The organism is Pseudomonas salicis, from assembly GCF_057128705.1.
Genome location: NZ_JBSKHU010000008.1, coordinates 1 through 57,671 on the forward strand (window position 1 = coordinate 1; position 57,671 = coordinate 57,671).

The 57,671-nt window shown below is 60.9% G+C and carries 48 protein-coding genes (1 of these 48 running past the window's edge); 39 read left to right on the forward strand and 9 right to left on the reverse strand.

The window, feature by feature from the left end; all coding sequences use genetic code 11:
• Positions 1-419: 419 nt before the first annotated feature.
• Together ACWKWE_RS25770 and ACWKWE_RS25775 are read left to right on the forward strand one after the other, a co-directional pair.
• Entirely contained in the window at positions 420-1,517 is a 1,098-nt protein-coding gene (locus ACWKWE_RS25770) for a WD40/YVTN/BNR-like repeat-containing protein (RefSeq protein WP_483852085.1), read from the forward strand.
• Positions 1,518-1,544: 27 nt separating this feature from the next.
• A complete protein-coding gene (locus ACWKWE_RS25775) occupies positions 1,545-3,926 on the forward strand; it encodes an efflux RND transporter permease subunit (protein ID WP_166598051.1) in 2,382 nt (793 codons plus the stop codon).
• A gap of 75 nt (positions 3,927-4,001) precedes the next feature.
• Here ACWKWE_RS25775 and ACWKWE_RS25780 read toward each other — a convergent pair whose 3' ends face one another.
• Both ACWKWE_RS25780 and ACWKWE_RS25785 read right to left on the reverse strand, forming a co-directional pair.
• The gene (locus tag ACWKWE_RS25780) at positions 4,002-4,853 is read right to left on the reverse strand and encodes a 3-hydroxybutyryl-CoA dehydrogenase (protein ID WP_483852086.1); all 852 of its coding nucleotides are present in this window, start codon (positions 4,851-4,853) and stop codon (positions 4,002-4,004) included.
• A gap of 12 nt (positions 4,854-4,865) precedes the next feature.
• Positions 4,866-6,050, reverse strand: coding sequence for an acetyl-CoA C-acyltransferase family protein (locus ACWKWE_RS25785; RefSeq protein WP_483852087.1), 1,185 nt, complete (start codon positions 6,048-6,050; stop codon positions 4,866-4,868).
• Positions 6,051-6,232: 182 nt separating this feature from the next.
• On the opposite strand from ACWKWE_RS25785, the gene ACWKWE_RS25790 reads away from it, so the two are divergent.
• A complete protein-coding gene (locus ACWKWE_RS25790) occupies positions 6,233-7,246 on the forward strand; it encodes an AraC family transcriptional regulator (RefSeq protein ID WP_341959001.1) in 1,014 nt (337 codons plus the stop codon).
• A 30-nt stretch (positions 7,247-7,276) separates the two neighbouring features.
• On the opposite strand, the gene ACWKWE_RS25795 is transcribed toward ACWKWE_RS25790, so the two are convergent.
• Positions 7,277-10,396 (reverse strand): glycosyltransferase, encoded by a 3,120-nt coding sequence (locus ACWKWE_RS25795; protein ID WP_483852088.1) that lies wholly within the window; start codon positions 10,394-10,396, stop codon positions 7,277-7,279.
• Between the two features lie 311 nt (positions 10,397-10,707).
• Here ACWKWE_RS25795 and ACWKWE_RS25800 point away from each other — a divergent pair, with 311 nt between their 5' ends.
• Positions 10,708-11,949: a glutamine synthetase family protein gene (locus ACWKWE_RS25800; RefSeq protein WP_483852193.1), complete on the forward strand. Its 1,242-nt coding sequence runs from the start codon at positions 10,708-10,710 to the stop codon at positions 11,947-11,949.
• Positions 11,950-12,004: 55 nt separating this feature from the next.
• The gene (locus tag ACWKWE_RS25805; protein ID WP_483852089.1) at positions 12,005-13,486 is read left to right on the forward strand and encodes an MFS transporter; all 1,482 of its coding nucleotides are present in this window, start codon (positions 12,005-12,007) and stop codon (positions 13,484-13,486) included.
• A gap of 37 nt (positions 13,487-13,523) precedes the next feature.
• Here the strand turns inward: ACWKWE_RS25805 and ACWKWE_RS25810 are convergent, their stop codons facing one another.
• Entirely contained in the window at positions 13,524-13,937 is a 414-nt protein-coding gene (locus ACWKWE_RS25810) for an SDR family NAD(P)-dependent oxidoreductase (RefSeq protein ID WP_166598044.1), read from the reverse strand.
• A 238-nt stretch (positions 13,938-14,175) separates the two neighbouring features.
• Between ACWKWE_RS25810 and ACWKWE_RS25815 the strand changes: the two genes are divergently transcribed.
• Together ACWKWE_RS25815 and ACWKWE_RS25820 are read left to right on the forward strand one after the other, a co-directional pair.
• A complete protein-coding gene (locus ACWKWE_RS25815; RefSeq protein WP_166598043.1) occupies positions 14,176-14,922 on the forward strand; it encodes an SDR family oxidoreductase in 747 nt (248 codons plus the stop codon).
• A 144-nt stretch (positions 14,923-15,066) separates the two neighbouring features.
• Positions 15,067-16,017 (forward strand): GlxA family transcriptional regulator, encoded by a 951-nt coding sequence (locus ACWKWE_RS25820; protein WP_341958996.1) that lies wholly within the window; start codon positions 15,067-15,069, stop codon positions 16,015-16,017.
• Between the two features lie 402 nt (positions 16,018-16,419).
• Here ACWKWE_RS25820 and ACWKWE_RS25825 read toward each other — a convergent pair whose 3' ends face one another.
• The 4 genes from ACWKWE_RS25825 to flgA all read right to left on the reverse strand — a co-directional run bounded on the left by ACWKWE_RS25825 (position 16,420) and on the right by flgA (position 18,998).
• Positions 16,420-17,160 carry a flagellar regulator YcgR PilZN domain-containing protein gene (locus tag ACWKWE_RS25825; RefSeq protein WP_166598041.1) on the reverse strand — a complete coding sequence of 247 codons (741 nt, stop codon included), beginning with the start codon at positions 17,158-17,160 and terminating at the stop codon, positions 16,420-16,422.
• Between the two features lie 81 nt (positions 17,161-17,241).
• On the reverse strand, positions 17,242-17,709 hold the full coding sequence (locus tag ACWKWE_RS25830) for a flagella synthesis protein FlgN (protein WP_166598040.1): 468 nt from the start codon (positions 17,707-17,709) through the stop codon (positions 17,242-17,244).
• 49 nt (positions 17,710-17,758) lie between these two features.
• Entirely contained in the window at positions 17,759-18,076 is a 318-nt protein-coding gene (gene flgM, locus ACWKWE_RS25835) for a flagellar biosynthesis anti-sigma factor FlgM (RefSeq protein WP_483852090.1), read from the reverse strand.
• A 160-nt stretch (positions 18,077-18,236) separates the two neighbouring features.
• Entirely contained in the window at positions 18,237-18,998 is a 762-nt protein-coding gene (gene flgA / locus ACWKWE_RS25840; RefSeq protein ID WP_166598038.1) for a flagellar basal body P-ring formation chaperone FlgA, read from the reverse strand.
• Between the two features lie 76 nt (positions 18,999-19,074).
• On the opposite strand from flgA, the gene ACWKWE_RS25845 reads away from it, so the two are divergent.
• The 7 genes from ACWKWE_RS25845 (at position 19,075) to ACWKWE_RS25875 (ending at position 26,227) form a co-directional block, all read left to right on the forward strand.
• Positions 19,075-20,007 carry a chemotaxis protein CheV gene (locus ACWKWE_RS25845; protein ID WP_166598037.1) on the forward strand — a complete coding sequence of 311 codons (933 nt, stop codon included), beginning with the start codon at positions 19,075-19,077 and terminating at the stop codon, positions 20,005-20,007.
• A gap of 45 nt (positions 20,008-20,052) precedes the next feature.
• Positions 20,053-20,880, forward strand: coding sequence for a protein-glutamate O-methyltransferase CheR (gene cheR, locus ACWKWE_RS25850; RefSeq protein ID WP_166598036.1), 828 nt, complete (start codon positions 20,053-20,055; stop codon positions 20,878-20,880).
• A gap of 369 nt (positions 20,881-21,249) precedes the next feature.
• Positions 21,250-21,657 carry a flagellar basal body rod protein FlgB gene (gene flgB / locus ACWKWE_RS25855; RefSeq protein WP_166598035.1) on the forward strand — a complete coding sequence of 136 codons (408 nt, stop codon included), beginning with the start codon at positions 21,250-21,252 and terminating at the stop codon, positions 21,655-21,657.
• Between the two features lie 3 nt (positions 21,658-21,660).
• Positions 21,661-22,104, forward strand: a complete 444-nt coding sequence (gene flgC, locus ACWKWE_RS25860; protein ID WP_166598034.1) for a flagellar basal body rod protein FlgC — start codon at positions 21,661-21,663, stop codon at positions 22,102-22,104.
• 15 nt (positions 22,105-22,119) lie between these two features.
• Entirely contained in the window at positions 22,120-22,815 is a 696-nt protein-coding gene (gene flgD / locus ACWKWE_RS25865) for a flagellar hook assembly protein FlgD (RefSeq protein WP_341958993.1), read from the forward strand.
• Between the two features lie 28 nt (positions 22,816-22,843).
• Entirely contained in the window at positions 22,844-24,172 is a 1,329-nt protein-coding gene (gene flgE / locus ACWKWE_RS25870; protein ID WP_166598032.1) for a flagellar hook protein FlgE, read from the forward strand.
• A gap of 243 nt (positions 24,173-24,415) precedes the next feature.
• Positions 24,416-26,227 (forward strand): flagellar hook protein FlgE, encoded by a 1,812-nt coding sequence (locus tag ACWKWE_RS25875; RefSeq protein ID WP_483852091.1) that lies wholly within the window; start codon positions 24,416-24,418, stop codon positions 26,225-26,227.
• A gap of 87 nt (positions 26,228-26,314) precedes the next feature.
• Here ACWKWE_RS25875 and ACWKWE_RS25880 read toward each other — a convergent pair whose 3' ends face one another.
• Positions 26,315-26,494 carry a hypothetical protein gene (locus ACWKWE_RS25880; RefSeq protein ID WP_166598030.1) on the reverse strand — a complete coding sequence of 60 codons (180 nt, stop codon included), beginning with the start codon at positions 26,492-26,494 and terminating at the stop codon, positions 26,315-26,317.
• Positions 26,495-26,766: 272 nt separating this feature from the next.
• Between ACWKWE_RS25880 and ACWKWE_RS25885 the strand changes: the two genes are divergently transcribed.
• The 25 genes from ACWKWE_RS25885 to ACWKWE_RS26005 form a co-directional block, all read left to right on the forward strand.
• On the forward strand, positions 26,767-27,507 hold the full coding sequence (locus ACWKWE_RS25885) for a flagellar basal body rod protein FlgF (RefSeq protein WP_166598029.1): 741 nt from the start codon (positions 26,767-26,769) through the stop codon (positions 27,505-27,507).
• A 47-nt stretch (positions 27,508-27,554) separates the two neighbouring features.
• The gene (gene flgG, locus ACWKWE_RS25890; RefSeq protein WP_166598028.1) at positions 27,555-28,343 is read left to right on the forward strand and encodes a flagellar basal-body rod protein FlgG; all 789 of its coding nucleotides are present in this window, start codon (positions 27,555-27,557) and stop codon (positions 28,341-28,343) included.
• Positions 28,344-28,452: 109 nt separating this feature from the next.
• Positions 28,453-29,166, forward strand: coding sequence for a flagellar basal body L-ring protein FlgH (gene flgH / locus ACWKWE_RS25895; RefSeq protein WP_166598027.1), 714 nt, complete (start codon positions 28,453-28,455; stop codon positions 29,164-29,166).
• A gap of 13 nt (positions 29,167-29,179) precedes the next feature.
• Positions 29,180-30,292 carry a flagellar basal body P-ring protein FlgI gene (locus ACWKWE_RS25900; protein WP_166598026.1) on the forward strand — a complete coding sequence of 371 codons (1,113 nt, stop codon included), beginning with the start codon at positions 29,180-29,182 and terminating at the stop codon, positions 30,290-30,292.
• 10 nt (positions 30,293-30,302) lie between these two features.
• Entirely contained in the window at positions 30,303-31,562 is a 1,260-nt protein-coding gene (gene flgJ, locus ACWKWE_RS25905; RefSeq protein WP_483852092.1) for a flagellar assembly peptidoglycan hydrolase FlgJ, read from the forward strand.
• A 10-nt stretch (positions 31,563-31,572) separates the two neighbouring features.
• A complete protein-coding gene (flgK, locus tag ACWKWE_RS25910) occupies positions 31,573-33,666 on the forward strand; it encodes a flagellar hook-associated protein FlgK (protein ID WP_166598024.1) in 2,094 nt (697 codons plus the stop codon).
• Positions 33,667-33,679: 13 nt separating this feature from the next.
• Positions 33,680-35,284 (forward strand): flagellar hook-associated protein 3, encoded by a 1,605-nt coding sequence (locus ACWKWE_RS25915; RefSeq protein WP_166598023.1) that lies wholly within the window; start codon positions 33,680-33,682, stop codon positions 35,282-35,284.
• Between the two features lie 119 nt (positions 35,285-35,403).
• Positions 35,404-39,003, forward strand: coding sequence for a glycosyltransferase (locus tag ACWKWE_RS25920; RefSeq protein ID WP_483852093.1), 3,600 nt, complete (start codon positions 35,404-35,406; stop codon positions 39,001-39,003).
• A gap of 360 nt (positions 39,004-39,363) precedes the next feature.
• Entirely contained in the window at positions 39,364-40,137 is a 774-nt protein-coding gene (gene rfbF / locus ACWKWE_RS25925; RefSeq protein ID WP_483852094.1) for a glucose-1-phosphate cytidylyltransferase, read from the forward strand.
• Positions 40,119-41,201 (forward strand): CDP-glucose 4,6-dehydratase, encoded by a 1,083-nt coding sequence (rfbG, locus tag ACWKWE_RS25930; RefSeq protein WP_483852095.1) that lies wholly within the window; start codon positions 40,119-40,121, stop codon positions 41,199-41,201. The genes rfbF and rfbG overlap by 19 nt, the downstream gene beginning before the upstream one ends.
• On the forward strand, positions 41,198-41,758 hold the full coding sequence (locus ACWKWE_RS25935) for a dTDP-4-dehydrorhamnose 3,5-epimerase family protein (protein WP_483852096.1): 561 nt from the start codon (positions 41,198-41,200) through the stop codon (positions 41,756-41,758). Before rfbG ends, ACWKWE_RS25935 begins: the two co-directional genes overlap by 4 nt.
• Positions 41,755-42,978 (forward strand): methyltransferase domain-containing protein, encoded by a 1,224-nt coding sequence (locus tag ACWKWE_RS25940; protein WP_483852097.1) that lies wholly within the window; start codon positions 41,755-41,757, stop codon positions 42,976-42,978. Before ACWKWE_RS25935 ends, ACWKWE_RS25940 begins: the two co-directional genes overlap by 4 nt.
• On the forward strand, positions 42,975-43,841 hold the full coding sequence (locus ACWKWE_RS25945; protein ID WP_483852098.1) for an NAD-dependent epimerase/dehydratase family protein: 867 nt from the start codon (positions 42,975-42,977) through the stop codon (positions 43,839-43,841). Before ACWKWE_RS25940 ends, ACWKWE_RS25945 begins: the two co-directional genes overlap by 4 nt.
• Positions 43,831-44,913, forward strand: coding sequence for a class I SAM-dependent methyltransferase (locus tag ACWKWE_RS25950; RefSeq protein ID WP_483852099.1), 1,083 nt, complete (start codon positions 43,831-43,833; stop codon positions 44,911-44,913). The genes ACWKWE_RS25945 and ACWKWE_RS25950 overlap by 11 nt, the downstream gene beginning before the upstream one ends.
• Positions 44,914-44,927: 14 nt before the next feature.
• Positions 44,928-45,662 (forward strand): cephalosporin hydroxylase family protein, encoded by a 735-nt coding sequence (locus ACWKWE_RS25955; protein ID WP_483852100.1) that lies wholly within the window; start codon positions 44,928-44,930, stop codon positions 45,660-45,662.
• A gap of 51 nt (positions 45,663-45,713) precedes the next feature.
• Positions 45,714-48,641, forward strand: a complete 2,928-nt coding sequence (locus ACWKWE_RS25960) for a TIGR00180 family glycosyltransferase (RefSeq protein WP_483852101.1) — start codon at positions 45,714-45,716, stop codon at positions 48,639-48,641.
• A gap of 23 nt (positions 48,642-48,664) precedes the next feature.
• Positions 48,665-49,666: a UDP-N-acetylglucosamine 4,6-dehydratase (inverting) gene (gene pseB, locus ACWKWE_RS25965; protein WP_166598014.1), complete on the forward strand. Its 1,002-nt coding sequence runs from the start codon at positions 48,665-48,667 to the stop codon at positions 49,664-49,666.
• Positions 49,663-50,841 (forward strand): UDP-4-amino-4,6-dideoxy-N-acetyl-beta-L-altrosamine transaminase, encoded by a 1,179-nt coding sequence (pseC, locus tag ACWKWE_RS25970; RefSeq protein WP_483852102.1) that lies wholly within the window; start codon positions 49,663-49,665, stop codon positions 50,839-50,841. Before pseB ends, pseC begins: the two co-directional genes overlap by 4 nt.
• Positions 50,838-51,539 (forward strand): pseudaminic acid cytidylyltransferase, encoded by a 702-nt coding sequence (gene pseF / locus ACWKWE_RS25975; RefSeq protein WP_166598012.1) that lies wholly within the window; start codon positions 50,838-50,840, stop codon positions 51,537-51,539. Before pseC ends, pseF begins: the two co-directional genes overlap by 4 nt.
• On the forward strand, positions 51,536-52,606 hold the full coding sequence (pseG, locus tag ACWKWE_RS25980) for a UDP-2,4-diacetamido-2,4,6-trideoxy-beta-L-altropyranose hydrolase (protein WP_483852103.1): 1,071 nt from the start codon (positions 51,536-51,538) through the stop codon (positions 52,604-52,606). Before pseF ends, pseG begins: the two co-directional genes overlap by 4 nt.
• 24 nt (positions 52,607-52,630) lie before the next feature.
• Complete coding sequence (gene pseI / locus ACWKWE_RS25985) at positions 52,631-53,683, forward strand: pseudaminic acid synthase (protein WP_483852104.1); 1,053 nt, start codon at positions 52,631-52,633, stop codon at positions 53,681-53,683.
• Positions 53,684-54,117: 434 nt separating this feature from the next.
• Positions 54,118-55,050 (forward strand): ketoacyl-ACP synthase III, encoded by a 933-nt coding sequence (locus ACWKWE_RS25990; protein WP_483852105.1) that lies wholly within the window; start codon positions 54,118-54,120, stop codon positions 55,048-55,050.
• A gap of 84 nt (positions 55,051-55,134) precedes the next feature.
• Positions 55,135-56,430 (forward strand): motility associated factor glycosyltransferase family protein, encoded by a 1,296-nt coding sequence (locus ACWKWE_RS25995; RefSeq protein ID WP_483852106.1) that lies wholly within the window; start codon positions 55,135-55,137, stop codon positions 56,428-56,430.
• On the forward strand, positions 56,427-56,681 hold the full coding sequence (locus ACWKWE_RS26000; RefSeq protein ID WP_483852107.1) for a hypothetical protein: 255 nt from the start codon (positions 56,427-56,429) through the stop codon (positions 56,679-56,681). Before ACWKWE_RS25995 ends, ACWKWE_RS26000 begins: the two co-directional genes overlap by 4 nt.
• Before the next feature lie 944 nt (positions 56,682-57,625).
• On the forward strand, positions 57,626-57,671 hold the start of the coding sequence (locus ACWKWE_RS26005; RefSeq protein ID WP_341958969.1) for a flagellin N-terminal helical domain-containing protein. The gene runs 1,127 nt beyond the window's last position; 46 of the gene's 1,173 nt are visible here — the first part of the coding sequence; it begins with the start codon at positions 57,626-57,628; its stop codon lies beyond the right edge, outside the window.

Consider the following 57,671-nt stretch of genomic DNA (forward strand, 5'->3'; position numbering starts at 1 on the left):
ATGTGAGAGTAGGTCATCGTCAAGATTAAATTCCAGAACCCCATTTGCGAAAGCAGATGGGGTTTTGTTTTTGCGCGTGGAAAAATGCTGGGCATAACCCAAGCCCAGTCCTGGCCCGAACTGTGAGAGCCTCGCACAGCTGCACATATCCCAGCCGTCACGGCCATCGGCCACCTAGGTTGCTAGATATGTCACCCGACAGCCTATTCCAGCGGTTAGAGTTCCCAATCAGTCCCAGTGATAACGCTGCAATCACCTGACCTTTGCTTAACAAAAGATAACGTCATGTTGATTGTCATACGTTTCCCAAGCTGGATAGGATGGGTTCGCCTCGGAAGGCTCGTACGCAGGCTAGAGCGCTTGCAGTACTGAAATGACCTTCCGGAGAACCTAATAAAAATAAAGGAAGGGGAAGCTCCATGCGTGAGCCAGTCATTCGGCGCACTCGGTCCGCGGTCATTCAACGTCATGACGATTCCCGGACGCTACACACGAGCAGGCCTCTGAACGCTGTAGTGTTGTTGCTCATCTCCATGGCCCTCTGCGGCACGGCACTGGCTGCTGAAAGCACGCCGACCGCTGCCCCTGTCGCCAGCGACACGGCCGTTTTCGCACTGGAGTCCGCCAAAGCCTCTCGCAGTCTGCTGTTGGACGTGACTCACGCCGGTAAGCGAATTGTGGTGGTGGGAGACCGCGGTCACATTCTTTATTCCGATGATCAAGGCAAGTCCTGGACTCAAGCCAAAGTGCCAACCCGGCAATTGCTCACAGCGGTGTACTTCGTCGACGATCAGCATGGCTGGGCTGTCGGTCATGATGCGCAGATTCTCGCCAGCAGCGATGGCGGCGCCACCTGGATCAAACAATTCGAAGACCTCAAGCGCGAGGCGCCGCTGTTAGACGTCTGGTTCAAGGACCTCAGCACTGGAATCGCCGTGGGGGCCTACGGCGCGCTGCTGGAGACCACCGACGGCGGACAGCACTGGAATGACATCGGCGAACGGCTGGATAACGACGACCAGTATCATCTCAATGGCATCGCTTACGTAAAGGATGCAGGTCTGTTCATCGTCGGCGAAATGGGCAGCATGTTTCGCTCGTCGGATGACGGTCAAACCTGGGAAAAACTCGAAGGCCCGTATCAAGGTTCGTTGTTCGGCGCAGTGGGTACGTCCCAAGCGAATACGCTGCTGGCGTACGGCCTGCGCGGCAATCTGTTCCGCTCCACGGATTTCGGCAGCAACTGGGAGCCGGTCGCGCTGCAGGGGGAGCGTGGGCCTTTGGAATTCAGCATCGCCAATGCTTCATTGTTGCCGGACAACTCCATCGTGCTGGTCGGCAACGGGGGGAGTGTCATGCGCAGCACCGATGACGGCGAGACGTTCACCGTTTCCAATCGCTCGGACCGTCTCTCACTGGCCGGTGTGGCCGAGGACGACAAAGGCAATCTCATTCTGGTAGGACAGGGCGGCGTTCACGTCACCTCGCCGACAGGCGTTGATGTCGCTCAACAATAAGAACTGACCAGGCGAGGACGCTTATCGATGACAAATCTTCAACAGCCACACGACAAACCGACCTTTCTCGAACAATTGATCTTCAACAATCGTCCGACCGTGATTGGCATTTGTCTGCTGGTCAGTATTTTCCTGTTCTGGCAGGCCACTCTGGTTCGGCCGTCTACCAGTTTCGAGAAGATGATCCCGCTGGGTCATCCTTTCATTCAGAAGATGATGGAGCACCGCAACGACTTGGCGAACCTGGGCAACACCGTGCGGATTTCGGTGGAAGCCAAACAGGGCGATATCTTCACCAAGGAGTACATGGAGACCCTTCGGCAGATCAACGATGAGGTGTTCTACATTTCGGGTGTTGACCGTTCCGGGCTCAAGTCGCTGTGGAGCCCGAGTGTGCGCTGGACCGAGGTGACAGAGGAGGGCTTCGCCGGTGGCGAGGTGATTCCCCAGAGCTATGACGGTTCCCAGGACAGCCTCGACAAGCTGCGCAATAACGTCCTCAAATCCGGTCAAGTCGGGCGATTGGTGGCGAACAACTTCAAGTCCAGCATCGTCGACGTCCCTCTCCAGGAGTTTTACCCGGACCCGGCGGATCAGGGCAAATTACTGCCGCTGGATTACCGGCTGTTCTCCCACCAGTTGGAGGAGAAGATCCGCGACAAATACGAAGCGCAGAACCCCAACGTCGATATTCACATCGTCGGGTTTGCCAAGAAAGTCGGCGACCTGATCGACGGCCTGATCATGGTGGTGATGTTCTTCGGCGTGGCCTTCCTGATCACCCTCGTGCTCTTGATGTGGTTCACACGCTGCACGCGCAGCACCATCGCTGTCTTGAGCACCACGTTGATCGCCGTGGTGTGGCAACTGGGGCTCATGCATGTGGTGGGCTTTGGTCTCGATCCTTACTCGATGCTCGTACCGTTTCTGATCTTTGCCATCGGCATTTCCCACGGGGTGCAGAAGATCAACGGCATTGCCCTGCAATCCAGCGACGCCGACAACGCCCTGACTGCCGCGCGTCGCACGTTTCGCCAGCTGTTCCTGCCGGGGATGATCGCGATTCTGGCGGACGCCGTGGGCTTCATCACGCTGTTGATCATCGATATTGGCGTGATTCGCGAGCTGGCCATTGGTGCGTCCATTGGTGTCGCTGTGATCGTGTTCACTAACCTGATCCTGCTCCCCGTTGCCATTTCCTACGCAGGGATCAGCAAAAAGGCCGTTGTGCGCAGTAAACAGCATGCCGTTCGTGAACACCCTTTCTGGCGTCTGCTGTCGAACTTCGCGGCACCCAAGGTCGCTAAGGTGTCGGTCACATTGGCATTGCTGGCACTGGCGGGAGGCCTCTGGTACGGCCACAACCTGAAGATCGGCGACCTTGATCAGGGCGCGCCGGAATTGCGCCCTGACTCCCGCTACAACCAGGACAACAATTTCATCATCAGCAATTACTCCACCAGTTCTGACGTGTTGGTGGTGATGGTCAAGACGCCGCCTGAAGGCTGTTCGGCCTATCAGACGCTTTCGGCCATCAATGAGCTGTCGTGGAAGATGGAGAACACGCCGGGCGTGCAGTCGGCGATCTCGCTGGTCACTGTGTCCAAGCAGGTGATCAAGGGCATGAACGAGGGCAACCTGAAGTGGGAGTCGCTGTCGCGCAACAAGGACGTGCTCAACAGCTCTATTTCTCGCGCTGACGGTCTGTACAACAACACCTGTTCACTGGCGCCGCTGTTGATCTTCCTCAACGATCACAAGGCCGAGACGCTCGATCGGGCCGTGCACGCGGTGCAGGACTTCGCCAAGGCCAACAACAAGGAAGGGCTGGAATTCCTGTTGGCGGCCGGCAATGCCGGGATCGAAGCGGCGACCAACGAGGTGATCAAACAGGCCGAGTTGACCATCCTGATTCTGGTGTACATCTGCGTCGCCGTGATGTGCATGATCACCTTCCGCTCGTGGGCCGCGACGCTGTGCATCGTGTTGCCGCTGGTGTTGACCTCGGTGCTGGGCAACGCGCTGATGGCGTTCATGGGCATCGGGGTGAAGGTCGCGACCTTGCCGGTGGTGGCATTGGGCGTCGGGATTGGCGTCGATTACGGCATTTACATCTACAGTCGTCTGGAAAGCTTCCTGCGTGCGGGTCTGCCGCTGCAAGAGGCCTACTACGAAACGTTGAAGTCCACAGGTAAGGCTGTGCTGTTTACCGGTCTGTGCCTGGCGATTGGTGTGTGCACGTGGATTTTCTCTGCGATCAAGTTTCAGGCGGACATGGGCTTGATGCTGACGTTCATGCTGCTGTGGAACATGTTCGGGGCGTTGTGGTTGCTCCCTGCACTGGCGCGGTTCCTGATCAAGCCGGAGAAGATGGCGGGCAAAGTGGGGAATTCGTTGTTCTCCCATTGATGGCCGCTTGAAACAAAAAACCGCAGCCTGAAAAGGTTGCGGTTTTTTTATGAGTCTTGGGAATCGCGTGAGCAGTCAGTTGTAGACGAAGAACCCGCGCCCGCTCTTGCGACCCAGATACCCCGCCGCGACCATTTCCTTGAGCAGCGGCGCAGGGCGGTATTTGCTGTCGTTGAAGCCCTCATGGAAGGCCTCCACGATGGCCAGCAACGTGTCGAGTCCGATCAGGTCGGCCAGCGCCAACGGCCCGATCGGCTGGTTGCAACCCAGACGCATGCCGTCGTCGATGTCTTGAGCTGTCGCCAGCCCTTCCTGAAACACCAGGATCGCTTCATTGATCATCGGCACAAGAATGCGGTTGACCACGAAGCCAGGCCGGTTGCCTGCGGTAATGGCGGTCTTGTTCAGGCGCTCGGCCAGCTTGATCGCGACGACGTGGGTTTCATCGGCTGTTTGCAGGCCACGAATCACTTCGATCAGGCCCATCATCGGCACCGGATTGAAGAAGTGCAGACCGATGAAACGCTCTGGACTGTCGACGCTTGCCGCCAACTGGGTGATCGACAGCGACGACGTGTTGGAGGCAATGACGCAATCAGCCCCCACGTGCGCGGCGATCTGTTTCAACAGGCGCAGTTTGAGGTCGAGGTTTTCGGTGGCCGCTTCGATCACCACCTGCGGCTCATTCAACTGCGCGTAATCGGTGATGCAGCGAATGCGTCCCAGCGCCTCTTCCGCCAGCTCGACCGTCAGCGTCTGTTTGTTGACCTGACGCTCCAGGTTTTTGCGCACTGTGGCAAGGCCGCGTTCCAGCGCAGTGTCATTGATGTCCAGCAGGGTCACGTCGAACCCGGCAATCGCGCAGACTTGCGCGATGCCGTTGCCCATGGTGCCTGCGCCGATCACGGCGATGTGATGCAGGGTCATGCAGCCTCTCCCTTACACGCGTTCGAAGATGACGGCGATGCCCTGACCGCCGCCGATGCACATGGTGACCAAGGCATAGCGGCCGCCGATGCGGTGCAGTTCATGAATGGCCTTGGTTGCGATGATCGCACCGGTCGCACCCACTGGGTGACCGAGGGAAATGCCGGAACCGTTCGGGTTGACCTTCTCCGGATCGAAACCCAGTTCGCGAGCCACGGCGCAGGCCTGGGCGGCGAACGCTTCGTTGGACTCGATGACGTCCAGATCGGCTACCGTCAGGCCCGCACGTTCCAGCACCTTGCGGCTGGCAGGAATGGGTCCCAGCCCCATCATCGACGGTTCGACGCCCGCGTGGGCATAGGCCACCAGGCGCGCCAGCGGCTTGAGGCCGTGCTCGCGCACCGTGTCACCGTTGGCCATCACCAGCGCGGCGGCACCGTCGTTCAGGCCCGAAGCATTGCCCGCCGTGACCGTGCCGTCCTTCTTGAACGCGGTCTTCATCTTTTCCAGTTGCTCGGCGGTCACGTCGGCGCGTACGTGTTCGTCCTGTGCAAAGGTGACGGTGCCTTTGCGGGTGGCGATTTCGATGGGCACGATCTGCCCTACGAAGCGGCCTTCAGCGATCGCGCGGGCGGCGCGTTGCTGGCTGGTCAGCGCCAAGGCATCCTGATCGGCACGGGTGATGCCGTAGTTTTCGGCGATGTTCTCGGCGGTGATGCCCATGTGAATGTTGGCGAACGGGTCATGCAGCGCACCGAGCATGTAGTCATACGCCTGCACGTTGCCCATCCGCGCGCCCCAGCGGGCTTGCGGCATGATGTAGGCGCCACGGCTCATGGATTCGGTGCCGCCGGCCAGCACGGCGTTGGCATCCCCCAGCAACACGGATTGCGCAGCGGAGACGATCGCTTGCAAGCCCGAGCCGCACAGGCGGTTGACGTTCATGGCCGGGGTTTCCTTGGTCAGACCGGCTTCCAGTGCGATGACGCGGGACAGATAGGCATCGCGGACTTCGGTCGGGATCACGTGGCCCATGACCACATGCCCAATGTGTTCAGCTGCGAGGCCGGAGGAGGTCAATGCTGCGCGGCTGACCTGAGTGCCCAGTTCGATGGGCGAGACGTCCTTGAGGGAACCGCCGAATCCACCGATGGCGGTACGCAGTGCGCTGACGACGAAAACTTCGGTATTGCTCATGTCGACTCCTGAAACCCGTTGAATGAAAGGGATGGCAACGACGGGCGGCATTTCGGCCACGTGCCCATTGCGGGCAAGTCTAGATCGGCATTTGGGGCGGGCCTATGCCGAAACTGTCCAGATCGGCTGGCGTTCTTTACCATCAGCGCCGTGGCTTATAACGACAAAAGGAAACACGGCTCATGCGGGAAAAGGATTCGGTGTCGATTTATTTCGTCCAACTGGTGGTGCATGCCTTGCGCGACCAGCCTCTGCGCCTGCAATCGGTGCTGGAGGGGGCCGGAATCGACAGGGCGCTGCTTGACGATCCGACGGCCCGTGTGCCCGCCAGTGCGTTCGCCTCGCTGTGGCTGATTCAGATCAAGGAGCTGCGCGATGAATTCTTCGCCCTGGATTCCCACGGCATGCCGCTCGGCAGCTTCTCGTTGATCTGTCGGGGCTTGATCCAGGAGCCGAACCTGGAGAAAGCTTTGCGTCAATGTCTGGCCAACTTTGGGCTGTTCCTGCGGGACTTCAAGGGCAGCCTGATCGTGCGCGGTCAGCGGGCCGTGATTGCACTGGACAACCTCGCTACTGACCCTGAAAAGCGCCGGTTTGGCGAAGAGACGTTTCTGCTGCTGATGATCAGCCTGTTGTGCTGGCTGGGCGGTCGTCGTATCACCATCGACCGCGCGCAGTTTCGCCACACCCGCGAACGGCTGAGCGACGATTCGCTGTTGTGGGGCTTCAACCTGAGCTTCGGTGAAGGGCGCACCGAGGTCGAATTTTCCAGCCAGTACCTGCGCCTGCCGGTGGTGCAGACGCTGCCGTCGCTCAAGTCATTCCTGCGCACGGCGCCCCAATGGTTGGTGATCCGCTTCCGCAATCAACGGGGCCTCGCCGCGCAGGTCTATCAGCGCTTGCGCGGTAGCCATTACGGCCACTGGCCGACGTTGCTGGAAATGGCCCTTGAACTGAAGCTGAGCCCCACCACGTTCCGCCGTCGGCTGGAACGCGAAGGCTGCGCGTTTCAGGGGATCAAGGACGACGTGCGGCGGGGTATCGCCCAGCAGAAACTCCGCGAAACCGACATGAGCGTGGTTGAGATCGCAGCGCTGGTGGGGTTTCAAGAGCCCAGCGCCTTTCACCGGGCGTTCAAGAAATGGACGGGGGAAAGCCCGGGCGGCTACCGACGAGGGCGGGCTGCCCAAGGCTGAATCCGGCTTCCCTTGGCGGTGTGCAGTCGCCTAAGGCAACCACGCCTTGAGCAGCGCCTGCTGATAAGCAGCGTCCTGAACCCAAGCGCTCAGGACCGCGTTGCGCAGGTGTTCGCCCCGTGCGATGCGGGCGCCTTCATCGTGCAAGTGTTCTGCTATCGCCCCTGACCATACAGCCACTTGATTGCTCAGGCGCATCACCGGCAGTTCGCCGCGAAAGCCGTCCACGTCGCTACAAATGACCGGCACGCCACAGGCGCCGTATTCCAGTAGCAGGCTGTGATCACGGCAATGATTGCTCAGGGTGTCGCGCAGCGGGATCAACGCCAGGTCCAGATTCAATCCGGTGAGCGCGTCGCGATTTCCCCAGAAATGAGCATTGCTGTGCACTTCAACGGCAAGGTGGTTGAGGCGCGCATGGCCACTGCCCAGCAGAATCCAGTCGACGTCGAGGTGGCGTATCAGCGCTTCGATCAAGGGGATGTCCGAGTGATGATCACCACTCACGAAGCAGCCGATACGCGGTCGTGGGTTGGGCCGACGCACCGGCAAGGGCATCGCCCATTCAGGGCTCAGGCGCGTGGGCAGAATCAATACGGGGCGAGCATCGCGATCGAATATCTCCGCCAGTGCGGGGGTCGCCACCACAATGCGGTCAACCAAATGCTGAGCGTTTTGAACGGCCCCTGCCAATTCCAGGTCGCTGGGCAGGCCATCGATGTCCAGGACCTTGAGGCATTTGGAATAGGACGCGAGCTGGCGCATTGACTCCAGACGTGGGGGATCAAGGCGCCGATGCAGGACAATAGTGTCCGGCTGATAACGCTCCACGTCTATCACGCCGGGCAGCTGTACGCTGACCACGCCATCGAGCAGGCCTTCGGCTTTGAGGGTTTCGAACGGTTGCGAGATGCGCCGTTGGGCCGATGCGGAGGCGATGGCCGGGACCGCCAGTGCGGTGGGTATGGGCAGCCCTTTGAGTGGCCGCCAGGTGAATTCAGTGCGCCCATCGAACTTGAAGCCGGTGTCTTCGAGGGATAGGTTAGGACTGTATGCAGGATCGTTAGCCATGATGGGGAGCCATTTACTCATCATGCCGTGCTGTTCGGAGCGGAAGCGCTTGATCTTCGCCGCAAAGGCATTGGGATCGACATGGATCTGGCTAACGCTGCCTTCGTGCAGCAGTAATGCGTGAGGCGTCCAGACGACCAGATAGCCCTGTGCACTGACCTTCAGACACAGGTCGACGTCGTTGTAGGACACTTTGAACAGTTCCTCGTCAAGCCCGCCGACTTCATCATAGATCGATCGACGAACCATCAGGCAAGCTGCCGTGACGGCGCTGTAGTTCTGGTCGACCAACACACGTTGCATGTAACCCGGTGTGGCGGCAGGCTGACCGATAAAGGGGTGCCCGGCCGGGCCATTAAGGCCGATGACCACACCTGCATGCTGAATATGGCCGTCTGGAAATAGCAGCTTCGCACCGACGACCCCGACCTCCGGGCGCTGGGCGTGGTTGAGCAGCGCGTCCAGCCACCCCCCGTCGAGAATGGCCGTGTCGTTGTTGAGCAAGACCAGGTACTCGCCCTTGGCGTGGGTGACGGCGAAGTTATTGATCGCCGAATAGTTGAACGGATACGGATAGCGCAGTACACGGATCTTCTCGCCGCCGATGGCCTCTAGCTCGTTCAGCCAGGCAATGGCTTCTTCGGTCTGGCTGTCGTTGTCGACGATGAGCAGCTCGTAATTGAAGTATCGGGTCTTTTCCAGCAACGTTTCCACGCAACGACGCAGGAAGGGCAGTTGGTCCTTGGTCGGGACAATGATGGAGACCAGCGGCTGAGTCGCGTGACCATAGTGGATGTGGTAATGGCGCAGCGGATACTCTCGGACCTGATGATTGGGGTAACCCCGACTGTCGAGGTGACGACCCAAGGCCAAGACTTCATCCGGGTTGGCGCTCAGTTTTGGCGGTTCACAGCTCACCAGCGGTTCTGCGATGTGTTCGATGCAGCTCAGGCCCCGGTCGTCGATGATTCGCAGGATCAGATCGAACTCCAGCGCTTGGGGCAGTTGGCTGTCTAGTCCACCCACGGCCAGAAACGTGTCGCGGCGAAACAGCCAATGCGTTGCCATGATCACAGGCAAGCTGATGAGGTAATCCAGATTGGTGTCGGGTTTGAATACCAGCCCTGCATGCCCGCTACTGAACTGAATTTCATCGCAGTACAGCATGCAAGCCTGCGAGTTCGACAACCGCTGTTCGAGCATGCAGATGCCACTGTCAATCAACTCATCTCCAGCGTTGAGCAGCAGGAGCCACTGGTGATCGACCTTGTCGATCAGTGAGTTGATCTGGTGCGCTGTGGAGGGGCCGAGGCGATCCCATTCCACGTCGAGAGGCAGCGGGCCTTCGGGTTCTAGAGGCGTGAGCACATGAACACCAATGCTGGTCGCAGAGCTGGCCTGCCAGTGCAGCACGCTTTTCAGCGTCTTTCCGAGCGCATCGACCGCTCCCGTCGAATCCAGGATGACGACGCCCACGCTTGACTGAGCGTGTGCCGCTTGGTGTCGATCCAGCAGCCGACGTTGCACGGTGGTCAGATTGCGGTCTTCCAGCCAACGAGACACCTGCAGGTTCATCTGGCCTTGGTGACGCTGCGCCGCTTGCAAAGTCAATGCGATAAACCGCTCCAATTCATTACGTTCCGGCGCTGTCACGTGTAGGTCATCGTTCAGCGGCAGCGTGAGGATCGTCGGCTCGGTCGCCCGGTGACTGACGTCGTGGCTGTGGTAGAACACCAAGTCGGTATCGACCGTGCCGACGTCTTTGGCAATCAGATCATCCGAAGCGTTGAGGATGTAGCGCGCCACAACCCGGCTGGACAATGGGTTGCCTTGCAGCGAGCCGGGATAGACCGCGATCGGTAGTTTCTGCTCAATACTGCACGCCTCCAGAATCTCTTCCGTCAGCAACGGGGTGTCCAGGTTCGGACAGACCACCGTGCCTCCTGCGATGTACGCATTGAGCCCGGCGAGGTTCAACGCATGACACAACAGGTGCATCACCCGGCTGTCATTGTTGGTTTCTTGATAATCACCGGCGTAGAGGAAGTAGGGATGGGCTGTCTTTTTATCGAAAGTCACGGCGTACTCGATGATCATCAGAAAGGACGGACGGGCTGATCCGCCTGTCAGAGAAGTGGCGGATAGGCGGCAAAAAACAAAGGTGCAGCAATATTTCGGCCAGTTAGTTCAGGAACACTGCGATGCTTGATATTTTGAACGACCGACGTTTATTTTGTACGCCTGCCGCACCACACCGCGCGGCCTGCCAGCCAAAAAGGATTTGAGTCATGTCGAGCGATGGCCACAATTCACTCGCGCAGCGATTGATGGGCATTGATGAAATTGAATGCGTCACCCCGGACCTTAACGGCGTGCCGCGTGGAAAAGTGATGACGGGAGAGGGCTTTCTCGAAGGGCGACGCCTGCAACTCGCCCGGGGCGTGCTGCTGCAATGCATCATGGGCGGCTACCCGGCGGCGAAGTTCTACGGCAGCGACGATGGCGATCTGGCGCTGATCGCTGACGAGCAACAGATCCATCGCCTGCCCTGGAGCGATGAGCCGCGAGCATTGGCGATTTGCGACGCCGACGAGCTGGATGGCGAGCCGTCCAACCTGTCCACCCGGGGTCAGCTCAAATCGGTGATCGCACGGTATGCGCGTCACGGCTGGGCGCCGGTCGTGGCCACCGAACTGGAGTTTTTTGTCTTCGCGCCGAACCGCGATCCCGCTCAGCCGTTCAAGCCGCCGGTGGGGCTGGACGGTCGTCGTGAGGACGGGCAATCAGCGTTCAGCGTGACCTCCAACAACGGCCTGCGCCCGTTCTTCAGCGAAGTCTATAAATGCATGGCTGCGCTGGGGTTGCCTCGCGACACCTTCATGCACGAAATGGGCGTCAGCCAGTTCGAGATCAATCTGCTGCACGGCGATCCTTTATTGCTGGCGGACCAGACGTTCCTGTTCAAGCACATGCTCAAGGAAGTGGCGCTCAAGCACGGCCTGACCGTGGTCTGCATGGCCAAGCCGCTGGCCCATACGCCAGGCAGTTCGATGCACATCCATCAGAGCGTGGTCAACAGCGTCACCGGGCAGAACATTTTCAGCGATGAGCAGGGGGAGCCGACGGAGGCATTCCATCACTTCATTGGCGGGCAGCAGGCGGCAATGGCGGATTTCACCGCTTTATTTGCGCCGAACGTCAATTCCTACCAGCGTTTGTGTCATCCTTTCGCCTCCCCGAACAACGCTTGCTGGTCCCACGACAACCGTGCGGCCGGGTTGCGCATTCCGGCCAGTGCACCGGTCGCTCGTCGGGTGGAAAATCGTCTGCCCGGTGCAGACGCCAATCCCTACCTCGCAATTGCAGCTAGTCTTTCAGCCGGGCTCTACGGGATCGAGCAACGGTTGCAGCCGTCGGCGCCGATTCAGGGGGAATTCGTCGTACCGGACAATCTCTCGCTGCCCTGTACCTTGCATGCGGCATTGGAGCGTCTGAAACGCAGCGCTCTGGCCAAGGAACTGTTCGGCGCCGAATTCATCGAAGGCTACATCGCGTCGAAGACCCTGGAGTTGACCAGTTTCTTCAACGAAATTACCCCTTGGGAGCGCCGCGTCTTAGCCTCTCAAGCTTAAGAACCGTGGTTCGAAAACCCTCCATTGGAGGAGGGTTTTCGTTTTTGGAAAGCCAATGCGCCAAATCTGGAAATCGTTTCGAGCGCTGTATTTTGCCTCACTGATGATGTTGATCGGTTCGGGCCTTCTGAGTACCTACCTTGCCTTGCGTCTCGCTGCCGATCAGGTCGATGGCCTGTGGGTCGGTGCGTTGATGGCCGCCAACTACGTCGGTCTGGCGTTGGGCGGCAAGGTCGGTCACCGGCTGATTGGGCGGGTCGGACACATCCGCGCGTACGCGACGTGCGCGGGGATCGTCGGCGCTGCCGTTCTGGGCCACGGGCTGATCAATTACCTGCCGGCCTGGATTTTCCTGCGGATGATCGTCGGCCTCGGCATGATGTGTCAGTACATGGTCATCGAGAGTTGGCTCAACGAACAAGCCTCGCCCAAACAGCGCGGCACGGTGTTCAGCGGCTACATGATTGCGTCGTACCTGGGGCTGGTCCTTGGTCAACTGATTCTCGTGGTGCACCCGCAACTGGGACCTGAGCTGCTGATGCTGGTCGCGATGTGCTTCACGCTCTGCCTGGTGCCGGTGGCGATGACCCGCAGCATTCACCCGGCGCCGATGCGCCCTGCGCCCCTGGAACCGCTGTTCTTCATGCGCCGCGTGCCGCAGTCGCTCACCACGGTGCTGAGCGCCGGTCTGATCATCGGTTCGTTTTACGGCCTGGCGCCGCTGTATGCCGCGCAGCAGGGGCTGAGCACCGAGCATGTCGGTCTGTTCATGGCGACGTGTATCGGCGCGGGTCTTCTTGTGCAAGGGCCCTTGGGCAAACTGTCGGACCGCTATGACCGCGCCTGGCTGATTCGCGGCGTGGCCGGTCTGTTGGTACTGGCGGCGTTGCCACTGGCGGTCTTTCCGGGCTTGCCGCTGGAAGCGGTGTTCGCGATGGGCTTCATGGCGTCGTTGCTGCAATTCGCGCTGTACCCGCTGGCGGTGGCGTTTTCCAACGACCACGTCGAAGGCGAACGCAGGGTGTCGCTGACGGCCATGCTGCTGATGACCTACGGCGTGGGCGCCAGTATTGGGCCCTTGGTGTCGGGCGTGCTGATGAAGCAGTTTGGCAGCAACATGCTCTATGCCTTCGTCTGTTGCATCGCGTTGATTCTGACGCTGCGGATTCGTCCGAAAGCCGTCACCAATCTGCACCAGGTCGTCGACGCGCCACTGCACCACGTCGCGATGCCGGACAGCATGTCCAGCTCGCCACTGGTGGTGGCCCTCGACCCACGGGTGGACGAACAGGTGGTTCAGGATCAGATGCAGAGCACGACGGAACCGGCGCCCGACGCTGCCGAGCCTCAGACAGGACAGTCGGCGGAGCCGCAACCCAGCAGCGAAGAACAGCCGGAACGGGTGGTGGCATCAGGCGAAGGCGTTGTGAGGCCGGTGGCTGTGGTGGACGGCGACGTCAGCACCGAGCCTCAGTCGGCCAAGCCAGATGCCGCTCATGATGCTTCGCGGGATGTGGGCGTGGATCGGCCGTTGTAAGGCCCATCCCGCCTGTCCCCGGTTTCGAACGTTGCGCTCAGTGCAGGGGACCGCTTCGTTCCCATTGCATGAGGAACAGGCTCCATGTCGCGTCGTCCAGCGGGCATTGCGCCTTGCCCGTCACTTCGATCACGGCGCTGACATGGCGTGTCAGCGCCGTCGGCAACAAGGCTCGGTGGGTGCGATAGTTCACCACCAGCGTGATGCTGGCATCGGCGCCCAACAGCCGCTCGATCCGTTGTGCATCTTCACGACGGCTAAGGTCGCCCGCCAGCACTTCCACCAGACGCCCGGAAACATCGGTGATCCGTCTGGCCACCGTTTGCAGCCGATCACGGTCCGTCGCGACCAGAATCAGATCGTATCCCTGAGCGGCCATGCGCCGCGCGTATGCCAGGCTTGGGCCTGACGAAACGCCGGTGATCACGGCGGTGCCTCTGTGACTGAACATCCCGCACCTGCTGTCTTGACGTTATCAGGCGTCAGGGTAAGCCCTGTCGCGATCGTGCACCGGTCATAAAAGCCACGAATAAAGACGTGTTTTCCGGCCTTGCACGAATGGCCGGAAAGGGTGTTTTTACGGCACATCGCGTTATCGCCCTCTCTCTAACATCAGTTCCCGAGATGCACACAACGCCACGGCCCTGACTGGCGGCGTGCGCATCAACCCTTACTTTCGGAGAACCGACATGAAATTGACCCAAAACACGATCTTCATCACTGGCGGCGGTTCGGGCATCGGCCGCGCTTTGGCGGAAGCCCTGCATCAACGCGGCAATAAAGTGATCATCGCCGGGCGCCGTGAGGCGCTGCTCAAGGAAGTCGCTGCGGCGAATCCGGGCATGGAAAGTGTGACCCTGGACGTCGGCGATGCAGCCGACATCGCCAAAGTGACCGCTGATGTGGTGCGCCGCTTCCCGACGCTGAACGTGCTGATCAATAACGCTGGCATCATGCAGATCGACGACGCCAGCAAGCCCATCGACGAAAAACTGTTGATCGATACCCTGACCACCAACGTGTCCGGCCCGATCCGCGTGACCTCCGGGCTGATCGAGCACCTGAAAACCCAACCCGATGCGGTCGTGATCAACGTCTCGTCTGTCCTGGCCTTCGTGCCACTGGCCCTGACTGCGGTCTACAGCGCGACCAAGGCGGCGTTGCATTCGTACTCGCTGTCGCAGCGTTTCATGCTCCGCGACACCTCGGTGCGTGTGCTGGAAATCGCGCCGCCGTGGACCCAGACCGACCTGTTGGGCAGCAACGACGAACCGCGCGCCATGCCGCTGGGCGAGTTCATCGAAGAAACCCTTGCCGCGCTGGGCACCGATGCCGATGAAATCCTGGTCGAACGTGCCAAGCCTCTGCGTGCAGCGCCAGGCCCGAACGAGATGGCTTTCGTGACCGAGTTCAACAACGGCTTCCTGGCCGGTTGATCCTCCCATGCATCGCTCTGTCCCGCTGCCTCTGGAGCGGGGCAGAGCGCCTGCATTTTTGATTGAAAGTGCGCTTCAAAGAGAAGGCTTGCTTGCGAGGCGCTTGGGTCTAGAATCGAGTTCTTTGTGACGGGCACCGCCTCTATGCAAACCGTTGCGCTTATTGTCCGGCCTGATTTTCAAGTCATGAGCCTCGCCGCGTTGTCGGCGTTCGAATTTGCCAATCTGGCGGCCGAGAAAAAACTGTACGACATCCACGTCTTGTCTGAGCATGGCGGGCTGGTGGCTGCCAGCGCGTTGTACACCTCGGTGGCCACTCAACCATTGGATCGTCCGCAATTCGACACGGTGCTGATCAGTGGCGCCATGGATGCGTCGTCGGCCTCACCGGCGATCAATGCGTTTCTCATCGACGCCTACGCGACGTCCCGTCGGGTGGGCGCGTTGTGTGTGGGCGCGTTTGCCCTGGCCGAAGCGGGGTTGCTTGATGGGCGTCGCGCCACCGTGCATTGGGCGCGAGCGCGTGAAATGCGTGAGCGCTTTCCCGCCATCAAGGTCGAGGAAGACCGGATTTACATCATCGACGGCAAAATCTGGACCTCGGCCGGCATGACGGCGGCACTGGACCTGACCCTCGGCATGGTGGAAAAGGACCACGGCGCCGAGCTGGCGCGCAAGGTGTCGCAGCATCTGGTGCTCTATCATCGTCGCGCCGGCGGACAGTCGCAGCATTCGGCGATGTTGGAGATGAGCCCCAGCTCCGACCGCATCCAGCTGTCGCTGGAGTACGCCCGCAAGCACCTGCGGCGGGAGTTGTCGGTGGAAGAGCTGGCCGACGCCGCCTGCCTCAGCCCGCGCCAGTTCAGCCGGTCATTTCGGGCGGAAACCGGCATGTCGCCCGCCAAGGCCGTGGAGAACCTGCGGCTGGAAACGGCCCGACTGATGATGGAGCAGGGGCGTCACTCGCTGGAAGCGGTAGCCACAGAAACGGGATTCGGGGATCGGGAACGCATGCGTCGGGCGTTCATCCGCGTCTACGGGCAGTCACCCCAATCACTGCGACGCAGTTTTGGCCCCGTGGTGGACGCGTTCTAACGTGCTACAGGGCGCGTATCTGTGCACGGCCTCACCCTGTGGGGGGCGCCAGACGGTCCGGCGACGCTGAACTTCTGTGGGAGCGAATTTATTCGCGAAGATTGACCAGCCGCTGGAAATGTATCGGCTGTACCGCCCCCTTCGCGAATAAATTCGCTCCCACAGGTTGAGGTCGCGCCCGGCCTCGGTCTCGAAGGCAACGCAGAACTTCTGTGGGAGCGAATTCATTCGCGAAAGAAGGATCAGACGACGGAAATGTGTGGGCTGTACCGGCCCTTCGCGAATGAGTTCGCTCCCACTGTTGAACCTGCGCCAGCCGCCAAACTTCGAGGCGACACTGGCTTGTGTGGGATGCTGACAAAAGGGGTCGATGGAAGATGAAACGGCCCCGAAGGGCCGTTATCAGAAGTCGTCGTCTTTGTCGAAGCGACGGGCCTCGCGCTGCAATTGGTACACGAACCGTTCGACCTGGCGTTGCACCAACCCACTGATGTTGTGGAAGCGAACACCGGCGAAGGTGGTGTTGATCTTTTCTTCGAAGTGCAGGTATCGCAGCTCTACCGAGGTGCTCATGCTGCCGAAGGGCAGGGAGGCGATAAAGCGTTCGTAGACCTGGCCCAGTTGCATGCGTTCGGAGACGTCGCCTTCGAAGCGCAATTTGCAGCCGGTGGCCGAGACGTCCAGAAGCTTGCCGCGCAACGGCGACTTGAGCTTGTCACCACCGATTTCGATGTCCACCAGCGAGGCCAGCTTCAATGCAGCGCGAAAGGCATTGCGGCGTTGGTGGTAAACGACTTCTTCAGGCAGAGGGCCACGGTAGCTGTGCGGCTCCTCGATGATGGTCATCTGTGCCTTCACTTCCCAGGCGATTCGCACGCCGTCGTGGAAGCCTTCGACGCGAAACGGCTCGCCATTGGCCAGATACCGTTCACCGTCGCGGGGAATCATTTCGTCGAGCGCGATCTCGTTGCTGTCGCGATCAACGTCAATGACATAGCTCTGGAAGCGCTGACTGCGCTCGTGAAAAGTGATGATCAGCGGATCATGACTTTCCATCAGCAACCGCATGTTGGCGGCAATTTCCAAAGGCGTGGTAAGTACCTTCGGGGGCTGCGGAACATCTTCCGCGCTTGAGGCATTCACGGTTTATCCATCTCCAGGCAAAAAACGACAGCGTGCGGCCGAGGCATTTTGCCATCATGTTGCACGCCTTGATACAAGAACTTACGCCTGGCTGAGCGGACGTGGTCTGGCCCTGCCTGATGTCGAACCCCGGCTGTCATAGAGCGTTGGAGTGTCGCCACCGTTGAGGATTCTGAGTTGCTGTGCCGTGGTCAGTTGCTGTAACTGAATCAGGCCGCCGTTCTGTTCATTGGCCGCTTGGCACTCGGCTATCAGTGCACTCAGTTCATCGCCCGCTGTCAATAACGCTTCACCCACTGACGAGTGTTTAGCCACTTCCTCAAGTCCCGCTCGACTGGCGGGCAGGCCAAGACTCGACAACAGTTGCGAGCGTCTGCGTCCGTGCTGTTCGAGCACGATCACCAACGCCTGTTTCTGCGCCAGGATGTGTTCCATTTCGACCATATTGCGACCATGCAGCGCCAATGACTCGGCCTTCAGGATCTCCAGCAGATGCTGGGCTGGCGCAATATCGTCCGTGATCAGTTGAAGCAAAGTAGTGTCTTGCATCGCATGCCCTGGGATTTAAGCGTCCAGAAGCCCCTGCGCGGACCGGGGGCTAGCGCTGGGCTTCAAAATTAAGCATTTTGCTCGCAACACGGTTGCTGTCGACCTTGTAGCTGCCGTCGGCGATAGCCTGCTTCAACTCAGCGACACGGCTGCTGTTGACGACGGGCTGATCACGCAACGAATCAGTGATCTTCTGCAACTGTTGAGCTTCGCTGCTCAAATGTACTGTCTCGCCACTGCCGCTGACGCTTTCGGAAGTGCTGACCGTCGCCGCGGCGTCGGTTTTGCTGGTTTCCTTGGCGTTAGGAGTACGTGTCGTACCTCCAACGGTGGTGGAACTATTCAAACGACTGAAGTCGATGACCATGATTGAAAACCTCTGGGTTCTAGGACGCTTGCCTTGGTTTCGGCCAAACCCGGAATAACTTTAGGGCCTATACGAAAACAGTCTCAAATGGACTGCGTATCAGGCGTATGGGTTCCGAGTGTAGGAAAAGCGCAAGCGTAGCGCCAGAGGACATCAGCGTTTACATAGGCACCTCGACCTGACCGGGGGCCACGATATTGGCCTTGATCACGCGTTTCGAATTCAGGTTTTTCACCCGTATCTGTTCGTTGAAGCCACCATCCGAGAGGGCCTCGCCGGGCATGCGCACACTCATCGAGCCGCTGCGAGCACTGATGACCACCTGATCGCCTTTGTGCACCATTTGCGGCTGTTCAAGGTGGACGGGCGTCAGAATCTGATCGATGACCGTTGGTCGGACGACTTTCTGTCCGACCGCCTGATCGAGGGAATCAAGGAAGCCTTGCCCCAGCTGCCCTACGTCGCGTTCACGCAGCGCCACGTCGCCTTCAGAAACGATGGCATCCCGCTTCATTGGGCGGACCACCGTCACGACATTGCGAAACAGATGTACCTGGGCGGGCACGAACACCGTCCATGGAGCACTGCCTTCACAGCGCACTTTGACGGTGACCCGGCCAATGGGTTGGGCGGGGCTTTCCAGCGACGCTGTCAAATCCTTGTCGCAATGCGCCATGCGCAAGCGAGGGTCGAGCTGCTTGACCTCGATCTCGTAGCGACCGGCGGTCTGGCTGGTGGCCAAATAGTCTTCCACGGTGAATTCAAGAAAGCCCTGGGTGACGCCGATAAGTTGTTCAGGCAAGGTCACATTGTCCGCACGGCTGATCCCGGCGGCACAGAGCAGACACGCCGCCATGAGCAGGCTGAAAAGACTGCGAAGGGCGGAGGCCGGGTGTCGGGATACTGTCGTTTGTGTGTTCATGACAGGTAAATAGCAAGGCCCGTGCCGCTTGCCGATGGGGCAGTGCGCAATTGGTCGTTTTGGGAAGGAGTGGGGCATGGCTGGTGTTTTGGATTCAGTGAACCAGCGCACTCAACTGGTAGGGCAGAACCGCCTTGAACTGCTGCTGTTCCGTCTGGATGGCAAGCAGTTGTATGGGATCAACGTGTTCAAGGTAAAAGAGGTGCTTCAGTGCCCAAAACTTACCCATATGCCCAAATCCAGTCCGATTGTGCGCGGAGTGGCAAATATTCGTGGCGGGACCATTCCGATCCTCGATCTGGCAATGGCAACGGGTGCGGCCCCGTTGGGCAGCGTTGACAATGCGTTCGTCATCATTACCGAATACAACACCAAGATTCAGGGCTTCCTGGTGCATTCGGTCGAACGCATCGTGAACATGAACTGGGAAGACATTCATCCGCCACCCAAGGGCACCGGTCGCGATCACTACCTCACGGCCGTGACGCGTCTGGACAACCAGTTGGTGGAAATCATCGACGTGGAGAAAATCCTCGCCGAAGTGGCGCCCGTGTCGGAAAACATTTCGGCGGGTGTGGTCAGTGCGGAAGTCCAGCACAAGGCCATTTCCCTGCGAGTGCTGACGGTCGATGACTCATCGGTGGCGCGCAAGCAGGTCACGCGTTGCCTGCAGACCGTTGGCGTTGAAGTCACAGCGTTGAACGACGGTCGCCAGGCGCTGGAGTTCCTGCGCAACCTGGTGAACGAGGGCAAGAAGCCCGAAGAAGAATTTCTGATGATGATCTCCGACATTGAAATGCCGGAGATGGACGGCTACACCTTGACTGCCGAGATACGCAACGATCCGCGCATGCAGAAGCTGCACATCATCTTGCATACTTCGCTGTCTGGCGTCTTCAACCAGGCGATGGTGAAGAAGGTGGGCGCCGATGATTTCCTGGCCAAGTTCCGGCCGGACGATCTGGCAGCTAGAGTGGTAGAGCGTATCAAGGCGGCAGATATCAGTTGAGGAGGGGCGTTCCCTCCTGGCTGTTCACATGATTTGAGAGGCGGCATGTCTACAGGTAATTTGGATTTTGAACAGTTCCGGGTCTTCCTGGAAAAAGCCTGTGGCATTTTGCTGGGTGAAAATAAGCAGTATCTGGTGTCCAGCCGCCTGAACAAGCTGATGGAGCAGCAGGGCATCAAGTCGCTGGGTGAGTTGATTCAGCGTATCCAGAGCCAGCCCCGCAGCGGTTTGCGTGAGCAGGTGGTGGACGCGATGACCACCAACGAAACGTTGTGGTTTCGCGACACCTATCCGTTCGAGGTGCTCAAGAGCAAGGTCTTGCCGGAGCAGATCAAGGCCAGCCCTGGCTTGCGTCCACGCATCTGGTCAGCGGCCTGTTCGTCGGGGCAGGAGCCGTATTCGTTGTCGATGTCGATCGATGAGTTCGAGCGCAGCAATCCGGGGCAGTTGAAGGCCGGTGCGCAAATCGTCGCGACGGACCTGTCGGGCAGCATGTTGAACAATTGCAAGACGGGTGAGTACGACAGCCTGGCGATTGGCCGTGGGCTCTCGCCCGATCGCCTGCAACGCTATTTCGATCAGAAAACCCCCGGCCGCTGGACCGTCAAGACGCCGATCAAGAGCCGGGTCGAGTTCCGTTCGTTCAACCTGCTGGACAGCTATGCGGCGCTGGGCAAGTTCGACATCGTGTTTTGCCGGAACGTGTTGATCTACTTTTCCGCCGAGGTGAAGAAAGACATCCTGCTGCGCATTCATGCGACGCTGAAGCCGGGCGGGTATCTGTTCCTCGGGGCGTCGGAGGCATTGAACGGTTTGCCGGATCATTACCAGATGGTGCAGTGCAGCCCGGGGATCATTTACCAGGCCAAGTGATGGTGGGTTGGGTGATGGTCTTGAAACCCTGCTTCGGCGGGGTTTTTCTTTTTCTGGGCCTGTCGCCATTCCCCTGTGGGAGCGAATTCATTCGCGAAAGATTGAAGGGCGACAGAGATGTGTCGCCTGTGCGGGCCTTTCGCGAATGAATTCGCTCCCACAGTCGAACTTGTGCGGCGCCCCACCGGCAAAAAAACGACACCCCCCTTGCCGCTTTCCTCCCCGACAGCGGAAATCACTTGCCGCTTTTCTGGCATTGCCACGGTGCAAGTCCTTTGAAACCCCGTGAATACGGGTGTTTTGGAAAGTGGCACGCCGCTTGCTATCTCTCTGTCACGAACATCTGGTCAACCGATAAAGGTTCCCGACATGAGCATCAGCTTCGAAAACGCACTGGGCATTCACGAGAAAGCGCTGAACTTCCGCGCCCAACGTGCCGAAGTGCTGGCCAACAACATCACCAACGCCGACACGCCTAACTACAAGGCGCGCGACCTGGATTTTTCCAAGGTGCTGGCGGCTGAGAGTGACAAGGCCAAGAACGGCACGTTCGCCTTGAACACCACGAACAGCCACCACATCGAAGCCAGTGGTATGGACGCCGGCGAAGCGAGCCTGCTGTACCGCACGCCGTCGCAGCCGTCGCTTGACCAGAACACCGTCGACACTCAGGTCGAGAACGCCAATTACGCGGAAAACGCCATTGGCTTCCAGGCCAGCTTCACGCTGCTCAACAGCAAGTTCAAAGGGCTGGTTTCAGCCCTGCGCGGAGAGTAATTCATGTCTCTATCCAGTGTTTTCAATATTGCCGGTAGCGGCATGAGTGCCCAGAACACTCGCCTGAACACCGTGGCCAGTAACATCGCCAACGCCGAAACCGTCTCGTCCAGCATGGACAAGACCTACCGTGCCCGTCACCCGGTGTTTGCCACCGTGTTTCAGGGGCAGGAGTCGGGAGGCAGCGCTTCGTTGTTCGAAGACCAGGGCCAGGCGGGCACCGGCGTGCAGGTTTCCGGCATCGTCGAAGACGCGTCCAACCTGGAAGCGCGTTACGAGCCCAACCATCCTGCTGCTGACAAGAACGGTTACGTGTATTACCCGAACGTCAACGTCGTCAACGAGATGGCAGACATGATCTCGGCCAGCCGTTCGTTCCAGACCAACGCGGAAGTCATGAACACCGCAAAAACAATGATGCAAAAAGTCCTGACCCTCGGTCAGTGATAAGGGGCGAACGCCATGACGGCTGTAAATAACGACACATCGAGCGACTACCTCAAGTCGCTGCAGACGGCGACCTCGGGCAAGGTTGGCGACTCTTCCACCGGGGCGAGCACCCTCGGCAAGGATTCCTTTCTGAAACTGCTGGTGACGCAACTGCAGAACCAGAACCCGCTGGACCCGCAGGACAACAGCCAGTTCGTGGCTCAGTTGGCGCAGTTCAGCAGCGTGGAAAGCCTGCAAAACCTGAGCACCTCCGTCGATGCCATCGGTGGCATGTATCAGTCGTCGCAAGCGTTGCAGGCGTCTTCTCTTGTGGGTCGCTCGGTGATCATCGACGGCACCTCGACCTCCGTCGACACCACCAAAGGCATGACCGGTCAGGCGGTGTTGCCTTCGACCAGTACCCTCACCTCCGTCAAGATCAAGGACAGCACCGGCACCGTCGTGCGCACCCTGGATCTGGGCGAGCAGAAGGCCGGCACCACCAACTTCACGTGGGACGGCAAGAACGACGCGGGCGAAACCGTGCCTTCCGGCAACTTCAGCTTCGAGGCGACCGGTTCGCTGGATGGCAAGAACACCGGTCTGACCACCTATCTGCCCGCGACCGTCAACAGCGTGACCATGGGCACGGCAGGCAGCCCGCTGACTCTCAATCTGGCCAACGGCACCAACATTGCCTTGACCAAAGTTCAACAAATCGGAATCTAGAGCCGACTCGACGGCGCAGGAGTGATACATGTCTTTCAATATCGGTCTGAGTGGGCTCTACGCAGCGAACAAAAGTCTGGACGTGGCGGGTAACAACATCGCCAACGTCGCCACGGTTGGCTTCAAGGCTTCCCGTGCGGAATTCGCTGACCAATACGCGCAATCCATCCGTGGCACCTCCGGTGGCACCGACGTGGGCAGCGGCGTGCGTACCGCAGCGGTGACCCAGCAGTTCACCCAGGGTTCGCTGACCACCGGCACCGGCCGTGACCTGGACCTTGCCATCAACGGCAACGGTTTCTTCATGATGAGCAACAACGGTGAGAAGCTGTACACCCGTGCAGGCAACTTCCACACCGATACGTCCGGCAACATCATCGACAACAACGGCAACCGTCTGCAGGGCTATGCCACTGACGGCAACGGCAACGTCATGACCGGCGTGCTGACCGACCTGAAGATCGACAACTCGAACATGGCGCCGAAGGCCACCTCGGCGATTTCCATCGCGTCCAACCTCGATTCGTCCAAGCCGATCAACACCGGCGCGGCGTTCGACCCGGCTGACACCAGCACCTACACGTCGACGTTCAGCACGCCGATTTACGACGATCAGGGTAACGAGCACACCCTGTCCCAGTATTTCCGCAAAGACGCTGCGAACGAATGGACCATGTACAGCCTGATCGATGGTCGAAGCATCAATGACCCGGCGGCGACTCCGCCCGTTGCGGACGTCACCAAACTGTCGTTCGACGGCAGCGGCAACCTTCAGCCGATCACCACGTCCGGCCCGAACGTGACAGTGAACGCGACCGACAACACCTTGGTCATCAACGGCTGGAAGCCAGGCCAGAGCACGCTCGACAGCACCGGCAAGACGGTGTGGGTAGAGAGCAAGGCCACCGGTAACGCCACGATGAAGCTGAACATGCTGGCGACTACCCAGACCAACGCTGTGGGCGGTCCGATCTCCAAGACCCAGGACGGTAACTACACCGGCCAGATCAGCGCCATGAGCGTCGACGCCACCGGCAACCTGTTCGCCAGCTACACCAACGGCCAGTCCAAAGTGATCGGCCAAGTGGCGCTGACCACCTTCGCCAACGTCCAGGGCCTGGCCCCGGCGGGCGGCACCATGTGGCGTGAAACCTACGCGTCGGGCATCCCGGTCACCGGCGCGCCGGAATCGGGTACGCTGGGCAACATTACCGGTTCTGCGCTGGAAGAATCCAACGTCGACCTGACCGGCGAACTGGTTCAGTTGATCAAGGCGCAGAGCAACTACCAGGCGAACGCGAAGACCATCTCGACTGAGAGCACTATCCTGCAAACCACGATTCAAATGGTTAACTGATTCGGCGACAGTCGAATCCTTAAACAGCCCCTCTTCGGAGGGGCTTTTTTTTGTCCGTCCCATTCCGAAAACATCAAGAGCTGTCCCACTCCATAACTGGAAATTTCCTACGTTCGTCAATGGGAGAATCGAATTCGCCCGCAAATCAATGCCATTGAACCGGAGCCGTTCGATTGCATTCATTTGCCCGCGAAACCCAATGCATTGACGAACGTGTCGTGAAAAACGACTCAGGGAGAGTTCATGTCATTCAACATCGCGATCTCCGGATTGAACGCCGCGCACAAACGAATGGAAGTCGCCGGCAACAACATCGCCAACGTCGGCACCACTGGCTTCAAATCATCCCGCGCGGAATTTTCCGCCCTCTACTCATCCTCTGCATTTGGCGGCAGCCGTACCGCGGTTGGCGACGGTGTGCAGCTGGCCAACGTCAGCCAGGACTTCGCCGAAGGCGGCGCGCTTTCCGGCACAGGCAAGCCGCTGGACATGCGCATCCAGGGCAAGGGCTTTTTCGTCATGAGCGACAACGGCGCCGTCAGCTACACCCGCTCCGGCGCCTTCCATGCCGATGCCGAAAACTACGTCATCGATGCCCATGGCAGCCGCTTGCAGGGGTATGCGGTAAACGCCGATGGCACCGTCATCAGCGGTGTACGCAGCGATCTGAGAATCGAGGGCGGCAGCATTGCGCCCAAAGCGACGAGCCGCATTGTGCGCACGTTGAATCTGGATGCTGCCGAAGCGTCCCTGGCGGCAATTCGCACGTTCGATGCCAATGATCCGACGACCTACACGCGCATGACCACCCGAACCATCCAGGACGCTGGCGTGCCCGAGGTCAAGGAGGTGAAGGGCAAGGACGCGAATGGCAACGACCTCATCATCACCCACGCGCAGCCAGCGATCCCGCCGCAGGACCATGCGCTCAACCAGTATTTCGTGAAGCTCGACGACAACACCTGGACCTCGTATCTGCTCATCGATGGCGTGAACCCTCTGGATCCGTCCAGCTTTGCGCCGCTGGAGGTGGGGTTGCATCAGTCGTCCCTCGGCCGGTTGTCGATGACCGGCGCCAGTGCTGCGGTGAGCGTGACCAGCGACACCGAGTTGTCGCTGCAGGGCTGGCGGCCGGCGATTCAGGTCAACGGCAGTTGGGTGCCGAGCCAGGCCGCCAGCGGCGGGCCGGTCTCCTTGCCGCTGACGGACGCCACTGGCCCGATGCTCAACCTGGCCGATGGGGCGATGGCGCGTCCGGTGCCGACGTTCGACCCTGCGGACCCCACGACCTACAACAAGGCCTGGACGGCGGGCATTTTCGACAGCCTCGGCAATCAGCACCTCCTGACTCAATACTTCGTCAAGGACGGCAACAACAGCTGGAAAACCCACCTCCTCATCGATGGTCGCAATCCGCAGGACCCGGCACGCGCCGATCCCCTGACGGCCAGCGTGCTGTTCGGCAGTAACGGTGAGATGCGTTCGCTGGTAGCCGGAAATGGCCTGACGGTCGCCGACCATAAACTGACGCTCAGCGGCTGGGTGCCTGGCAGGCCGCTGGACGCCGGAAAACCGGGAGGGCGCTGGGGTGCAAACGGGGCGACGGCCGATGCAAGTGGCATCGTGATCGACCTGGGCAAACTGACTCAGCATCAGACCGCGTCGGCCAGCGCCAATCTGGTGGTGAACGGTTATGCGGCGGGAGAGGCGAACCAACTGTCCGTCGACAAGAGCGGGGTCATCAGCATGAATTTCAGCAACGGCCAACACCGCAAGATCGGTCAGGTGATGCTCGCCAGCTTCGCGAACGTTCAAGGCCTGACCCCGATCAGCAACACGCGATGGACGGAAAGCCATGCGTCCGGCGTCGCCAATTACGACGCGCCGGGCGCGGGGAATCTGGGAGGGATCGTCAATCAGTCGCTGGAAGGGTCAAACGTCAATCTCACCGATCAACTCGTGGAATTGATTCAGGCGCAGACGGCGTATCAGGCCAACTCCAAGACCCTGTCCACCGAGGCGGAGTTGATGCAGACGTTGATCAGGGCGACGTGAGTGAGAGGTGCCGCTGGATTTGCGACGTGACGGTATTTGTCGACCGGCCGCCATTCACAGGTTCTACGGTGTGTGAGGTCCATGGATTCACATCGAACAATCCGCCTTCACGAACGCGCCACTGATCCGGGTCCAGCCCTTGCCGGGGCTGGTCTGGGCGCAGATCGTCGTGTGTTTCCCCTGCCACCAGTAATAAGACGCCGGGGCCGCAATGGCTGCGGCCGAAAGGGAGGCGAGGGTAAGGAGGAGGGCGAAGCGCAGGCGCATGACAGATTCCTGTGGGCAAAAGGCCGATGGGGCAAGTCGCTGCAATTATCGCTCCGGTCGCGAAATTTTTTTGGCGGCGTCCGGGCAGGTTTGCATCGAAAGTGGCGGTCCACCGTCGCGGTGAAAATCTGAGCCTTGGCCAAAGTCCGCTCGCGGCCAATAACCATTGGTGAATCAGCACTTTGTATCACGCCTGAAAAACTGGTTCGATTATTGCTATGACCACATCAGTACAGCTACAGGCGGCAAGCGTCTGTCGGAGGAGGAAGACTGTGGACAAGTTGCTTTACGTGGCCATGAGCGGAGCGTCTGAAAACGCCATCGCGCAAAAGGCCCATGCCAACAACCTAGCGAACGTCTCGACCAACGGGTTTCAGCGCGACCTCGAACAGGCGCGCTCGATGCCGGTGTTTGGCGAGGTGAACCCGTCGCGCGCCTATGCGATGAGCGAACGTCCGGGCACCGACTTCAGTCAGGGTTCGATGATCGACACCGGTCGCGAACTCGACGTTGCCGTCAAAGGCAATGGCTGGATGGCTGTTCAGACCGCCGACGGCGGCGAAGCCTACACCCGCACCTCCAGCATGAACATCGACGCCCTCGGCGTGCTGCGTGATGGCAATGGTTTGCCGGTCATGGGCAACAGCGGGCCGATTGCCGTGCCGCCTCAGCAACAGATCGAAATCGGCGCCGACGGCACGATCAGCGTCCGCTCGCTGGGTGAAAGCCCGCAAGTCATGGCGCAGATCGACCGCATCAAGTTGGTGAAGCCGGACCTGGCCAACATGGAAAAAGGCCCCGATGGCCTGATGCACACCAAAGACGGCAAACCGGCGCAGGTCGATGCCGATGTGCAAGTGGAATCCGGATTTCTGCAGTCGAGCAACGTCAACGCCGTCGAGGAAATGACCTCGGTCCTGGCGCTGTCCCGTCAGTTCGAACTGCACATCAAAATGATGAAGACCGCCGAGCAGGACGACGAGTCGATGGCTCGCGTCTTGCAAATGGGCTAATGACTGACAGCTTGCGCCGACAATCAGGCGCTTGAGGAGATAAACGAATGCTTCCGGCACTCTACGTAGCGAAAACCGGTCTGGCCGCCCAGGACACCAACCTGACGACCATTTCGAACAACCTGGCCAACGTCTCGACCACGGGCTTCAAAAGTGATCGCGCCGAATTCCAGGACCTGCTCTATCAGATCAAGCGTCAGCCAGGCGCGCAGTCCACTCAGGACAGCGAACTGCCATCGGGCCTGCAATTGGGTACGGGTGTGCGCATCGTCGGTACGCAGAAGAATTTCACCGCCGGTAGCTTGCAAACCACTGACCAGCCGCTGGACATGGCGGTCAATGGCCGTGGTTTCTTCCAGATTCGCCAGCCCGACGGCACCGTGGCGTACACCCGCGACGGTACTTTCCACCTGGACCAGAACGGCCAGATCGTGACCTCTAACGGCTATGCCCTGGAGCCTGCGATCGTCGTTCCACAGGATTCGCAGACCTTTACCGTCGGCGAAGACGGCACCGTGTCGATCACGACCTCGGCCAACACGGCGACGCCGCAGATCATCGGCAACATCCAGACCGCCGACTTCATCAACCCGGCTGGCTTGCAGTCCCAAGGCGGCAACCTGTACCTGGAAACCGCTTCCAGCGGCGCGCCACAAGTCGGTACGCCGGGCCTGAACGGTCTGGGCGTGGTCAAGCAGAACACCCTGGAAAACTCCAACGTCAGCACCGTTGAAGAGCTGGTGAACATGATTACCACTCAGCGCGCGTACGAGATGAACTCCAAAGTGATCTCGACCGCCGACTCGATGCTGCAGTACGTGACGCAGAACCTGTAACTGGCTTTTTGAACGGAATCTGAACCACCTGATGTCCTGCGACGAAACACCTGATCAATCCGATGGGGCGCCTGAAAAACGCCTGCTACACCGCGAGGTTTTAAGTGTCATGAAACGGCTTTTTGTATTGCGGCTTTCCCTGTTGGCAGCACCGCTTTGCGGTATCGCGCTGTTGACCGGTTGCGTTGCGCCTTCGGCCAAACCCAATGACCCTTACTACGCGCCGGTGTTGCCACGAACGCCGCTGCCTTCGGCGGCGAACAACGGCTCGATCTATCAGGCCGGTTTCGAGCAAAACATGTACGGCGACCGCAAGGCTTACCGGGTGGGTGACATCATCACCATCACCCTGTCCGAGCGCACGGCAGCCAGCAAGGCGGCCAGTTCCGGTATCAGCAAGACCAGCAAGACCAGCCTGGGCCTGACCTCCCTGTTTGGCGCCGGTGTCAGCACCAACAACCCGGTGGGTGGGGGCAGCCTCAGCCTGGACGCCGGTTATGAAGGTGACCGTGCCACCAAGGGCGACGGCAAGGCCGCACAGAGCAACAGCCTGACCGGTTCGATTACCGTGACCGTGGCCGACGTACTGCCCAACGGCATTCTGTCGGTGCGCGGCGAGAAGTGGATGACGCTCAACACCGGTGACGAGCTGGTGCGCATTGCCGGCCTGATCCGCGCCGACGACATCGCCACTGACAACACCGTTTCGTCCACACGCGTGGCCGATGCACGGATCACATATGCCGGTACAGGTGCGTTTGCCGATTCCAGTCAGCCAGGCTGGTTCGACCGATTCTTCCTCAGCCCGTTGTTCCCTTTCTGATAGCGGGATAGCCATGATCACGTTCAAGCAACTGATAGCGGCCGCGTTACTCTCCGTCACGGCGGTGGGTGCCGTACAGGCCGAGCGTCTGAAGGACATCGCCAGCATTTCTGGCGTGCGGACCAACCAATTGATCGGTTACGGCCTGGTGGTGGGGTTGAACGGCACGGGTGACCAGACCACCCAGACGCCGTTCACCTTACAGACCTTCAACAACATGCTGTCCCAGTTCGGCATCAAGGTGCCGCCGGGATCAGGCACCGTGCAGCTCAAAAACGTCGCGGCCGTGGCGGTGTATGCCGACCTGCCGCCGTTTGCCAAGCCCGGGCAGCAAATCGACATCACCGTGTCCTCTATCGGTAACTCGAAAAGCCTGCGCGGCGGCAGCCTGTTGATGACCCCGCTCAAGGGTATCGACGGCAACGTGTATGGCATCGCCCAAGGCAACCTGGTGGTGGGCGGTTTTGACGCCGAAGGCCGCGACGGTTCGAAGATCACCGTCAACGTTCCGTCCTCGGGTCGTATTCCTGGCGGTGCGTCGGTGGAACGTGCGGTGCCGAGCGGTTTCAATCAGGGCAATTCGCTGACCCTGAACCTGAACCGCAACGACTTCACCACGGCCAAGCGCATCGTCGACAAGATCAACGACATGCTCGGCCCTGGCGTCGCTCAGGCTGTGGACGGCGGTTCCGTGCGCGTCACCGCGCCGCTGGACCCCAACCAACGCGTCGATTACCTGTCGGTGCTGGAAAACCTGGAAATCGATCCGGGCCAGACTTCGGCCAAAGTCATCATCAACTCGCGAACCGGCACCATCGTCATCGGCCAGAACGTGAAAGTGTCGCCTGCCGCCGTGACCCACGGCAGCTTGACCGTGACCATCACCGAAGACCCGGTGGTCAGCCAGCCGGGTGCGTTCTCCAACGGCCAGACCGCTGTGGTCCCGCGCTCGAAGATCAACGCGCAGCAAGAGCTGCACCCGATGTTCAAGTTTGGTCCTGGCACGACTCTTGATGAGATCGTTCGGGCCGTCAACCAAGTCGGCGCAGCGCCTGGCGACTTGATGGCGATTCTCGAAGCCCTGAAACAGGCTGGCGCTCTGCAAGCCGACCTGATCGTGATTTAAGGGAGCAGGCATGAGTATTCCCAGCGGCGGTACGAGCAATGTCGATTCCGGGGCGTACACCGACCTCAATCGTCTGACCGCCATGAAGCACGGCGACCGTGACAGCGAAGCGAACCTCAAGAAGGTGGCGCAGGAGTTCGAGTCGCTGTTCGTCAGCCAGATGCTCAAAGCCATGCGTTCGGCCAACGAAGTGTTGGCCAAGGACAACCCGATGAACACCGCGGCGACGCGGCAGTACCAGGACATGTACGACCAGCAGTTGGCCGTGAGCATGTCGCGGGAGGGCGGCGGTATCGGTCTGCAAGACGTGCTGATGCGTCAGCTGTCGAAAATCAAGTCCGGCACCGTGCCGCCTGCAGGCACCGATGCGACCTCCGCCAAGGCAGACGCGGCGCCTGCGCAGACCGGCCTGGCGACCCACATTGCCCAGCGCCCGCTGTGGGCCACCCGCTCGGTGGCCAAGGCAGACACGTCTGCCGAGGGCACGCCGCACAATGACGTGGCCGCGCTGAATGCCCGTCGTCTGGCCTTGCCGAGCAAACTGTCCGACCGGATTCTGGCGGGCATCGTCCCGAACACCGCCGGAACCCAGGATGCCGCCGCCAGCGCGACCACCCTGAAAAACCGTATTGCCGTGTCCACTGCCGTCGCCGCCGCCAAAAAGGCTGGCAGCAATGGCGACTGGACCATCGGCCCGGAATACACCGCTCAATCCGACGCCTACGTCCGCAGCCGGGTGCAGACCCCGCTGGCACCGGCCAAGGCCGCGTTCGCCAACGCCGACGATTTCGTCAACACCATGTTGCCGCTGGCCAAGGATGCCGCTGCCCGCATTGGCGTCGATCCGACTGTGCTGGTGGCCCAGGCCGCGCTGGAAACCGGCTGGGGCAAATCGATCATGCGTCAATCCGATGGCAGCAGCAGCCACAACCTGTTTGGCATCAAGGCCCAAGGCGGTTGGCAAGGGGCCGAGGCCCGCGCCATCACCAGCGAGTTCCGTGACGGCAAGATGGTCAAGGAAACGGCGGACTTCCGTTCCTACGATTCGTACGCTGACAGCTTCCACGACCTGGTGAGCTTCCTGCAGAACAACAATCGCTATCAAGCCACGCTCAAATCGGCCGATAACCCGGAACAGTTTGTGAAAGAGCTGCAAAAGGCCGGTTACGCCACGGACCCGGGCTACGCCAGCAAGATTTCTCAAATCGCGAAACAGATGAAGAGTTACCAGAATTACGCAGCCGCATCGGGCTCTTCCACGACTTTATAAGGTTTGAACCATGTCACTGATCTCAATCGGGCTTTCAGGGCTGAACGCCAGCAGTGCAGCGATGACCACCATCGGCAACAACACTGCCAACGTCGATACGCTGGGCTATTCGCGCCAGCAAGTGATGACCACGGCCAGCGCGCAGCAGAATATCGGGGTCGGTTTCATCGGCACCGGTACCACGCTGTCCGACGTGCGTCGGATCTACAACAGCTACCTCGACACCCAATTGCAGACCAGTACGTCGCTCGACTCCGATGCGCAGGCGTACCTTGGCCAGGCCAGCAAGCTGGACTCGCTGTTGTCGAGCAGCTCCACCGGCATCAGCTCGGTGTTGAGCACCTTCTTCAATAACCTGCAGGCGCTTTCGAACAAACCGACCGACTCGGCGGCGCGTACCAATTTCCTGACCAGCGCCTCGGCGTTGTCTGCGCAGTTCAATTCGATCTCGTCCCAGATGAAGGACCAGAACGCGAACATCAACACCCAGATGTCCGCCGTGGCCGGTCAGGTGAACTCGCTGGCGGCTTCGATCGCCGACATGAACAAGCAGATCACTCAGACGCAAGCCCTGGGCGGTCAGCCGAACACGCTGCTGGATGCCCGTAACGAAGCGGTGCGTCAGCTCAACGGTCTGGTGGGTGCCAAGGTCGTCGAGACCAACGGCAACTACGACGTTTACATCGGCACCGGTCAGCCTCTGGTCACCGGCACCCAGGCCAACACCCTGAGCGCGGTGCCCAGCGACACCGATCCGACCGCGTACGCGCTCAAGCTCAACTACCAGAACAGCAACGTCGATGTCTCCAGCGTCGTGAGCGGCGGTACGCTCGGTGGCTTGCTCCGCTACCGCAGTGACGTGCTGCAACCGGCGGCCAGCGAACTGGGTCGCATGGCCGTGGTGGTGACCGATCAGGTCAACCAGCAACTGAATCAGGGTGTGGACGCCAACGGCCAGTTCGGCGCCAACCTCTTCAAGGACATCAACGACCCGAGCCTGACTATCCAGCGCTCGATTGGTAACAAGAATAACGACCAGAGCTCCGGCATCCTGGCCGTTAACATCACCAACACGGGTGTGCTCAGTACCGGTAATTATTCGGTGACCTTTGGTCCCGGCGCTGCAGGTACTCCCGCCACAACTTACACCGTGAGGGCGGCCGACGGCTCCAGCCTGGGCCCCTACAACATTGCCGATCCGGCGCCTGACGCGCTGACCAAGGGCTTGGGATTCTCCCTGGCGTTCAATAATTCGAGCAACGGCACGACCCCGCCGGGCACGTTCAAGGTGGGCGATAGCTTCCAGGTCAGTCCGACCAAGACGGGGGCCGATGGCATCAAGACCGTTCTCACGGACCCGAAAGCCATCGCGGTCGCCGCCCCCCTGACGGGTACTGCAGGCGCGAGCAACGATCAGTCCGCCAGTTTCACCCAACCGACGCTGGTCAATCACGCGGACATCTACAACCCGACCGCGACCGCCGATCTGCGTAATGCGATTACCGGTGCCACACCGATGCGACTGTTGATGGGGGCCGTCACCAATGGCGCCCAGGCCTACTCGCTGGTGGATGCAAACGGGAACGCAGTCAAGGACAAAAACGGCGTCGCCATCACCGGCAATATTGTGCCGGGTACGAAAAACGACATCACCCTGAACGTGGGCTACACCGACAGCGCTCCAAGTGCGCAGTCGTTCACGATCGGTCTGTCGATTTCGGGCTCGCCAAAGGCAGGCGACACCTTCAGCATCGCGCTGACCGGCGCTGGTTCTTCGGACAACCGCAACGCCGAGTCTACCCTGGGCCTGCAAACCAAGCAGACCATTGGCAACAGTGCGAACAACGGCACCGGCACCAGTATCAGTGGCGCCAACAGCAACATGATCACCGCCGTCGGCTCCAAGGCCAGCCAGGCCAAGGACGACGCCACGGCGACCACCGCCGTCCTGACGCAGGCCAAGAGCGCTCGCGACAGCGTGTCTGGCGTGTCCCTCGATGAAGAAGCGGCCAACCTCGTCAAGTACCAGCAGTACTACACCGCGTCGTCGCAGATCATCAAAGCGGCTCAAGCCATCTTCAGCACGCTGATCAACAGTCTTTAAGGAGTCGTAATTCATGCGTATCTCAACGACCCAGTTTTACGAAACCAGCGCGTCGAACTACTCGCGTACTTACGCTAACGTGGTCAAGACCGGCGACGAAGTGGCCAGCCAGGTCAAGCTCAACACCGCAGGTGATGACCCGGTGGGCGCGGCCCGTGTGCTGCAATTGCAGCAAATGGGCACGATGCTGAACCAGTACAAATCCAACATCGACAACATCAACACCGGTGTGGTCCAGACCGAGACGGCATTGACGTCGATCACGTCGGCCATCCAGCGTGCCCAAGACCTGGTGCTTCAGGCGGGCAGCGCCACCTTTACCGACAAGGACCGTCAGGCCAACGCTGCGGAACTCAGCTCCCTGCAAAGCCAGATTCTGGGCCTGATGAACAGCAAGGACGCCAACGGCTCGTACCTGTTCTCCGGCTCGAAATCCACCACGCCGCCGTATGTGGTCAACCCTGATGGCACCTACAGCTATCAAGGCGACCAGACACGCAACATGCTGGCGATCGGCAGCGGCATTTCCATGGCGAGCAATACCACTGGCTGGGATGCGTTCGAGCAGGCGGTCAATACGACCCGTACCTCGTCAACCCTGACTGCGGGTGCCGATGACGGCGTGATTTCCCTGTCCGGCGGCGTTGTCGCCAACGACGCCACCTACGACAGCAAGTTCACGGCGGGTCAGCCGTACAAGATCAGCTTCACCAGCAGCACCCAGTACCAGATCCTGGACAAGAACAATACAGACGTCACCGCCGAAGCGACCTCGGTCGGCAAGTTCGACTCGTCCTCCGCTGCAGGGCAGACCATTGGTTTCCGCGGGCTGGAACTGACGCTGAACATCAATCTGACCGACGCACAGAAAGCCACGACCACAACGGCAGACGCCGCCGTGAGCAATCACACCTTCACCTTGGGCGTGACCCCAAGCTCGGTCAGCACCGCGCGCCTGCCGACCAACTCGTCGGCCAGCACGGTGATCACCTCGTCTCAGGTCACCGATCAGGCGACTTTCGACAAGATTTTCCCGAATGGCGGTGCGATTCTGCGCTTTACCGGGGCCAACACCTTCGATTTGTATGCCGCACCGTATGACCCGGCCAGCACCCCAGTGGTCACCGGTGGCTCGTTGACCGGCACGCCCGTGGCCAACCAGGCCGTTGCGGCGGGTGTGACGTTCACCTTCAGCGGCTCCCCGCCTGCGTTGGCGGATGGCGACCAGTTCACCGCCAACTCGTCGACCCGGCAGACCGAGAACATCCTCAACACCCTGTCGACCGTGATCACGGCGCTCAACGGCAAAGTGGACGGCGATCCGGTGGCCACGCAGAAACTGCAAGCCACCCTGAACTCGACCATCGGCAACCTGAAAAGCCAGGCCAACCAGGTCAGCGACGCGGTCAGCGATGGCGGCGCCCGTTCAGCCACCGCGACCGATCAACGCGTCACCAACCAGAACCTTCTGGACAACGGCACCACCGAAGCCGGGACCATCACGGCCTCCGACCCGGTCGACGCCATTTCGCGGCTGACCCTGCAAAAAACCATGTTGCAGGCCTCGCAACTGGTGTTCACTCAGCTTTCCTCGCTGAACCTGTTCAGCAAGCTGTAATCGCCTGACCTCTGGCAGGGCCGACGATCAATCGGCCCTGCCAGCGCAGGACGTCAACCGTTATTGTCAGCGGTTCAGCAGGACAGACCCATTCTGCTTGCCGCCTGTGAGTCTTTCCCGTGAATTCAGCGCCTCTCGTCAGCATCGTCATTCCCGCCTACCACACACGTTTCTTCCAGCGGGCGCTGCAGGGCGCGCTGATTCAGCACTATGGCGCTGTGGAAGTCATTGTCTGCGACGATTCCCGGGGGGACGAGATCCGCACCGTGTTCGACGCCCTGACGCAGGATTCGGCCGTGTCGGCGCGTTACGTGCGCAACCCCCAACGCCTGGGCTTCATTGGCAACCTGCACGCGTGCCTTGCCGAAGCCAAGGGGGAATTCATCAAGTTTCTGTGCGACGACGACCAGATTTTCCCGCAATCGGTGGGGATGCAGGTCGAGCAACTGGTCAAGCATGCCGACGTGAGCCTGGTGCTGTCGCAACGGTTGTTCTGGGACGCCGACGACATTCAGTTGCCGTCGCGTCTGGAGAACTCCCCGTTGTCGCCCACCAGCGCGATCTTCAAGGGCGAAGACCTGCTGAACATCGTCGAAATCTACCCGCTGAATTTCCTGGGTGGCCTGAGCAGTGCGCTGTTCCGCCGCGAAGACGTGTTGAATTATCTGCCAGGCCTGACCGTGCCGGGCCAGAGCTTCGCCGGGCTGCTGGACCTGGCGCTGTATGTCTGCATGATGCACCACGGCAACGTGGCAGTGCTGAACAACGTGCTCGGCGTCGAGCGCCTGCATGCGGAACGCCTCAGCCGCCAGCAGGCCATGCAGTCTTCGATCGAAACCGAGCAATCGTGGCTCCTTGAGATGATCAAGGCCCGCACCGGTGAGCCCTACCTGGGCAAAGGCTGGGTGCGGTACATGCCCTTCACCGACGACATGGGCGCCGAGCGCGATTGGCAGGAGCACGCGTTGTCTCGCTCACTGGGCACGCTGCAGACCACCCAGGGTTTGCGGGTGGGCACCAGCAGCGAAAGCTTCGCCGAACTGTACGAGCAGTGGCTCGCCTGCCGGACCTTGCGCGACGTGCAGCGCCAGCAACTGCCGAACCTCCTGATGCATTGGCCGTCGCGGCCGAAGATCGTTCCGGTGATCCTCGATGACACCGGCAGCCGCGCCAGCCTGGACACGACCCTGGAGAGCCTGAACGAGCAGCTTTATGCGCCGGAGCTGACACTGGTGCTGTCCAGGGACTGCACGTCTTCGTCGCTTGAGGGCCGCATCTTCACGATGCCGTTGCAGGACGACCCTTGGAGCCAGCTCAACACGCTGTTGCCGCAACTGGACGGCGCGCAGTGGGTCTACCTGCTGCGGGCGGGCGACCGTTTGGTCAAGCCGGCATTGCTGATGCTGGCCGAGCGCATTGCCATGAACGACCGCCTTCGCTGCCTCTACTGCGACGAAGGCGCGTTGATTGATGGTGAGTCGGCGGAGCCGGTGTTCAAGCCTTCTTTCAACCTTGATCTGCTGCGCAGTTACCCCTATGTGGGCCGGTGCCTGGCATTCCAGCGCGACGCGCTGCTCCAGCATGGCGGCCTGAATCCCCGCTTCGGCGAACTGGCGCCCCACGACCTGCTCTGGCGTCTGGTCGAGGAGGGCGGGGCCGATGCCATCGGGCACCTGAGTGAACTGACCGTGGAATCCCGCTTCCCGCTGTCCAGGTGGCTGGCGCTGCCCGAGGTGGGGGAACACAACCTCGGCGTGGTCGAGGCCCATCTTCAACGCTGCGCGATTGCCAGCACCGTCGAACGGGACGTCAACCTGCCGCTGCTCAACCGTATTCGCTACCTGCATGACGACGAGCCGCTGGTGTCGATCATGATCATCATCAGGGATCAGCTCGCGCCGTTGCAGCGCTGCGTGGAAAGCCTGCTGAACCTCACCGCTTATGGCCGCTATGAACTGCTCATCCTCGACAACGGCAGCGTGCAGTCCAACACCCTTGACTGGCTGGCAGAAATGGGCCAGCTGGACCCGTCTCGCCTGCAAGTGCTGACGTTCGCGGGCGACACTGATCATGCAGCGCTGTACAACGCTGCCGCGGTGGAGGCACGGGGCGACTATTTGCTGCTGCTCAGTCCGTATTCGGTGGTGACTCACGGCAACTGGCTCAACGAAATGCTCGATCAGGCCCGTCGTCCCGACGTGGGCGTGGTGGGGCCGAAACTGTTCGGTCCGGATGGCAGTGTGGTGCACGCCGGGATGATTCTCGGCTTGCACGGCCCGGCCGGCATGCCGTTTCGCGGCGAGACGCTGCAGGCGGGCGGCTACATGCAGCGTCTGCAAGTGGTGCATGACTTGAGTGCGGTCGGCGCAGATTGCCTGATGGTGCGCAGGTCGCTGTTCGAGGGGCTGGAGGGGCTGAACGCGGCTGACTTCGGGTGCAGCCTGAGTCATGTGGATTTCTGTCTTCGGGTGCGTGAGTCCGGTCATCTGGTGGTGTGGACACCGCAAGCGCTGCTGGCGCGTGGCGCCCAGCCCGACGTTCCTTATGATGCCGAGCGGGCCAAGCGGCAGCATGAAGAAAACCGGCGGTTTTACCTGCGCTGGCTGCCGTGGGTCGCTCGTGATCCCGCCTACAATCCGAACCTGTCGCTGAAGAGCCTGGGGGCCGCAAGCTTTGGCCTGGACCCCGGCTTGAACAGCGGCTGGACGCCTTTTTCCGCGGCTCACCTGCCGAAGGTGCTGGCGTTGCCGATCAACGCCTCGGCCATTGGTCACTACCGCGTCACCGAGCCTTTGATTGCCCTTGAGTCGGCAGGCCGGGCGACGGGGGTGATCAGCTATGCGCAACCCGACCTGATCGAGGTCGAGCGTCATTCCCCGGACATCATGGTCCTGCAAGGCCGCTACAGCCAGACTCGGGTGGATGAGATCGTCGAACTGAAAACCTATTCCAACGCGCGACGCATCTTCGAACTCGACGATTACGTGATCCACGTGCCGAAGAAAAACGAACACGTGCGGGGCATGCCGGACGAGCAGGAGATGGAGCGTCTGGTGCGCCAGGGTATTTCGTTGTGCGACCGGGTCGTGGTGTCAACGCAACCGCTGGCGGACGCGCTGTCGTCGATGCACCACGACATACGCGTGGTGCCGAACATGCTGACCCCGGCCCTGTGGGACAGTTTGCGCAGCCAGCGGCGCACCAGCCGCAAACCGCGCGTGGGCTGGGGCGGAGGCACCAGCCACACCGGTGACCTGGAGATCATCGCCGAGGTGGTGCGCACCTTGGCAGATGAGGTCGACTGGGTGTTCTTCGGCATGTGCCCGCCTGCGCTGCGGCCTTACGTTCACGAGTTTCACCCGGTCATCCCGCTGGACATGTACCCGGCGAAACTGGCCAGCCTGAACCTGGACCTGGCATTGGCGCCGCTGGAGAAGCACATCTTCAACGACTGCAAGAGCAACCTGCGCCTTCTGGAATACGGCGCATGCGGCTACCCGGTCATCTGCACGGAAACGGCGGCGTATCAGGGCTACCTGCCACGCACCCGGATTTTGACCAACAGCACCGAAGAATGGCTGGACGCGATTCGCGGCCACCTGTCCGACCCGGACGCCAGCTACCGCCAGGGCGATGCACTGCGCGAAGTGGTCAAACGCGACTTCATGCTGCGCGAAGACAACCTGCAGCATTGGGTGCATGGGTGGTTGGCGGATTAATCCCCCTCAGCGGAGACCTGTAGGCACGCATGCATTTGCGCGAGGGCGGCACAGCCGACTAACCCCTCGCGCCCGAACCCTTCCTCGCGAACGAATTCGCTCCTGCCATTGATCCTGTCTGCACGCCGAGATCCCGAGAGACGCCGTCGAACCGTGCCTGCGATTGCGTCAAACCGGGCACGTCTTCCCCCGCCCAAAACTGGCGCGGTTCATGCAGGTCCTCCTGATATCGCCATAAATCGTGCGTTGCGTGTGTCGTTTGTGCGAATCAAAGCGAAGGTCGGTTCAGTCGTTTGACGTTCGGGGCACACCCTTCGCGCGAGCGCGGCGGCGCGCTGTCGGGACAGGAGGAGTAGGCAGGTGAAGGCAATTATTCTGGCGGGTGGACTGGGGACTCGGATCAGCGAGGAATCCCATCTCAAGCCGAAACCGATGATCGAGATCGGCGGAAAGCCAATTCTCTGGCACATCATGAAGCAGTACTCTGCCCACGGTATCCACGACTTCGTGATTTGCCTGGGCTACAAGGGTTACGCGATCAAGGATTTCTTCGCCAACTACTTTCTGCACACCTCCGACGTGACGTTCGACATGCGCAATAACCGCATGGACGTCCACGAAAACTACAGCGAGCCCTGGCGCGTGACGCTGGTCGACACCGGCGAAGACACCCTCACCGGTGGCCGCCTCAAGCGCGTACGAAAGTACGTGGAAGACGACGAAGCGTTCTGTTTCACTTATGGCGACGGCGTTTCCGACCTGAACATCGGCGCGTTGGTCGATTTCCATCTGCAGCACGGCAAGCTGGCCACGGTCACCGCCGTGCAACCCCCTGGCCGCTACGGTGCGCTCAATTGCGTGGGCGACAGCGTCACCGGTTTCACCGAGAAACCACCGGGGGACGGCGGCTGGATCAATGGCGGCTTCTTCGTGCTGTCGCCCAAGGTCATTCCGTACATCGAACACGATATGACGCCGTGGGAAGCCGAACCGTTGACGCGCCTGGCGTCCGGGGGCGAGCTCAAGGCATTCGAGCACCAGGGCTTCTGGCACCCGATGGACACCTTGCGCGACAAGAATTACCTCGAAGACCTGTGGCAGCGCGGGGAGGCTCCATGGAAAAGCTGGGCGTGAACGCCGGCTTTTGGCAAGGCAAGCGCGTGCTGCTGACCGGCCACACCGGGTTCAAGGGCAGTTGGCTGTCGCTGTGGCTCGCCCGCATGGGCGCGCAGGTGACCGGCTTTGCGCTGGACCCCGGCACCGAGCCCAGCCTGTTCGAACTGGCCCGTGTCGACCAGGGCCTGAGCGACCAGCGCGGCGACCTGCGCGACTTGGGCGCCTTGCTCGATCTGATCGCCCGCACCCAGCCGGAAATCGTCCTGCACCTGGCGGCGCAGCCGTTGGTGCGTGAAGGCTACCGTGATCCGCTGGGCACCTACTCCACCAACGTCATGGGCACGCTCAACTTGCTGGACGCGATTCGTCAGGTGGGCGGCGTGCGCGCCTGCGTGCTGGTTACTACCGACAAGGTGTACGCGAATCAGGAGTGGCTGTGGCCGTACCGGGAAAACGAACCCCTAGGCGGTCACGACCCCTACAGCAGCAGCAAGGCGTGCTGCGAACTGTTGGCGCAATCCTACGCCGCGTCATTCTTTCCAGCCGAAGGCTACGCCGAACACGGTCTGGCGCTGGCGACGGCGCGGGCGGGCAATGTGCTGGGCGGTGGCGATTTCGCCCCTGAGCGCTTGATCCCCGACGTGCTAAGAGCCTGGTCGGCCCACGACCCCGTGACCTTGCGCTACCCCCACGCTGTGCGCCCGTGGCAACACGCGCTGGAGCCGCTGGCAGGGTATCTGCTGTTGGCTGAGCGGCTGTATCAACACGGCCCGGAATACGGCGGTGCCTGGAATTTCGGACCGAGCGACGACGACATGTGTTCCGTCGGCGATGTGGTCGCGACCCTCGCCAGACACTGGCCGCAGGCGCCAGGCTTGCGCGTCGAGCCGAGCGACATGCATGAGGCCGGTTTGCTGCGACTGGACAGCGCCCGCGCCCGGCAGCGCTTGCAGTGGAAACCCCGCTGGTCCCTCGAACAGTGCCTCAAGCACACCGTGGACTGGCACCTGGCCTGGAAACGCGGCGACGACATGCACGACTTCACCCAACGCCAGCTGGCGTTGTACACGGAGGCGGCGTGAGCGAAATGCAGTTAATCGCGTTGCCGCTGGCGGGCCTGTTCAGCCTTGAGCATCGCCGTCATGCCGACGCCCGTGGGCAGTTCAGTCGTTTGTTTTGCGAAGGCAGCCTGAGTGCGTTTGGCCGTCCGTTTCATGTTCGTCAGATCAACCATTCCTGCACGGCGGAGCGGGGCAGCGTGCGCGGGCTCCACTACCAGACAGCTGCGCAGTTGGAGGCCAAGCTGATCACCTGTCTGCACGGTGAAGTGTGGGACGTGGCCGTCGACCTGAACCCTGACTCGGCCACTTTCCTGCACTGGCACGCCGAACACCTGGTGGCCGGTGACGGGCGTAGCCTGCTGATTCCCGCCGGGTTCGCCCACGGTTTTCAGGCGCTGAGCGATGACGCGCAGCTGCTGTATCTGCACAGCGCCGACTACACCCCCGAGCATGAAGCCGGGTTGTCGGTGCACGACCCACGGCTGGCTATCCAATGGCCGTTGCCTGTCAAGAATCTGTCAGCCCGCGACGAATCCCATTCTTTCCTGACCCCATCCTTTGCCGGAGTGCGTGTATGAACTGCCGTGGCTGCGGCGCTCATTTGAGCCTGCCACTGATCGACCTGGGCACGTCGCCCCCGTCCAACGCCTACCTGCGTGCCGAGCAATTGACCCAGGCCGAGCAGTGGGTGCCGTTGAAAGTGGAAGTCTGCGAAGCCTGCTGGCTGGTGCAGACCAACGATTACACCAGCGCGCACAGCCTCTTCGACGCCGACTATGCCTATTTCAGTTCGTATTCCAGTTCGTGGCTGAACCACGCGCAGCAATACGTTGCGCAGATGGTCGAGCGCTTCGGTTTGAACGCCGACAGCCGCGTGGTGGAAATCGCCGCCAACGACGGCTACCTGCTGCAGTACGTCAAGGCGCGCGGTATCGCCTGCCTGGGTGTCGAGCCGACCCGCAGCACCGCCGACGCCGCGCGGGCAAAAGGGCTGGAGATTCGCGAGGTGTTTTTCGGCAAGGACAGCGCCACGGCGTTGCGCGACGAAGGCTGGGCCGCCGACCTGATGGCCGCCAACAACGTGCTGGCCCACGTGCCGGACATCAACGATTTCCTGGCGGGTTTCGCGACCCTGCTCAAGCCGTCGGGCGTTGCCACGTTCGAATTCCCGCAACTGCTGACGCTGATGGCGGGCGGTCAATTCGACACCCTGTACCACGAACACTATTCGTACCTGTCGCTGACCGCCGTCGACACTCTGTGCGCGCGCAATGGCTTGCAGGTGTTCGACGTCTCCGAGCTGCCGACCCACGGCGGTTCGCTGCGGGTGTTCGTGCAGCGTATCGACGGCGCGCAACCCCGTTCGCCTGCGGTCGCGCAGCAACTGGAAAAAGAGCTGAGCGCGGGAGTCAAGACGCGCGATTACTACGCCACGCTGGCGCCTGCCGCCGAACGCATCAAATTTCAGCTCCTGGACTTTTTGCTCAAAGCGAAAGCTGAAGGCAAACGTGTCGTCGGCTACGGCGCGGCGGCCAAGGGCAACACCTTGCTCAACCACGCCGGGGTCAAGGCCGACCTGCTCGCCTGGGTCGCCGACGCCAACCCCCACAAGCAGGGCAAATTCCTGCCGGGCAGCCGCATCCCGGTGGTGTCACCGGATCGCCTGATCGAACAGCAGCCCGATTACGTGCTGGTGCTGCCGTGGAACCTGATCAATGAGGTCAGCGAACAACTCGCTGTCGTGAAAGGCTGGGGCGGACGTTTCGTCATCGCCGTGCCTGAGCTGCGCATCCTGTGAGCGGCGCCAAAGTATTGCTGACCGGCGCGACGGGCTTCGTCGGGCGCCACCTGGCCAGCGCGTTGCTCGAACGCGGCTTTCAGGTCCGAGCCGTGGCGCGCAACGTCGACGTGGCCCGGCGCATGCCGTGGTTTGCCGACGTCGAATGGGTAGCGGCAGACCTGCATGGCGAAGGCCTGGATATCGCGGCGCTGACCGACGGCATCAGCGCCCTGGCGCACCTGGCCTGGCCGGGTTTGCCGAATTACGGCGGGCTGTTCCACTTCGAACGCAATCTGCCCGCGGATTACGCCTTCATTCGCCAGGTGGTCGAGGCGGGCGTCAGGCACGTGATGGTCACCGGCACCTGTTTCGAATACGGCTCGCAGAGCGGCGCCCTCGATGAAGACCTCATCGCGCAACCGACCAACCCCTATGGTCTTGCGAAAAACACCCTGAGGCTGTTTCTCGAATCGCTGGCGCGCCAACACCCCTTCACGCTGCAGTGGGCGCGGCTGTTTTACCTGCACGGCGAAGGGCAGAACCCCAACAGCCTGCTGGCCAGCCTTGAGCGCGCCATCGACGAAAACGCAGTGTCGTTCGACATGTCCGCCGGCGAGCAACTGCGCGACTACCTGCCCATCACCACCGCAGCGGGGCACTTGGCGGCCTTGCTGCAACACTCCGAATTCAGCGGCGTGGTCAACATCAGCAGCGGCCAGCCGGTCTCGGTGCGCCGTCTGGTGGAACAACGCCTCAAGGATCGCGGCTCATCCCTGTCCCTGAACCTGGGGACATTCGGCTATTCGGCCCACGAGCCAATGGCGTTCTGGGGAGATTGCGAACGTTTGCAACAGATACTGGGAGCTCACTATGTGGCATGAGTTATACCGCGCGACCGATCTGCCCGTGCTGCAGAACCGCACGTTCGCCGATGCCGAAGCGGCACAGCGGTCGGCAAGCGCCGACGTGGTGCTGGTGCAAGACCGTGGCACCGGGCTCATCTACAACCAGGCGTTCGACCCGGACAAGCTGGTCTACGACAGCAACTACCAGAACGAGCAGGCTCATTCCGGCCTGTTCAAGCAGCACCTGGACGACGTGGAAGGCGTCATCGGCCGACATTTCCGCGGCCTGAGCCTCATCGAAGTCGGTTGCGGAAAGGGCTATTTTCTGGAGCTTTTGCGTGAGCGCGGCTACCCGGTCATCGGTATCGACCCTGCCTACGAGGGCACCAACCCCGACGTGGTGAAGGCGCCGTTCACCGCTGAGCTGGGGTTACGCGCCGATGCCGTGGTCTTGCGCCATGTCCTGGAACACATTCCGGACCCGCTGGCATTCCTTCAGGAAATCGCCAAGGCCAACCAGGGCGGCCAGATCTACATCGAGGTGCCGTGTTTCGACTGGATTCTCGAACACCGCGCCTGGTTCGACGTCTTCTACGAGCACGTGAATTACTTCCGCCTCGACGATCTGCGCGGCCTGTTCGGCACCGTTCACGAAGCGGGGCACCTGTTCGGCGGCCAGTACCTGTACGTGGTGGCGGACCTTGCGACTGTGCGCGAGCCGGTCGCCGAGTCCGTGCCCGGTTCGATCCTGGAACACATGCCCGACGGCTTCACTGCCAGCCTCGAACGGGCGGTGCAGATCGTCCGCTCGACACCCGGCCAGGGCGCGGCGATCTGGGGGGCGTCCTCCAAGGGTGTGATCTATTCACTGTTTCTCCAGCGGGCCGGGGTAGCTGTCGATCATGTGGTCGACATCAATCCGGGCAAGCAGGGCCGATACCTGCCACTGAGCGGTCTACGGGTGTCGTCGCCGCAAGAGGCGCTGGACAGCCTGCCCGAAGGGGCAAACCTGTTCGTGATGAACTCCAATTACCTGGAAGAAATTCAACGGATGACCTCCGGCCGCTATGTCTACCACGCCGTCGACAGCGCGCAATTCCAACTTTGAACGAGGCACTACCCATGGCAAAGACTCCCGCGCAAATTTTCGAAGAAGAAGGCCAGGCCGAGATCGCGGCACAGGGCAAAGACCCGGAACTGGCTCGCCTGTCCCGCGACTTTTTCGACGTGTCGGCCCGGCACCGCTACAGCTATCACTTTTCGTGGATGGGCCGTCCAGTCATTCAGTACCCGCAAGACATGATGGCCATGCAGGAAATCATCTGGAGCGTACGCCCGGACGTGATCGTCGAGACCGGCATCGCCCACGGCGGCTCGATCCTGTTCTACGCTTCGATGCTCGAACTGATCGGCCACGGTGAAGTGATCGGCATCGACATCGACATCCGCGCCCACAACCGTGAAGCCATCGAAGCCCATCCGATGAGCCGCCGCGTCAGCCTGATTCAGGGATCGAGTATCGACAGCGCCATCGTCGATCAGGTGCGCGAGCGCGTCGCCGGCAAGAAAGTGCTGGTGGTGCTGGACTCCAACCACACCCATCAACACGTCCTCGAAGAGCTTCGTCTGTATGCACCGATGGTGGCGGTGGGCAGCTACTGCGTGGTGATGGACACCGTGGTCGAAGACATGCCGGCCGATGCCTTTCCGGACCGCCCGTGGGGCAAGGGCGACAACCCGAAAACTGCCGTGTGGGCGTACCTGAAGGAAAACGACGATTTCCAGATCGACTCTGCCATTGATCACAAGCTGTTGATCACCGTGGCACCTGACGGCTACCTGCGTCGCGTACGCTGAACCGCACCCGATCCATCACGCCATTTGAGCCGCCGGTAGTAGGAAAGAGACATGAAAGGCGATAAACATTTCGAAGCAGCAGCACCGCTTGACCCCCTGCTGACCATGGTCTTGATGACCCACGAGCGCCCGGCGTTCCTGCGCCGTGCCTTGCACTATTACGGCAGCCTGCCGTGCAAGATTCTGGTCCTGGATTCGTCGGCGCAGGCGCTCGATGCCGAGGACACCCGCTTCCCCCTCGTCGACTACCGGCACCTGCCCGAATACAGCTATTGGGGTGTGCAGGCCAAGCTCGATTTCGGCGTGAAGCAGGTGACGACGCCGTACATGGTGTTCGCTGCGGACGATGATTTCGTCGTGCATGAGGCGCTGTCCGACAGCGTGAACTTTCTCGAAGCCCACGCCGATTACGGCATGTGCCATGGCTACTGCCTGATGTATTCGTCTCACGGCAACAAGGTGCATTACTTGCGTCGGGACAAGAAAGTCCAAGAGGATTACGACAGCGAGCAGGCCCAGGACCGTATCCACGATTACTTCAGCCAGTACCTGCCGCCGTTCTACGCCGTGACCCGCACCTCGGTGATCCGCGACTGGTACGACACCATGCCCGCCGGTACGGCGTTCGAGTGGCAGGAAGTCGGCCACGTGTATTACCTGCTGGCCCGGGGCAAGGCGCGGGTGCTGCCGATCCCCTATGTGGTGCGCGAAATCAACATCGGCCGCTCGGAACACAACACCGAGATCTACACCAAGCTGGCCGGGGTGGACGCGGCCACCGTCGCCGAGCGGGAAGCCTTCGCCGGGTTCCTGGCCGACGTCGCGGCGCCGCTGTTCGGCGTGCCGGCCCAGGAGGCCAGAGCGCTCACGCTGGACAGCTTCGACACCCTGGCCGAAAGCCTGCGCAGCCGGAACTCGCTGACGGCGGAGCATATTTTCAATTCCACGTGGACCGACTTCCAAGGCCAGCCAACCCGTCTGTTCGGCCTGCATCAATACGTGGAAATGCCGTTCTACAACCAGGCCTTTTTCGATCAGCTGACGGCTCAGGAATTCCTGTTGCACGCCATGCCTGCCGGGTATGCGCAACTGGACGAACTCGAAGGCATCTGGGTGCGTCAGGAAGCGCTTTTGGCGACCCACGCCAACGATGTGCCGGATACCGTGATCAACCGCCTGTGGGTGGCGATGGACTTGAACGCGTTCAACCGGCGTGTGGTCGAGCGCCTGGCGCAACTGCTGACCGAGCAGGACGCCGAGGAGGCACCGTTGATGAACGCCTGGGCCGAACGGCTCGCGGCAGCCCCCGACTACGACAGCCTTCGCCGGCTTGAGGCCATGCCCTCGGGCAAGCTTCTGAACTGGCTCCCTGCCCGTAACCCTGACGCCGCTGAAGCGTCGGCGATTGGCCGGTACCTGTCCGAGAAAGATGGCGGGCCCGTGTTCGGCCTGCTGTTGCTGGACCTGGAAGGCGACATGGACAAGCTGCAAGTGACGCTCGACAGCCTGGTCGAAGGGCACAACAAGGCCTTTCGCGTGGTCGTGTTCACCACCGCCGAGCCGCCCACGTCGACGACCTTCAGCAACACGCTGCATTTCGTCAAGGTCAGCGCCAGCAACTACGTCGACAAACTCAATCAGGCCGTGCGCCAGATGACCAGCGACTGGGTCATGCTCGCTGAAGTCGGCGATCAGTTCACCGCGTCCGGCCTGTTGCGTGCGGGCCTGGAATTGCTCGGCGCCGACGGCATTCGTGCGGTGTGCGCCGATGAAATCCTGCGTCAGCCCAACGGCGCGCTGATCCATCAGTTCCGACCGGGCGTCAACCTGGACCTGCTGCAAGGCTCGCCGACCCGAATGGCCCGGCACTGGCTGATCCGGCGTGAGGTGTTCATCGAAGCGGGCGGCTATTCCGCCGACTTCAAGAACGCGCTGGAATTCGATCTGCTGCTCAAAGTCATCGAACAGGGCGGCCTGGGCGGTCTGGCCCATCTGGACGAGCCGCTGCTGATCAGCGACGCGCCGCAGTTGGCAGATAACCCCCATGAGCGCATGGCGCTGGTCCGTCATCTGGGCGCGCGCGGCTACAAGGCGCTGGTCACCTTCGGTGAGGCCGGCACGCTGCAGATCGATTATCAGCACAGCGCGCGTCCGCAGGTGTCGATCATCCTGCATGGCGCTGACGACCTGGACGCCTTGCAACGTTCGATCACCAGTATCCTGCAACGCACGCGCTACAGCGCGTATGAAGTGTTGGTGCCGGTGCATCAAGGCACCAGCGCCGCGATGCTGGACTGGCTCGCCAGCCGCGAGAAAGCGTCGAACCGCCTGCGCGTCATCCATGACGATGGCGACCGCACAGGGCCTGCGCAGCTCAACGCGGCGGCCCGTCAGGCCCAGGGCGAGTACCTGGTGCTGCTGGCCGCCGACGCCGAAATCGTCAACCCGAACTGGCTGGGCACGTTGCTCAGCGGCGGCCTGCGGCCCGAGGTGGGCATCGTCGGCGCCAAATCGATCGACAGCACCGGCAAGCTGACTCAGGCGGGACTGATTCTGGGCATGAACGGCGGCGTGGGTTCACCCTTCGTTGGCGAGGAGAAAGATGCCCACGGCTACTTGCAGCGCTTGCTGGTGGAACAGAACTACAGCGCCGTTTCAGCGACGTGCCTGATGGTGCGCAAAGAACTGTTCGACGCCGTCGGTGGTCTGGATGAAGAGCAGTTCGCGCAAGGCTTTGCCGATGTCGACCTGTGCCTGAAGGTGGGCCAGGCGGGCTACCTGACCGTGTGGACCCCTCACGTGCAGATCGTTCATCCGGGCACCGTGCCTGATGCGCCCGGCGCATTGGCGGCGCTCAAAGACAAATGGGCCGCTTCGTTCGCCCATGACCTTGCCTACAACCGCAACCTGTCCCTGACGGGTAAAGGGTTTACCCTGGCAGCGCCGACCCCGGTGAATTGGGCGCAGTTGCTCGCTTAGGGCATCACGTAAAGGACATCGTCATGTTCAACGGCAAATCAGTGTTTATCTCGGGCGCGACCGGTTCGTTCGGTCGCGTATTCATCCGCACGCTGCTGGAGCGCTATCAGCCCCGGCGCGTGGTGGTGTTTTCCCGCGATGAGCTCAAGCAATACGAAATGCAGCAGGAATTCAATGCGCCCTGCATGCGCTATTTCCTGGGCGACGTGCGCGATGCCGAGCGCTTGCACCAAGGCATGCGCGGCATCGATTACGTGGTTCATGCGGCAGCGCTCAAGCATGTGCCCGCAGCGGAATACAACCCCACCGAGTTCATTCGCACCAACGTCAATGGCGCGGAAAACATCATCTCGGCGGCCATCGCCAACGGTGTGAAAAAAGTCATCGCGCTGTCCACCGACAAGGCGGCCAGCCCGATCAACCTGTACGGCGCCACCAAGTTGCTCTCGGACAAACTGTTCGTCGCCGCCAACAACATCGGCGGTGAAGAGCAGACGCGTTTTTCCGTGGTGCGCTATGGCAATGTTGCCGGGTCCCGAGGCTCGATCGTGCCGTTCTTCAAGAAACTGATCGCCGAGGGCGCCACGGAACTGCCGATCACCGATCCGCGCATGACCCGCTTCTGGATCACCCTGGATCATGGCGTGGATTTCGTGATGCAGAGCTTCGCGCGCATGCACGGCGGCGAAGTGTTCGTGCCGAAGATCCCGTCGGTGCACATCGTCGATCTCGCGAAGGCCATGGCCGTCGATCTGCCGCACAAGCTGGTGGGCATTCGTCCGGGTGAAAAACTGCACGAACTGATGGTGCCCCAGGACGACGCCCGCATGACGCTGGAGTTCAAGGACCACTACACCATCGTGCCGTCGATTCGCTTCAACAGCGTGGACACCGATTTCACCACCGACGCCACCGGTGAAAAGGGCCGCCCTGTGGCCGATGAGTTCGAATACCGCTCCGACACCAATCCGGACTTCATGTCGGTGGCACAGATCAGCCAACTGCACGCCGACATCCAGCCATGATTCCGTACGGCCGTCAGAGCCTCGATCAGGCGGACATTGACGCCGTGGTCGAGGTGCTCAAATCGGACTGGCTGACCCAGGGTCCGACCATCGAGCGCTTCGAAGCCGCGATGGCGGTGCGCTGCGAGGCCGGTTTTGGCGTGGCGGTGTGCAATGCCACGGCGGCCCTGCACATCGCCTGTCTGGCGGCGGGATTGGGGGAGGGCGACTGGCTCTGGACCAGCCCCAACACCTTTCTGGCGTCGGCCAACTGCGGTCGTTATTGCGGGGCTAATGTGGACTTCGTCGACATCGACCCGTTGACCTGGAACCTCGATGCCGACGCGCTGGCGCAGAAACTGAAGATCGCCGAAGGCGAAGGCACGCTGCCGAAAGTGCTGGTGGCGGTGGCGTTTTCGGGACAGAGCTGTGACATGCGGGCGATCCGCGAGCTGTCGCGACGCTATGGGTTCGTGGTCATCGAAGACGCCTCCCACGCCGTGGGTGCCCACTACGCCGGTCGCCCGGTGGGTTGCGGCGAATTCGCCGACATGACGGTGTTCAGCTTCCATCCGGTGAAAATCGTCACCACGGGCGAGGGTGGGCTGGTGCTGACCAACCGCCCCGAGCTGGCCGAGCGCTTGCGGCGTCTGCGCAGCCACGGCATGACCCGCGACCCGGCGCAGATGGACGAACCGAGTCACGGCCCTTGGTATTACCAGCAGGTCGAACTGGGGTTCAACTACCGCATCACCGACATGCAGGCGGCGCTGGGCCTCTCGCAACTGGACAAGCTGGAGGGTTTTCTTGCGCGCCGTCGTGCGCTGGTGGCCCGCTATCAAACCCTGCTCGCCGATCTGCCGCTGACCTTGCCGACCCTTCAGCCCGACGCTGAATCAGCGTGGCATCTGTATGTCGTGCGGGTGCAGACCGAGGGCTTGAGCGTCAGCCATCGCGACGTGTTCGAAGGCCTGCGCGCAGCAGGCATCGGCGTCAATGTGCATTACATCCCGGTCCACCTGCAGCCGTATTACCGCGACCTCGGCTTCAAGCCCGGTGATTTCCCCGAAGCCGAGGCTTATTACGCCCAGGCCATCAGCCTGCCGATGTACCCGGCCATGACCGACGAGCAACAGGACTACGTGGTCGATCAATTGCGGCGTTTGCTCGCTGACGGTCAAGGTCCGCAACGATGACCGCGCTCGCCGTGATTCCTGCCCGTGGCGGCAGCCAGCGCATCCCGCGCAAGAACCTGAAGCTGTTCAACGGCGAACCGATGATCGTCGGCTCGATTCGCGCTGCGTTGAAAAGCGGCCTGTTCGACCGCGTCATCGTCAGCACCGACGACGGAGAAATCGCCGACGTAGCGCGTCAACACGGCGCTGACGTGCCGTTCCTGCGTCCGGCGGAGCTGTCCGATGCGTTCACGGGCACCGGGCCGGTGGTGCAACACGCGATCCGCACGGTGGACCAGCGCTACGACTACACCTGCTGCATTTACGCCACGGCGCCGCTGTTGCAGCCGCGTTTTTTGCGTCAAGGGTTCGAGGCGTTGCAGGCGGCGCCGGACAAGGCCTTTGCATTTTCGGTGTGCAGTTTCGGGTTCCCCGTTCAACGCGCCCTGAAGCTCAACGAAGACGGCAGCGTTGACGCCATGCACCCCGAGTTTCGCCACGTACGCTCCCAGGATTTGCCAGCGGCGTATCAAGATGCCGGTCAGTTTTACTGGGGGCGCAGTGAGGCGTGGTTGCGAGGCGACGTGATGTTTTCGCCCCTGAGCCTGCCGGTGATCCTGCCTCGGCATCTGGTCCAGGACATCGACGACGAGGAAGACTGGCTGCGCGCTGAGTACCTCTATGCAGCGCTCAAGGCGGGCGGGGAAATCGAGCCGTGAGAGTGCTGATTCGTGCCGACGCGTCCGTCGCCATCGGCAGCGGCCACATCGCCCGCTGCCTGACGCTGGCCAATGTCCTGCGCAAAGCCGGCGCCGAGGTGGTGTTTGCCTGCCGGGCGTTGCCCGGCCATTTGCTGCAACGACTGCGCGACCAAGGCTACGTCGCCCACGGCTTACCCGAGCGTTATCCGCACGAGCAGAGCGGCGCGGACATCGAGGCGCGTTTGCCGTGGCAGGCCGACGTCAATGCCCTTGCCGATGCCGTTGCGCAGGCGCCGCGTTTCGATTGGCTGATCGTCGATCACTACGGGCTGGATGCGCAGTGGGAGCGTGCGGCGCGGCGTTTCGCCCGGCGCTTGATGGCCATCGACGACCTGGCCAACCGGCCCCACGCGGTGGACCTCTTGCTCGACCAGAATTTTTCCGCTCACGCCGTGCCGGGGGCCTACGCCCAGTGGGTGGACCGCGATTGCCAGACGTTTCTCGGCCCCCGGTTCGCCCTGTTGCGTGACGAATTCCAGTGCCAGCCCATCGTGATCAAACCGAAGGTGAAGCGGGTGCTGGTCAACTTTGGCGGCTTCGATGCGGCCCGTCAGGTGTACGCCACGTTGGTGGCATTACAGGGCTTCGATGAGCTGCACGTGGATGTCGTCGCCGGGCTGCATAACCCCGAGTGGGCCGCGATGAACGCGCTGGCGGAGGCGCACCCGAACTGGCATGTGCAGACGCTGGTCGACGATTTTTTCGCGCGGATGCAGCAGGCGGACCTGTTCATCGGCGCAGGCGGCGGCACCACCTGGGAGCGCGCCGCGCTGGGGTTGCCGACGATCTGTATTTCGGTGGCGAACAATCAACAGCTCAATGCACAGCTGCTGGCCGAGGCGGGCATACACCTTTACCTCGGCCCCCATGAGCAGTTGGAACCGCAGCGATTGGTCGAGGCGATTGCCCGACTGATCGACGACGCGCCGCAACGTCGGGCGTTCGCTGAACGCTCACGGGCGCTGGTGGACGGCTGCGGCGCGCAACGGCTGGCGGACGCGCTTATCGGCGCTGTCGGGACATGACCCTTTTTCAGTGAGTGAACGACCATGAAGGCTTTCAAGATCGGCCCCAGAACCCTTGGCCATGACGCACCGCCGTTCATCATCGCGGAGATGAGCGGCAACCATAACCAGTCGCTGGAGCAGGCGTTGCGCATCGTCGAGGCCGCCGCGAACGCTGGCGCCCATGCGCTGAAGTTGCAGACCTACACTGCTGACACCATGACGCTCGACATCGCCGAGGGCGAGTTTTTCATCAAGGACCCCAACAGCCTGTGGGCGGGAACCTCGTTGTATGCGTTGTATGAACAGGCTCATACGCCGTGGGAATGGCACGCGCCGATTTTCGCTCGGGCGAAGGAATTGGGGCTGTTGGCGTTCTCCACGCCGTTCGATGAAACCGCTGTGGACTTTCTGGAAAGCCTTGACGTCCCGGCGTACAAAATCGCCAGCTTTGAAAACACCGACCTTCCGCTGATCCGCAAAGTGGCGGCCACCGGCAAGCCGATGATCATTTCCACGGGCATGGCCAGCATCGCCGAGCTCGACGAAACCGTGCGCGCCGCCCGAGAGGCCGGGTGTCAGGACCTGGTGCTGCTCAAATGCACCAGCACCTACCCGGCGTCGCCCGAAAACAGCCACATTCGCACCATTCCCCATTTGGCGGGGCTGTTCGGCTGTCAGGTCGGGCTGTCCGATCACACCCTGGGCGTCGGCGTGTCGGTGGCGGCGGTGGCCATGGGCGCGACGGTCATCGAAAAACACTTCACCCTCGACCGGGCTGCCGGCGGGGTGGACGCCAGCTTTTCGCTGGAACCTGCCGAGATGGCCAGTCTGGTGACGGAGACGGAGCGCGCCTGGCAAGGGCTCGGCCATGTGCAATACGGTGCGACTCAGGCCGAGCAGAAATCGCTGGTCTACCGCCGGTCGCTTTACGTGGTCAAGGATGTGGCCGAAGGGGAGGCGTTCAGCAAAGACAATGTCCGCGCCATCCGCCCGGGCCTGGGCCTCGCACCCAAACACATCGACCGCATCCTCGGCCGCACCGCCCGCCAGGCCGTCAAACGCGGCACGCCGTTGCGCTGGGACGTGGTGGGCTGACTTGTCGATGGCAACTGTCCCATCGCTTTCGCTGCCGTCGTAACCTCCGGCGTCTCCCACCGCTATCAGGCACGACGCAGGCCCTGTGGGGGCTTCCCGAGGTTACGACGGTGGCGAACAGGTTCTGACTGACACACCGCGCCCACACCGCCGTGACATCTTCATGTCAATTCCCTGTCTGAACCCTGATCCACCCTTGCGCAGCACTCATCGGTCAGCTAAAAGCTTGTAAAACTTTTGGTGACCTGTGAGTCATAACGGGCATCTTCACTGTATCGTGCTCGCAGAAGAGGATGGCATCAGGCTGATTTCACAGACTTTCTCTGGTCGCCCGAGCCATTGCGTCGCCGGTTTTCCGGCTGCGAGCCCCGGATTTCAATGCCCCGCCTTCGAGCGATGGGTGATGTTCAGCAGATTTTGATTGGGAAGCCATGATGATTGGCATTAAAAGCATAGCGAGTTACGTGCCTAAGGCTGGCGTCGACAATTACGCGCAGGGCGCCAAATTCGGCAAGGATGAAACCTTCATCCTCGGCAAGATCGGTTCTGCTTTTCTGCCCCGCAAGGAAGACGCCCAGGAAACCTCCGACCTCTGCGTCGAAGCCGCCAACCAGTTGTTCGCCAACAACCCCGACTTGTCCCGCGACGCCATCGACGTGCTGATCGTCGTAACTCAGAACGGCGACGAAGAAGGCTTGCCACACACCTCCGCCATCGTCCAGCACAAGCTGGGTCTGTCGACCAACGTGGCGACGTTCGACATCTCGCTGGGCTGCTCGGGCTACGTTTATGGCATCTACGCGATCAAGGGCTTCATGGAAGCCACGGGTTTGAAGAACGGCTTGCTGATCACTGCTGACCCGTATTCGAAGATCGTCGATCCCGAAGACCGCAACACCACCATGCTGTTCGGCGACGCCGCCACTGCGACCTGGATGGGCGAAGACGCGCCGTGGCACCTGGGCAAGTCAAAATTCGGGAGCGACGGCGGTGGCGCGGAGTTCCTCAAGACCATCAACGGCGATTTCTATATGAACGGCCGTCAGGTGTTCAATTTCGCACTGGTCAAGGTGCCCGCACACCTCAACGAATTGCTCACTGACTCCGAGCTCCAGGCGTCGGACATCGACGCGTTCTGCATCCACCAGGGCAGCGCCGCTATCGTTGACGCGGTGGCCCGCCGTTTTGAAGAGGGCGCGTCCGCTGACAAGTTCGTCAAGGACATGCTCGAAACCGGCAACACCGTGTCGTCGAGCATCCCGCTGCTGCTGGAAAAGCACATGCTCACCGGGCCCTGGAAGCGCGTGGCTATCAGTGGTTTCGGCGTGGGCTTGTCGTGGGGTTCGGCGATCCTTTATCGTCCCTGACCTATAGTCACGTACAAAACGGCGACGCTGACCCTCACGTCGCCGTTTTGCATTCTGTTCTTCTCGTGGGATAGGGACGTTGTCATGAGCGAGATTCTCCAGCGCAACCTGGCGGCGATCGAACGGCGGTGGCCCGACGTCGCCCGGCGTCTGCTGGCTGAAAACACCGATGCGGTGCCTGCGCAACTGCTCGAAGGCCAAGGCTCGACGCTCAGCGTAAACGGCGTCCAACTCACCAGCCGACACGACCGCGTCGCCGAAGCACGGGTGCAGGCCGACAGCCTTCCCCCCGGCAGCCCTCATGTTCATGTCTACGGCACCGGCCTCGGCGATTTGCCGCGTGTGCTGCTGGCCACCGACACCCTGCAGACGTTGCACGTCCACATCCTCAACGGCGCGCTGTTCGCGCTGGTCCTGCAACTGCTGGAGCACGACGACTGGCTGTCCGACCCACGCGTGGCCCTGCTGTATGCCGACGCCGCTGCGGAAATTCGCCTGCCGTTCTTCGCGTTGCCCGCCGAACTGGTGCTGGCCGACGACAGCAGCGCGCGCATTCGTGACCGGCTGGTGAGTGAAGTGCACGTGCGCTTCACCAATCAGGATTTCGCTCCGGACAACCCCGAGAACGCTCAACGACTGGAACAGGGCAGGGCCCTCCTGCTGAACGACGCAGACGTGGCCGACCTGTTTGGCAGCCAGCGCGGTCGTGATGTGTTTGTCATCGCGACCGGCCCCAGCCTGCAACAGCACCTGCCGCGATTGACCCAAGTGTTCCAGACCGCTGAGCGACCCTTGTTCATATGCGTGGACACCGCCTACGTGTCATTGCGCCAACACGGCATCAAGCCGGACCTGGTGGTCAGCATCGACCATCGCATCGCCCCCCGTCACCTGCCGCCCGACGATTCCGACGGCATCGCGCTGGTCTACCTCCCCGGTCAGGACGCCGACGTCCTCAAGGCCTGGCAGGGGCCGCGCTATGGAGGCTACTCCAGCAGCCCGATCTATTCGGTGATCCGCGAAGCGATTCCCCGTGGCAGCCTGCACATGGGTGGCAGCGTGATTCACCCGGCCGTCGACCTCGCGGTGAAAATGGGCGCGCCGCGCATCACCCTGTTCGGCGCCGACTTCGCCTTCCCCGGCGGCAAGACCCACACCGGCTGGGGCGACGGCCATTTGGGCCCGAACGTCGACATCGCACGCCACTGGGTGCTCGACGGCCGGGGTGACAAGGTCAAGACCCAGCTCAACTTCCGCAGCTACCTCATCGAACTGGAACGCTACATCGCGCTGCACCCTGAAGTGATGTTCCTCAACACCAGCCGCGAAGGCGCACTCATCGCTGGCACCGACTTTGACCCGAACTGGACCCCGGCATGAACGACGCCTCCCCAACCCTCATCGACACGGCCTGCCACTGCGCACGCCTGTTCCGCCTGGGGCGCGACATCGAAGCGTCGCTGAAGATGGTCGACCTCATCGACACCGCGATGCCGTTGATGGCCTCGCGGGCGGTTGCGGAGCAGGCGGAATGGACGCGGGTGTTGAGTGCGATTCTGACGTGTCAGGAACGGCAGGATTGGTTGGGGGTGGCGGATTGGCTGGAGGTGGAGTTTGTGGGGTTGCTGTAGTCGCTTTGATCTTGAAATCTTCGTATGTATTGTTGGGCCTAGAGGCGATCAATGTGGTTCTGCACCCACATTGATCGCTTCCCTCTTAATCAGGATTGTCTAATTCTCTGCCATCACTTTACTCGGCGTGAGTGTTGCGCTCAGTTCGTCATCCAAAAGCCCAGGCGATAGTCGAATGGGCGTGACCATTTGCGGACATTGAGAATAGCGCCGCAATTGTTATAGCTCTCAGATCCCACGGCACTTTTTTCTCTCTTCGTACGTTCACCGTAAGTGGTGTGCCGTCCGCTAAATTTGCAATTTTTTCCGGAATCCGACGTATAGGTGACGTCTACGTAGCTCCCAGTGTCTGAAAAGTTTAATTTTACAGATTGACTTTGACCCGGGGCCAAGGTGCTAGGGAATCCCGATGAGGATGTTCTGATTACCTCGCTGGAAAGGTTTTGGATATGAACTTCTACCTCAGTAGCGTTTGCATTGGCGGCGAAAACACATGCAGCAAGCATTGGTAAGATAGGTAAAGTTTTTGTTGTCATGATATCGAACTCTTCAATTTATGGTTGGTGGCCGTTAGCTGCCACAATTCGACGTAAACGTATTTTTCCTGGGGTGAAAAGTCGGGTATTTCCTACGGATGTGTAGTCCGTTTCTTTTTTGTTCTTCGAGGCGGCACGATTGTGTATGTCACGCGTAAGTGCGGAGTCGCTCAGTTACAAATTTCTTACGGATATCAAAAAAAATAATTTTTCTTTGAGGGAGCGTAAGTTGCGCGAGATGCATACCCTACATATGTAGTGGTGGCTCTTTAAGGATTTATTGAAAGTTGGCGAATTCGGCTCAAGCGTGGAATTTCAGCGGCGATAACGAAACTGTAGGTTTTCCGGGCGAAATGGACTTCCCCGTTTTTTGAAAACCTGCCGTTTCTATCAACGAGGGAATTCAAAATGGCTTTAACCGTCAATACCAATATTGCGTCGTTGTCCGTTCAAC

Bases quoted from the DNA above. Each gene is read 5' to 3' on its own strand.
- ACWKWE_RS25770 (WP_483852085.1), top strand. From the start codon at position 420: ATGCGTGAGCCAGTCATTCGGCGCACTCGGTCCGCGGTCATTCAACGT.
- ACWKWE_RS25775 (WP_166598051.1), top strand. From the start codon at position 1,545: ATGACAAATCTTCAACAGCCACACGACAAACCGACCTTTCTCGAACAA.
- ACWKWE_RS25780 (WP_483852086.1), bottom strand. From the start codon at position 4,853: ATGACCCTGCATCACATCGCCGTGATCGGCGCAGGCACCATGGGCAAC.
- ACWKWE_RS25785 (WP_483852087.1), bottom strand. From the start codon at position 6,050: ATGAGCAATACCGAAGTTTTCGTCGTCAGCGCACTGCGTACCGCCATC.
- ACWKWE_RS25790 (WP_341959001.1), top strand. From the start codon at position 6,233: ATGCGGGAAAAGGATTCGGTGTCGATTTATTTCGTCCAACTGGTGGTG.
- ACWKWE_RS25800 (WP_483852193.1), top strand. From the start codon at position 10,708: ATGACGGGAGAGGGCTTTCTCGAAGGGCGACGCCTGCAACTCGCCCGG.
- ACWKWE_RS25805 (WP_483852089.1), top strand. From the start codon at position 12,005: ATGCGCCAAATCTGGAAATCGTTTCGAGCGCTGTATTTTGCCTCACTG.
- ACWKWE_RS25810 (WP_166598044.1), bottom strand. From the start codon at position 13,937: ATGTTCAGTCACAGAGGCACCGCCGTGATCACCGGCGTTTCGTCAGGC.
- ACWKWE_RS25815 (WP_166598043.1), top strand. From the start codon at position 14,176: ATGAAATTGACCCAAAACACGATCTTCATCACTGGCGGCGGTTCGGGC.
- ACWKWE_RS25820 (WP_341958996.1), top strand. From the start codon at position 15,067: ATGCAAACCGTTGCGCTTATTGTCCGGCCTGATTTTCAAGTCATGAGC.
- ACWKWE_RS25830 (WP_166598040.1), bottom strand. From the start codon at position 17,709: ATGCAAGACACTACTTTGCTTCAACTGATCACGGACGATATTGCGCCA.
- flgM (WP_483852090.1), bottom strand. From the start codon at position 18,076: ATGGTCATCGACTTCAGTCGTTTGAATAGTTCCACCACCGTTGGAGGT.
- flgA (WP_166598038.1), bottom strand. From the start codon at position 18,998: ATGAACACACAAACGACAGTATCCCGACACCCGGCCTCCGCCCTTCGC.
- ACWKWE_RS25845 (WP_166598037.1), top strand. From the start codon at position 19,075: ATGGCTGGTGTTTTGGATTCAGTGAACCAGCGCACTCAACTGGTAGGG.
- cheR (WP_166598036.1), top strand. From the start codon at position 20,053: ATGTCTACAGGTAATTTGGATTTTGAACAGTTCCGGGTCTTCCTGGAA.
- flgB (WP_166598035.1), top strand. From the start codon at position 21,250: ATGAGCATCAGCTTCGAAAACGCACTGGGCATTCACGAGAAAGCGCTG.
- flgC (WP_166598034.1), top strand. From the start codon at position 21,661: ATGTCTCTATCCAGTGTTTTCAATATTGCCGGTAGCGGCATGAGTGCC.
- flgD (WP_341958993.1), top strand. From the start codon at position 22,120: ATGACGGCTGTAAATAACGACACATCGAGCGACTACCTCAAGTCGCTG.
- flgE (WP_166598032.1), top strand. From the start codon at position 22,844: ATGTCTTTCAATATCGGTCTGAGTGGGCTCTACGCAGCGAACAAAAGT.
- ACWKWE_RS25875 (WP_483852091.1), top strand. From the start codon at position 24,416: ATGTCATTCAACATCGCGATCTCCGGATTGAACGCCGCGCACAAACGA.
- ACWKWE_RS25880 (WP_166598030.1), bottom strand. From the start codon at position 26,494: ATGCGCCTGCGCTTCGCCCTCCTCCTTACCCTCGCCTCCCTTTCGGCC.
- flgG (WP_166598028.1), top strand. From the start codon at position 27,555: ATGCTTCCGGCACTCTACGTAGCGAAAACCGGTCTGGCCGCCCAGGAC.
- flgH (WP_166598027.1), top strand. From the start codon at position 28,453: ATGAAACGGCTTTTTGTATTGCGGCTTTCCCTGTTGGCAGCACCGCTT.
- ACWKWE_RS25900 (WP_166598026.1), top strand. From the start codon at position 29,180: ATGATCACGTTCAAGCAACTGATAGCGGCCGCGTTACTCTCCGTCACG.
- flgJ (WP_483852092.1), top strand. From the start codon at position 30,303: ATGAGTATTCCCAGCGGCGGTACGAGCAATGTCGATTCCGGGGCGTAC.
- flgK (WP_166598024.1), top strand. From the start codon at position 31,573: ATGTCACTGATCTCAATCGGGCTTTCAGGGCTGAACGCCAGCAGTGCA.
- ACWKWE_RS25915 (WP_166598023.1), top strand. From the start codon at position 33,680: ATGCGTATCTCAACGACCCAGTTTTACGAAACCAGCGCGTCGAACTAC.
- rfbG (WP_483852095.1), top strand. From the start codon at position 40,119: ATGGAAAAGCTGGGCGTGAACGCCGGCTTTTGGCAAGGCAAGCGCGTG.
- ACWKWE_RS25940 (WP_483852097.1), top strand. From the start codon at position 41,755: ATGAACTGCCGTGGCTGCGGCGCTCATTTGAGCCTGCCACTGATCGAC.
- ACWKWE_RS25950 (WP_483852099.1), top strand. From the start codon at position 43,831: ATGTGGCATGAGTTATACCGCGCGACCGATCTGCCCGTGCTGCAGAAC.
- ACWKWE_RS25955 (WP_483852100.1), top strand. From the start codon at position 44,928: ATGGCAAAGACTCCCGCGCAAATTTTCGAAGAAGAAGGCCAGGCCGAG.
- ACWKWE_RS25960 (WP_483852101.1), top strand. From the start codon at position 45,714: ATGAAAGGCGATAAACATTTCGAAGCAGCAGCACCGCTTGACCCCCTG.
- pseB (WP_166598014.1), top strand. From the start codon at position 48,665: ATGTTCAACGGCAAATCAGTGTTTATCTCGGGCGCGACCGGTTCGTTC.
- pseC (WP_483852102.1), top strand. From the start codon at position 49,663: ATGATTCCGTACGGCCGTCAGAGCCTCGATCAGGCGGACATTGACGCC.
- pseF (WP_166598012.1), top strand. From the start codon at position 50,838: ATGACCGCGCTCGCCGTGATTCCTGCCCGTGGCGGCAGCCAGCGCATC.
- pseI (WP_483852104.1), top strand. From the start codon at position 52,631: ATGAAGGCTTTCAAGATCGGCCCCAGAACCCTTGGCCATGACGCACCG.
- ACWKWE_RS25990 (WP_483852105.1), top strand. From the start codon at position 54,118: ATGATTGGCATTAAAAGCATAGCGAGTTACGTGCCTAAGGCTGGCGTC.
- ACWKWE_RS25995 (WP_483852106.1), top strand. From the start codon at position 55,135: ATGAGCGAGATTCTCCAGCGCAACCTGGCGGCGATCGAACGGCGGTGG.
- ACWKWE_RS26000 (WP_483852107.1), top strand. From the start codon at position 56,427: ATGAACGACGCCTCCCCAACCCTCATCGACACGGCCTGCCACTGCGCA.